The organism is Lysinibacillus antri (genome assembly GCF_003977595.1).
Classification (GTDB): Bacteria; Bacillota; Bacilli; order Bacillales_A; family Planococcaceae; genus Ureibacillus; species Ureibacillus antri.
In genome coordinates, this window is record NZ_RYYR01000007.1 from 115,344 (window position 1) to 173,014 (window position 57,671).

Consider the following 57,671-nt stretch of genomic DNA (forward strand, 5'->3'; position numbering starts at 1 on the left):
CGAAAGAAGGATTTACAAACGAAGCTGACGTACAGAACTATTTGCAAGCATTGGTTGAGAAAAAATTATTAACGAATGAAGAAATAAAAGTTGTTGAACCGGAAAAGGTATTGCAATTTTTCGCTACATCCATTGGTCAACGGTTTGTTCATGCAAGACAAATTCATAGGGAAATACCATTTACGATGAGCCTCACAGACGATGTTGGGGATTCACAAATTGTACAAGGGATCATTGACTGTTTAATCGAGGATGCTGATGGGAAATGGGTGTTGCTCGATTATAAAACCGATAAAATTTTACCTTCCTTTAGTCAAGAACAAGCATTAAAGGATGAAATGGAAAAGCGCTATGCAGTTCAACTTCGAATTTATAGTCAAGCCATTGAATCTGTACTAAACTTACAAGTGGATGAAAAAATATTATATTTATACAATGCGCAAAAGGAACTTCGTCTAAATTAGTAACATTTAAACAGCAGCCTGTTAATTAATCAATTAATAGGCTGTTATTTCTAAAAGTTGGAGTAAAATATTGTAGAATATCAGTGACACAATTTTTTACAATAAGACGAAGAATTTAAAGGAGAACAGATTGTGAATTTTCAACCGACGACATTACAGGAGAGAATTAGTTCGCTCGATATTTTGCGCGGAGTAAGTTTACTAGGGATTTTACTAGTAAATATGTTTGCGTTTTATTTACCAATGCCGCACATCTTAGACTTAACCAATTGGTTCACGGATGCAAAAGACATCATTTGGCATCAAACTTTGGATATTTATGTACAAAGTAGTTTTTATCCTTTGTTTTCAATGCTTTTTGGCTATGGGTTAACGATGCAATTTTTGAAAGCACAACAAACAGGTACAAACTTTTATAAATTTGGTCCAAAACGGCTTGCTATTTTATTATGTATTGGCTTACTTCATGCATTTTTTATTTGGTGGGGCGATATATTAACAACGTATGCCTTTTGTGGTTTCTTCCTATTACTATTTATCCGATTTAGTGGGGGCTGGTTACTTACCTTTGGACTAGTCATTAATGGTTTTATGCATTTATTTCTAATCGCCCTTTTTGTATTAATGGGGGTTGCTAATTCTGAAATCGAGAACTTAGCGGTAGATATTACGACGATCAAGAATGCTATTACTGCCTATGGAACAGGTAATTGGATGGATGCGTTTCTTCAAAGGTTAGTAGATTTATCGGTTCAAATGAGTCCAGAAATGTGGATTGCTGCGATTATGACCATTTTACCCTATATGTTAATCGGTGCTGCTGCGGCAAAATGGCGTTTACTTGAGCGCGCAAAGGAATTAAAAGTGTTTTGGATGATTATTGCGATTAGTTTTGTAGCAGTAGGTCTATTCATTAAAAGTGCACCCTACATCTTTACACGTACGTATTTATTAGATTATTTAAAGGTGTATATAGGGGGTCCTATTCTTTCGATAGGCTATATTGCCATAATCGTTTGTCTTTGTTACCTTCCATTTGCACTAAAACTATTAAAACCACTCGCAAAAGCTGGACGAATGTCGCTCACTCTATATATTATGCAGTCCATTATTTGTACCGTAATGTTCTATAACTTCGGATTTGGATTATATGGAAAAGTTGATGTACAAATGGGGACAATCATTGCGATTGGGATCTTTTTCATACAAATTGTTTTTGCAGAATTATGGTTTACAAAATTTAAACAAGGTCCGCTAGAGTTGCTCGTAAAGAAATTAACTTATAAGAAAATATCATCTGAAAACTGAGCAATTTCAGAAAATTTGATGTATGATAGTATTTAAGAAATGTTAGTTTACTAGGGGAACTTTTCCCTAACGAAAAACAGATTGAATAAAACGTGGAAAAGTAGAAGGAGAGCCTTTATTTATGAAGATTTTATCGTTTAAATTGAATGGGGAAGTAAAGTTTGGTCCAAAAGTAAAAAAAGAAGAAGCGGTTTGGGATGTATTAAAAATCCAAGAAGAGCTTAATGTTCTTCCTTCTTTTCCAGAAAATATTATTGACGGTGTGGCTTTAGGCTTCGATTTTGTAGAAAAGATTCGTAAGTTAGTAGAAGCTGCGAAAGAGTCAGATCAAGTAGAAAAATATAAACATGTGTTTACAACGATTGAATGGCTTTCACCAATTCCAAGAACGCCTAAAAATATAATTTGTGTCGGGAAAAATTACGATGCCCATGTCAAAGAAATGGGTGGAGAAGTTGCACCAAAAGATTTAGTCGTGTTTACAAAAGCACCTACTACGATTGCGGCAGATGAACAAGTATTGCCAATCCATGCTTCCAAAACAGCATCGTTAGATTATGAAGGTGAGTTAGCAATTGTCATCGGGAAACGTGGAAAAGAAATTCCTAAAAACCAAGCAATTGATTATATTTTTGGCTATACGATTGCAAATGATATTACGGCGCGCGATTTACAAGATCGTCATGTACAATACTTCATTGGAAAAAGCTTAGAAGGAACATGTCCAATGGGGCCGTACATTGTGTCAAAAGATGAAATTCCTGATCCTCAAAACTTAAGTTTAGTTACAAAAGTGAACGGTGAAGTTCGTCAAAATGGTTCAACAAAAGATATGTTATTTACGGTTGAAAATTTAATTTCAATTTTATCTCAATATATCACATTAGAACCAGGGGACGTAATTTTAACGGGTACACCTTCTGGGGTAGGAAAAGGAATGACTCCACCTGTATTCCTACAATCAGGCGATGAAGTAAAAGTGTCCATTGAAGGTATTGGAACGTTATCAAATCGATTTGAATAATCTACGAGATTCATAGAAGAATTTGTGATTCTTCTGTGAATCTTTTTATTTTGATTGATATGATCTAGTATGAATCCAAGACTCTTATATTTGAATCGCCTCTTTCCATTATGGTAGTATAATGCTGAGAAAGAAAATTAAGGTGGGGACAACATGGACTTTTTAACAAGCTCAACACATTTGCACATTACCGCTTGGGTAGTGGCATTAGTGTTATTTTTAGTGGGCGCCTTCGTATCAAAATCTAAAGGTATTCACATGGCATTACGATTATTCTATATTTTAACAATCATTACAGGTGGTGCATTGTTTATTGAAGCAATGGATTACGGTATGGGCATGCAATATGGAATTAAGTTTCTTTTAGGTATTTTAGTAATTGGTATGATGGAAATGATTTTAGTACGTCAAAAGAAAAACAAACCGACAACGATGTTTTGGATTTTGTTCGCAGTTTTCCTATTTGCCGTTCTTTACATGGGATTCAAATTGCCAATGGGTCAAAATTTCTTAGCTTAATGACGAAATCGCAATGTACATCACGTGCTTTGCGATTTTTCTTTTTGCATCGATGTGCTATTGTAGATGATAGATGATAGATGATGGTCTTACGAAAGGACGAGAAATGTGATCCCAGCTATTTTGATTGGATTCATTGTGATATTAATGGTGTTATTCGTTTTATTGGTAGTTTTACAACAACCGAAGCACACGACCGAAAGCGATACTATTTTGACAAAAGATGAAGTACAGGATATACACCGAAAAAATAGGAAAGAGAAATCGTAATAAACATTCTATATATAACCATTATCAACTATTAAAAGGATTGTCACGGTTTTGTCTTATTTTCATGTGTAATTTAGTGTTTTCTCTTTAAAAGATAGCGGTGTTTCTTTTTTTTTTGGTAAAATGTCGGTGGTAGGTTAAAGGAGAGGGATAATTTGAATTTCAAAAAATGGATTAGTACGATTGCAGCTTCGGCTTTAATAGCTGCTACGTTTACAACATCATCTGTCGTACAAGCGGAAGAGACAAGCCCAATTGCAGATGAAACTATATATGATGTGTTAGTTGACCGTTATTTTAATGGAACAAATGCGAATGATTTCAAAGTGGATGTTAATAATTTAGCAGAATTTGCTGGTGGAGATTTTAAAGGAATGGTCGATCAATTTGACCTTATTTCTGGTATGGGCTTTTCCATCGTGTCATTAGGATCGATTTTTGCAACTGAAACGTATAACGGGACGATGGTGACAAGCTATTCCAAAATTGAGCCACAGTTTGGGACAGAAGAAGAATTTACACAGTTGGTTGAATTCGTTAATCAGAAAAAAGTGGACGTTATGATTGATTTTCCAATTTCAAATGTTAGTGAAAATCACGAATGGGTTAGTGATCCAGCGAAAGTGAACTGGGTTGCAGAAACAGCCAATGGAAAAGTACGTTGGGATTTAAAAAATGAAGAAGTTCAAACGGCTTTAATCGAAGCGGTCGAGAACTTTATTACGACATATAATATTGGCGGCGTACGTTTAACGAATTTAGATAATGCCGATACGTCATTTCTAAATAAGATGATTGATGCGATCAAAGAAGCAAAAGAAGGAATCTATGTTATTTCAAATGAACAAAGTGATGCGAATTTCGATGCGACGTATTATGAAGAAACAAATGAAGCATTCCGAAACGTCTATAAAAATGTGGATCAGGATTCATCAAACTTATTAACAAATGTAGAAACTTTTGCGCAAAAAGAAGGGGCTCCTACCCAACTGATGATTGACCATCTAAACAAAGATCGCTTTGTTTTCGATGTGGAGTTATTCCCGCCAACGCGACTAAAGCTTTCTTTAGCTACAGCATTACTTTTACCTGGTGTCCCGGTTGTACAATATGGAACAGAAATTGCGATGAATGGGGAAGCAGGTCCAGAGTCTCACCAAATTTATAACTTTAAAACAGATAAAGAATTAGTTGATTTTATTACAAATATTCAAACGCTTCGTTCTCAGTCTGAAACATTACGTCGCGGCGATTTTAAATTAGTGAAAAATGAAAATGGGTTGTTAGTGTTTGAACGATCTTCTGATGAAGAAAGATGGATTGTCATTATTAACAATACAGGTGTGACAACTCGTGTGGACTTTACAGAAGAAGAATTAGGTAAGGATAAAGAAGTTCGTGGGATGCTTGAAACTGATGTAATCCGCGCAGATGACAATGGGGTTTATCCAGTTGTCATTGATCGTGAGGTTGTGGAAGTGTATCAAGTAATTGATGAAATCGGCTTTAATATTAAATATTTAATTTTATTAGCAATTGTGTATATTGTATTTATTGGCTTTATTATTGCCGTTGTTAAAAAAAGTAGACGAAATAAAAATAAAGCAGCTCAATAAACCATAATCGGTAAAATCATGAATTTGATTTTACCGATTTTTTTGTTTCTATGACTAGTTCAATTTTTGGATTCATAAACATAGAGTTATTACGATAGAAGTGTATTTGAGAGGTGAAATTTTCGGGAAGTGAACTAGGAATTGCGAAACATGTTAGTGAGTGGACTTAGCACACAGACTTGTCTTAGTGCTTTCTGTAAGGTCCACTCACATAAAATCAGTACCTACTAACGTTTCTAGAATTCTACTGACATAGATTGCTTGAAAGGGGAATTCGAAAAATCGTGGATGTATTGTTAGAAATTAAAGAGTTGCATACGGGTTTTCGAATGAATGATACTTTCTACAATGCGGTGGATGGTGTTTCGTTAAGCCTTCGGAAAAATGAAATTCTTGCCATTGTGGGGGAATCGGGCTGTGGAAAAAGTACACTTGCCACATCCATCATGGGGCTTTTTGATCAACGAACAACGCGAATACAAGGGGAGATTTTATATCAACAGAAAAATTTAGCAGCATTAACAGAAGAACAATTAAATGAAGTGCGCGGCCTTGAAATCAGCATGATCTTTCAGGACCCTCTTTCAGCTCTTAACCCATTGATGCGTGTGGGGGATCAAATCGAAGAAGGGTTAATTTATCATACTGATTTATCAAAAGAAGAACGTAAACAGAGAGTCTTAACATTATTACAACAAGTAGGCATTCAAGATCCTAAGCACGTGGCAAGGCAGTTTCCTCATCAATTATCAGGTGGGATGAGGCAAAGGATTATGATTGCCATTGCCATTTGTTGCAAACCGAAAATCATCATAGCCGATGAACCGACAACTGCTTTAGATGTTACAATCCAAGCGCAAATTTTGGATTTACTTGTAGAGCTACAAAAAGAAACAGGAGCAGGCATTATTTTAATCACCCATGATTTGGGGGTAGTTGCGGAAGTGGCGGATCGTGTAGTGGTCATGTATGCAGGGGAGATTGTGGAGGAAGCCCCTATAAAGGAATTATTTCTTCATCCCCAACATCCTTATACACGCTCTTTGTTTCATTCGATTCCACAAATGAATAAGAAATCAGATCGTTTAAATGTTATTGAGGGAATCGTTCCATCATTAATTCATTTACCGCGGTCAGGCTGTCGGTTTGCGGATCGTATTCCTTGGATTCCGCAAGAGGCGCATGAAGAGAATCCACAACTTCATGAAATCTCACCTGGTCATTTTGTCCGATGTACGTGTTGGAAATCGTTCTACTTTAACACAAGGAAAGGGGAACGGTATGTATGAGCTTTATGCAAATTCATAATTTAAAAGTTCACTATCCTGTACGAGGTGGAATATTAAACTCTGTAGTCGATTACATTTACGCAGTCGATGGGATCTCGATGGAGTTTGAAAAAGGGAAGGCGTATGGACTTGTTGGTGAATCGGGCTGTGGTAAGTCCACTACTGGAAAAGTCATCATTGGATTAGAGAAAATCACAGCAGGTCGCATTTGTTACGAAGGTGTGGATGTAACAAACAGTAATAACCATAGAAAGTCAGCGTTTAACCGCGACATTCAAATGATTTTTCAAGATGCCCACTCGAGTCTGAACCCAAGAAAACGCGTTCAAGATATTATCGCAGAACCAATTCGAAACTTTTTAAAACTAACACCAAAAGAAGAAAAGCGCAAAATTCATGAATTGCTTGAAATTGTCGGGATGCCAGAAGATGCGAAATATAAATATCCTCATGAGTTTTCAGGTGGTCAAAAGCAACGGATCGGAATAGCAAGGGCAATTGCAACGAACCCGAAATTAATTATTGCTGATGAACCTGTCTCTGCCCTCGATTTATCTGTGCAAGCCCAAGTATTAAATTTTATGAAAGAGATTCAAAGAGAATATGGCTTAAGTTATTTATTCATTTCCCATGATTTAGGTGTTGTGCAACATATGTGTGAGCATATTTCGATTATGTATAAAGGGCGATTTGTTGAAACAGGCTCGAAATACGATATTTACAAAAATCCGCAGCATATTTATACGAAACGCCTCCTTTCCGCAATTCCAAACACATCGCCAATAGGCAGAGATGAAAGAAAAAAAGAGCGAATACTGGTGGAAAAGCATTATCAAGAAAACGTGAGAAAATATTTTGATAGACAGGCGCGCGTATTTGATTTAGTACCTGTATCAAAAACACATTTTGTCGCAGCGACTTCATCTATGAAGGGGGGCTTTTAATATGTGGAAAACCATTGTCCGGCGATTGTTTATTATGATTCCTCAATTATTTGTACTAAGTATTATCATTTTTATTTTAGCGAAGTTTATGCCTGGTGATCCGTTTACCGGTTTAATTACACCTGAAACAGATCCAGCTCGCATTGAAGAGTTATCGGAGAAGGCCGGGCTAAATGATCCACTCTATGTTCAATATATACGATGGATTGGGAACGCCATTCAAGGGGATTTTGGGATTAGTTACACATTTAAACGGGATGTTGGGGAATTGGTGGGGGAACGAGCTTTAAACACTTTTTGGCTCTCCTTATTTAGCGTCATTTTACTCTATTTCATTGCTATTCCTCTTGGTATTTTAGCAGGGCGCTACCAACATTCTCGATTAGAGAAGTCCATTGTTTTGTATAGTTTTATTACGTATGCGATTCCTACATTTGTGTTGTCCCTCGTATTTTTATATTTGTTTGGGTTTAAGCTTGAATGGTTTCCGACAAGTGGAAGCGTCGATATTCGCTATGACGAAGGGACATTTGGTTATTACTGGAGTAAATTTTATCATATTATTTTACCAGCTATCACCTATGCCTTATTAGGGACAACCGGTATTATTCAATATTTACGTTCAGAAATTATCGATGCCAAGGCAATGGATTATGTCCGCACAGCTCGCAGTAAAGGAATTCCGATGCGAATAGTGTATTCCAAGCACATTTTTCGAAACTCATTACTTCCGATTGCTGCATTTTTAGGATTCACCATTACAGGGTTATTAGGAGGTTCCATCTTTATTGAAACGATCTTTGGATATCCTGGGATGGGGCAGTTGTTTGTATCTTCTATCAATTCTCGTGATTATAGTGTCATTACAGCCCTTGTCATGTTATTTGGTTTCTTAACCTTATTAGGTAGTCTATTGTCCGACATTATTATGAGTATTGTAGATCCACGCATTCGGATTGAATAGACAAGTAGCGAGGAGGTTAGAAAATGGCGAAAAAGAAATATAAGCGAAAACACTATCGAACATCTTCCCCAACCGGATTACAAATTTTAATTCGTGAATTTTTAAAGGATAAGCTTGCATTGTTTTCTTTATTTTCATTAGCGTTTGTCATAATAGGCGTATTTGTTTGGGGTTATTACTTTATTGACCAAGAAACATTGATGCGTATAAGTTTAAGTGATTCCTATGCCAAGCCAGGGGGGGAATTTCTTTTAGGGGCCGATCAAGGTGGTAAAGATATATTTGGACAAATGATTATTGGGGCAAAAAACTCGATATTCATTGCCATCTCGATCACCCTTATTACAGGTGTGTTTGGCGTCATTGTGGGGTTAATCTGTGGTTATTACGGTGGCTGGATTGATCAATTGCTTATGCGTGTTATCGATTTTTTTATTACGATTCCATCTTTAATGTTAATTATTGTGTTTGTGACAATTGTTCCAAAATATACGGTTGGCGCCTTTATTGTAATTATGAGTTTGTTTTTATGGACAGGCACTGCACGACTTGTACGATCTAAGACGTTATCTGAAAGTAAACGAGATTATGTACTTGCTTCGAAAACATTAGGTACGAGTGATTTTGTCATTATTGTTAGAGAAATATTGCCAAATCTCAGCTCCATTATTATTGTTGAGTTTACACTTAATTTTGCGGGGAATGTAGGGATTGAAACGGGCTTATCCTATTTAGGATTTGGGTTACCAATGACGACACCATCTCTTGGTACATTGGTCAGTCATGCAAATAATCCACTAGTTCTCCAACAATATTGGTGGGTATGGTTACCTGCATCGTTATTGATTTTATTTATGATGCTTGCCATAAATTATGTAGGACAAGCGTTAAGAAGATCCGCAGATGCAAGACAAAGATTAGGATAACATGTTATACAAAGAGCCATTCCATTTATCTTAGCGATTAAATTGACTAACTTCGTACAAACTCATAATGAAGGAGTGTTGATAGAAATGAAATCGAAATGGATTCAACTTGTACTCTTGTTTTCGATACTTGTCTTAGGTGCATGTTCGGGCAATGGAACGAATGCAGTGGCAACTGAAAAAGTAGTAACAACAGCAAAGGCTTCAGATTCAACATTCGGGCTCTCTGTGTCCAATGAAGGAAAACCGATAAAAGGCGGCGTGCTTCAAGTGGCCATGGTAAAAGATGAGCCATTTCAAGGGATTTTTTCATCGGAGCTTTATGAAGATGCATTTGACGGAGATTTAATGGCTTGGGCTTCTAATGCACTTTTCGAAGTTGATGGAAACTTTATGATTACAGATAAAGGCATTGCGTCGATGAAAGTGGACCAAACCGAAAATAAAGTAACCATTCAAATTCGGGAAGGGGTCAAGTGGTCAGACGGGGAACCACTAAAAGTTGAGGATATCATGTTACCATATCACATGATCGGACACCCAGATTATCCGGGAGTTCGTTATGATACGGAATTTCAAAATATTATCGGGGCAGAGGAATACAATGCAGGCAAAGCAGATCGCATTTCTGGAGTAGTGAAAATAGATGACCGTACAGTAGAAATTTACTTTAAACAATTATCACCAGCGATTTTTTATGGCGGGGATGGCTTATGGACGAATGCTGCGCCGAGTCATCAAATTGCAGATATTCCCGTTGAAAAATTAGTAGAATCAGACGCTATTCGTAAAAATCCAGTTACACTCGGGGCTTTTAAAGTTGATAAAATTGTCCCTGGGGAGTCCGTGCAGTTCGTGAAAAATGAGCATTATTGGAAGGGGAAACCAAAACTAGATGGAGTTCTTGTAAAAGTAGTGCCATCCAGTTCGATTTCCGTCGCGATTGCATCAGGAAAGTTCGATTTAGTTCGTAGTTTTAATGCAACCAAACTACCGGAAATCGAAAACTTAAAAAATATCACCATTTTAGGGCGACCAGAATTGTTTTATGCTTACCTTGGTTTTAAAGTAGGAAAATATGATTATGAAAAGAAACGCGTGATGACGGATTTAGAAGGTTCAAAAATGGGAGATGCCAATTTACGTAAAGCCATGGCGTATGCACTCGATATTGAGCAAGTTTCGGAAGTGTTTTACAACAATTTACGTGAACGGGCAAACTCCTTAATTCCACCTGTTTTTGAATCGTTTTATGATCGTTCTTTAAAGGGGTATGTTTATGATCCTAAAAAAGCGATTAGTATATTAGACGAGGCTGGTTATATAGATGTGGATGGGGATGGTTTACGAGAAGATTCGGCTGGTAAAAAGTTAGAAATTAAATTTGCGGCCATGTCTGGCGATTCAACTCATGCGGAGATCATTGCGTATTATCTACAAAACTGGAAGGATATTGGACTGAATGTCACGTTAACAACTGGACGATTAATTGAATTCAATTCGTTCTATGATAAAGTACAAGCAGATGATCCGGAAATTGATGTGTTCATGGGTGCGTGGGGAACGGGGACGAATCCTTCACCGGCAGGGTTGTATGGTGCAGCCGATCAATTCAATTTTAGTCGGTACACTTCAGATGAACTAGAGGAAATAATAAAAAATATCGATTCACCTAAAAGTTTTGATACACAATACCGCGCAAGTCAATTCCGAGCGTTTCAAGAGTATTTAGAAGAAGTGGCAACGGTCATCCCAATGCAATTCCGTTATGAAATTTTCCCGGTGAATAAGCGGGTAAAAAATTATAGTGTGGACTTTACAAATCCAACGGAACTTCATGAAATTGAGTTAACTGCAAAAAAGCCAATCGCATCGAAGTAAGTTACTAGGATGATTCTGAGCCTAGCTTGGAGTCATCCATTAATTTTTTCTTAATAAAAAAGCTGTCCCACCTAAATGGAACAACTCTTTTAAGTTAATACTCTTTATCTGTAAAGAAAATGGCAATGGTTCCTGGTCCAACATGGGCGCCGATTACTGCACCAATGGACGTGATTTCAAATGCCTTGGGATGAAGCTTATCTTGCATGAGCGATTTGACTTCGTTGGCAAATTCAATATCATCGGCGTGACTAATTCCCACGACTTTGTTTGAAAAATCGCCGCCTCGTTCTGCCATAATGTCAATGATTCGATTAATGGCTTTTTTACGCCCTCGAATTTTTTCAAGAGGAATCAGCTTTCCATCTTCTACATGTAAAATCGGTTTAATACTTAATAATCCACCAATAAACGCGCTTGATTTTGAAAGTCTACCACCCGCAGCTAAATAGTCTAGATTTTCTACAGTAAAGAGATGCGTCATGTGCTGAGCTAGTTTATCAATATGAGCAATCAAGTCAGAAAAGGCCATACCGTCGTCACGAAGTTTTACAGCTTCTTTTACAAGTAAGCCATATCCTAAAGAGGCGCATTTCGAATCGATTATTTTTAATTTAAACTCCGGATATTGTTCTCGTACTTGAGAAGCAATCATTACGGCTGTGTTGTATGTACCTGATAAATTTGATGAAAATGCAATGTATAGGCCTTCTTCATTATTTTTTGCTAATTGCTCAAACTGTTTTAAAAATGCCTCCGGAGAAACTTGGCTCGTTTTAGGTACCGCTCCTTGTCGCATCGCATCGTAAACGGTTTTCGGCTCAATTTCGATAATATCTTGGTATTCGTTATTATTAATTTCAACTCTTAGAGGGAATAAATCTACTTTATAGTCCTCAAAAAAGTGTTTTGGTAAATCACTTGCACTATCTGCAAATATTTTCATCATTAGTACCTCCTATAGACTGTTAAAATAATGGGTCTCATTACAGTCATTCTATGGTGAGGAGAGAGTAGAAATACAGATTCATGACGGTCAGGTTATAACTTTAGTCGGTCAATTAAAAAGTTGGCAATCCCATTATCATTATTACTAGCAGTTGTAATTTCATTGGCAATACTTTTCAATTGATTAATACCATTCGACATGGCCACGCCAATTCCTGCATAATCAATCATTTCTAAATCGTTATCTTCATCACCGAAAGCGATAATTCGTTCGCGCGGAATGTTCATTTCTTTTGCAATTAATGAAATGCCAATTGCTTTGTTTAACCCTTTCCGTACGACTTCAATAATATGGAAAGGCGCACCCCAACGTCTATGTTCAATTAACTCTGCGTGAACGTCCTCTAAATGATCGCGAATTTGTTGGACCTTGTGCTCCTCTGCATGAATGAGTAAACTTGTTGGATCTTCGTTTAGATTTCCTCTTAAATTTCCAATCGTCACACGTGGATCGCCCATTTTAAACATATCCATCATAGCCATGTTTTCTGAATGGATGAACACATCATCTAGCACTTCTGCGATTAAATTTTCATATTGGTATTTATCCACTGAATCTACTACATCGTGGACTACCTTTAAATCCATAGGCGTATGAACCATTTGCCATGATTTATTTTTTGGATGATGTACTAGGGCACCGTTAAAGTTAACAATTGGCGTTGTTAGCATCAGTTCGTTATAATACAACTGACTTGCACGAAATGGGCGGCCAGTTGCGATCATTACTTGATGGCCAGCTTCTCTTGCTTTCATCAGTGTTAGTTTGGTTTTGTCTAAAATCTTTTGATCATCCGTTAATAATGTACCATCTAAATCCAACACAATTAAATGTTGTTTCATAAAGGAAATCTCCCTTCTATCTTACTGATTTTATCCAAATGGTTAATTTTAGTCAAAAATTTGCGATTGCTTATGAAATGTTTTTAGAAATGGTATGATAATTTTAACCATTATTCTTTGCTTTATTAAAGATAGCTATACTTGAGGAGATGAGCGAAATTGTTTGTTCAAAATGATATGTGGAGTGAAATACCATTATTACATGTGTATGATGACAAGATGGATGAACATACGCCTGTTGTGATCTTTTTACACGGTTTCCAAAGTGCAAAAGAGCATAACTTACACTATGCCTATCAGTTTGTAAAAAAAGGCATTCGTGTCATTATGCCTGACGCAAAATTTCATGGCGACCGTACTGAAAACTTACCTGAAGAAAAAATGAACTTACATTTTTGGGGAATTGTAATTAATTCAATCGAAGAAGTAGGAAAGATTTATGATGAGTTGAAAATGCGTGGATTAACTGCTTCTGGAAAAATTGGCGTAGCGGGTTCTTCAATGGGTGGCATTGTGACTTCGGGTTGTTTAAAACAGTATGATTGGATTACGAGTGCAGCGATTTGTATGGGTGCACCAGGATTCGTAGATCTTGCCAATTATCAATTGCAACAATTTGAAGCATTAGGAATTGATGTTCCGATGACGGAAGAACAAAAACTGCAAACCCAAACATTATTAGCAGATTATGATATTACAAAGACACCAGAAAAGTTCCAACAGCGACCTGTTCTGTTTTGGCATGGGGAAAAAGATCAAACCGTTCCTTTTAAAAATACATATCATTTTTACATGCAATTGCGTTCATACTATAGACAAAACCCAGATTATTTAAAATTTATTTCGTCCAAAAATGACGGTCACAAAGTACCGCGTGCCGGTGTGCTTGCCGTGACAGACTGGCTTTCTCAATATTTGGCATAAAATTTTTAAGTCTGATATGATAGAGTTAACACTATGTAGAAAGGGGAAATCGAGATGGCAATAAGTGAAGATATGAAAGAAAGCATGCTTGGTGCTTTAGAAAACGTAATCGACCCTGAGTTAGGTATTGATATCGTAAACTTAGGTTTAGTATATGATGTAGATTTAAATGACGAAGGTTTAGCTACGGTTACAATGACATTAACTTCATTAGGGTGTCCAATGGGACCTGTTATTGTGGATCAAGTGAAAACAGCATTAAGTGAACTGCCGGAAGTGAAAGATACGGAAGTAAATATCGTATGGCAACCTGCATGGTCAAAAGATATGATGTCCCGTTACGCAAAAATGGCATTAGGAATCCGATAATTCGTAAAATACCTCTATTTGATGTTTTTATTCAAATGGAGGTATTTTTAATGACGAAAATTTTGTAGTGTGAATTTTTGCATTTACGCTAAAAACAACATATAATCAAATTAGTCAAAAAAGGTCAAAGTTGAAGAGGTGTAAACTATGCAATTTCAACAACAAGATAATCGCAAACCATTAGAACAATTTGGACGTAATTTAATTGAAGAAGTAAAAAATGGCAAGATGGACCCTGTCATTGGGCGAGACGAAGAAATTCGCAATGTCATCCGGATTCTTTCGCGAAAAACAAAAAATAATCCGATTCTTATTGGGGAACCCGGTGTCGGTAAAACAGCGATCGTAGAAGGTTTAGCCCAACGTATTGTGCGAAAAGACGTACCAGAAGGATTAAAAGACTGTATTTTATACGAACTAGATATGAGTGCCTTAATTGCTGGTGCAAGTTATCGCGGACAATTTGAAGAACGATTAAAAGGCGTATTAAAAGAAGTAAAGGAATCGGAAGGGCGTATCATTTTATTTATTGATGAGATTCATACAATCGTCGGTGCTGGTAAAACAGATGGAGCAATGGATGCAGGTAATATGCTAAAACCGATGCTCGCGCGTGGAGAACTGCATTGTATTGGTGCTACAACGCTTGATGAATATCGTATGTATATTGAAAAAGACCCTGCCTTAGAACGTCGCTTCCAACAAGTGATGGTGCGAGAGCCTTCTGTAGAAGATACGGTTTCCATTTTACGCGGGCTAAAGGAACGTTTTGAATTGCACCATGGCGTTCGCATTCATGACCGCGCAAATTTAGCAGCGGCTGAACTGTCCAATCGCTATTTAACGGAGCGATTTCTACCGGATAAAGCGATCGATCTAATCGATGAAGCGTGTGCGATGATTCGAACGGAAATTGATTCTATGCCACAAGGGCTGGATGCGGTCACTCGTCGTGTCATGCAACTTGAAATTGAGGAACAAGCGTTAACAAAAGAAAAAGATGAAGCCAGCAAGAAGCGTCTTGAAACATTACGTCAAGAGTTAGCCAATTTAAAACAATCCACTGAAAAAATGCGTAAACAGTGGGAGCAGGAAAAACAAGGCTTACAAATGATTCAACAAAAACGAGAACAACTAGATCGCTATCGACGTGATTTAGAAGACGCAGAAAGTAAATATGATTTAAATAAAGCGGCTGAACTACGTCATGGAAAAATTCCAACATTAGAAAAAGAATTAGCGTTACTTGAACAAGAATTGAAACAAGGGTCTGAAACACGAATTTTACGTGAAGAAGTAACGGCTGATGAAATCGCATTAATTATCTCGAGATGGACAGGCATCCCTGTGACAAAGCTTGTAGAAGGAGAACGCGAAAAGTTACTCCGTTTAAAAGATACGCTCCATGAACGAGTTGTTGGTCAAGATACGGCCGTAAAACTCGTAACAGAAGCGGTCTGGCGTGCTCGCTCAGGTATTAATGATCCAAATCGTCCAATTGGTTCATTTATTTTCCTTGGTCCTACAGGGGTCGGGAAGACAGAGCTAGCCAAAGCACTCGCTGCTCAACTTTTTGATTCCGAAGATCACTTTATTCGCATCGATATGAGTGAGTATATGGAAAAACATAGTGTTTCACGATTAGTAGGAGCGCCTCCTGGTTATGTGGGCTACGAAGAAGGTGGTCAATTAACAGAAGCGGTACGCCGGAACCCATATTCCGTTGTGTTACTTGATGAAATTGAAAAAGCACATCCAGATGTCGCGAATATTTTACTGCAAATTTTAGATGATGGTCGCATTACAGATAGTCAAGGGCGTTTAGTGAACTTTGCCAATACGGTCGTCATCATGACATCGAATATTGGCTCTCATTACTTATTAGAAGGTGCAACAAGTGAAGATCAATCCGTTGAAGAGTTAGTCATGTTCGAACTACGCCGTCACTTTAAACCGGAATTATTAAACCGAGTAGATGACATTATTATGTTCCATGCATTAACGTCAGAGCACTTTAACGCCATTGCACGCAAGTATATCCAACAGTTACAACAACGTGTGCAAGAGCAGGAAATTGAGCTGAATGTGGATGAAGAGGTTGTATCGTGGGTTGTAAAACATGGTATTGACCCTCAATTTGGTGCAAGACCGTTAAAACGATTTATTCAACGCTATGTCGAAACAGCTGTTGCAAAAGAATTGTTGAAAGGTGAAGTTGTGCCAGGAGAAAGTTTACAAGTAATATTAGAAAATGACGAGTTACTAGTTGTGAAAAAGTAAAGAAGAAATCCAGCTGCTTAAATGAAGAGTGGCTGGGTTTTTTATTCCGCCAAAAAGTAGGATAATTCCGCCATTTATGGTCGGAATTCCGCCAAATTGAAGGGGAAATCCGCCAAATTAAGCAAAAATCCCGTCAAACAATAAAAAGCACTCCCAATTAAGGAAGTGCTTCAATCTTAGTGGTGATCTGCTTCTGGAATTGGATCGTTTGGAATAATAGAACTAATAAGAACGATTAAAATTAAGAAAATCACAGAAAGAATCGTGCTCGTAGTTAAGCTAAATGGTACATTCAATACTGAACTTACTACATAGTTTAACATTGTAACTAATAGGAATGACCAAATAAATGACATAATATATTGCATGAATTTCACCTCTACTGAACTTTTTCTAAATAGTATTCTCTATATTCATCTCAAATATCATACCATAGTTAAATGTGAAAGAACAATAAACTTTTAGAACAAATCCATTCGTGTCGCCCAATTTTGTTCACAAAATTTGCAATTAAATTGATAGATACGTAACTCAGCAAGAATCTACTTTTGTCTAGCTGCAAATTTTAGGTTGAGTAATAGGCCCTTATCGTCTATAATTAAGACCAAGTACTAAATGTTAGTCATAAAGATAGGGGGATTTTCAATATGAATGCTGGAATTATTGGAGTAGGAAAATATGTTCCCGAACAAGTGGTGACAAATTTTGATTTAGAACAAAAGATTGATACAAATGATGAATGGATTCGTACGCGAACTGGTATAGAAGAAAGAAGAATTGCTCCGGACAATCAAAACACGTCGGATTTAGCATTTGAAGCTGCAAAACAAGCGCTTGAAGATGCTCAAATATCCGCAGATCAAGTGGGTTTAATTTTAGTAGCAACAGTTACACCAGATCAACCCTTCCCAAGTGTTGCTTGTCAAATACAAGAAAAATTAGGTGCAGTAAATGCTTCAGCTATGGATGTTGCGGCAGCATGTGCTGGGTTTATTTATGCACTAGCAACAGCAAAACAATTTGTTGAATCGAATACTTATAAATACGTTTTAGTAGTAGGTGCTGAAAAATTATCCAAAATTGTAAATTGGGAAGATCGAAATACAGCCGTTTTATTTGGTGATGGAGCTTGTGCAGTACTAGTTGGTGGCGTTTCAGAAGGTCGAGGAATTCTATCGATTGAATTAGGCGCTGATGGTACAGGTGGTAAACATTTATTAATGAATGAATTCGATCACATCGCAATGAACGGAAGAGAAGTATTTAAATTTGCCGTAAGACAAATGGGTGAATCGGCAGTATCTGTTTTGGATAAAGCGGGATTAACGAAAGAAGATGTAGACTTCTTAATTCCACACCAAGCAAATATTCGTATTATGGAAGCTTCAAGAGAACGACTTGAATTGCCGGAAGAAAAATTATCTAAACGTATTCATAAATACGGAAATACTTCTTCAGCATCGATCGGAATTGCCTTAAAAGATGAATTAGATGATGGTAAAATTAAAGATGATGATATACTAGTATTAGTAGGATTTGGTGGCGGCCTTACATGGGGTGCGGCTACAATTAAGTGGGGCAAGTAAAAGGTTTTTAAGGTACAATTATAGGAAGTTCAAAATAGTTTAAAAAACCTAAGGGGGATAATGAAATACTATGAATAGACGAGTTGTAATTACAGGTGTCGGCGCAGTTACACCTTTAGGGAATACAATTGAAGAAACATGGGAAAACTTAATCGCTGGTAAATCGGGTGTTGGTCCTTTAACTAGAGTAGATGCAGAAAAGTTTCCTGCTAAAGTAGCTGCAGAAGTAAAAGATTTTGACATTGAGCAATATGTAGATCGAAAAGAAGCAAGAAAAATGGACCGTTTTACGCATTATGCCCTTGCTTCTTCCATTATGGCAGTAAAAGATGCGGATTTAACAATTACAGAAGAAATCGCACCAAAAGTAGGTGTATGGATTGGTTCTGGTATTGGTGGGATGGAAACGTACGAAAAACAAATGGAAGTTTTCCAAGAGCGTGGCGTACGTCGTGTTAGTCCATTCTTCGTCCCAATGATGATTCCAAATATGGCATCGGGTCAAGTATCCATTCACTTAGGCGCAAAAGGAATTAACTCTTGTTCTGTAACGGCTTGTGCATCAGGAACAAACTCTATTGGAGATGCATTTAAAGTGATCCAACGTGGAGATGCAGATGTAATGATTACAGGTGGCGCAGAAGCTCCAATTGTAAACATGGCCGTTGCAGGATTCTGTTCAAGTACGGCACTATCATTAAATCCAGATACACAAACGGCATCACGTCCATTTGATGCAAATCGTGATGGATTTGTTATTGCAGAGGGTGCAGGCGTACTTGTACTGGAAGAGTATGAATTTGCTAAAGCTCGTGGTGCAAAAATTTATGCAGAAGTTGTAGGATATGGTGCTACAGGAGATGCGCATCATATTACGGCTCCAGCTCCAAATGGTGAAGGTGCAGCTCGAGCAATTCGACAAGCTTTAGAAGACGCAAACGTTGACCCAACGAAAGTAGGATATATTAATGCGCACGGAACAAGTACACCATACAATGATTTATTTGAAACAATGGCAGTAAAATCTGTATTTGGTGAACATGCTTATAAATTAGCCATGAGTTCTACTAAATCGATGACTGGTCACTTATTAGGAGCAGCTGGTGGAGTAGAGACAATCTTTACAGCATTAGCTTTAAAAGAAGGGATCTTACCTCCAACGATTAACTTAGAAACTCCAGATCCAGAATGTGATTTAGATTATGTGCCGAATGTTGCTCGTAAAGAGTTTGTAGAATATGCAATGAGCAATTCTCTAGGATTTGGTGGACATAATGCGAGTTTATTATTACGAAAAGTCGACTAGGAAATCTGTTTACGACAAACTAGGACAACCATGTCGATAGAATAAATGCCTTTAGCGAGTAGCTAAAGGCATTTTTATTTTAATAATTGAATAATAGATATAAAAGGAAACTTCCATCACATGATACAATCTTAAAATGATGTGTTGGACAAAAGGGGTGTTTGGACATGTTCCGTTTTATGCTTTTTCTATTTAGTTATGGCATATGTGTTATATCAGTAGGAAATTTACTGCTATATTTAAACTATCGAACACTTGGTTATTCTTGGCCGGCAGTTTGGGCATTCATCGTTGGGACCCATGAACTCTACTTAGCAATTGGATCAATCATTGTGTTATTTATCTTGATTTTCGACCTAATCCCATCGCGTTTTCCATTCTCTTAACTGTTGCTGATGCAATGGCGTTTGCTTTTTCGGCACCCTCATCTAAGATTTTATCTAACTCCTCTGAATCAATTAATTCATTAAAGCGCTCTTGGACAGGCGTTAAATGCTCGATTAAACTTGTGGCAACACCTTCTTTAAAGGCACCATAGCCCAAACCTTCATACTTTTTAACAAGTGTATCAATCGCAATGCCTGTAACAGCTGATTCAATTGTTAAAAGGTTAGAAACGCCTGGTTTATTTGCTTCATCAAATGCGACAACACCATCTGAATCGGTTACGGCTGATTTAATCTTTTTCTCGATTTGCTTTGGTGTATCTAAGAAACGAATCGTCGCTTTCGTATTCGGGTCTGATTTGCTCATTTTTTTCGTAGGCTCTTGTAATGATTTAATACGTGCGCCTGCTTTTGGAAGTTGAATTTCAGGAATAACAAATACGTCGCCATATCGTTTATTGAAACGTTCTGCAAGATCACGCGTTAATTCAATATGTTGTTTCTGGTCATCGCCTACTGGGACAATATTTGTATTGTAAATCAGGATATCTGCAGCCATTAATGGTGGATACGTTAATAGGCCAGCAGATACTGATTCTTTCCCATCGGATTTGTCTTTAAATTGCGTCATCCGTTCTAACTCACCAATACTAGCAACACATTGTAACATCCAACCTGCCTGCGCATGTGCTGGAACTTCGGATTGGATAAATAAAGTTGCTTTATTTGGGTCAATGCCTGTTGCTAAATAAGTCGCAGCTAATGTGCGGATGTTTGATTGTAATTCTTTTGGGTCTTGTGGAACGGTAATAGCATGTTGGTCAACTATACAATAAATTGCATTCCCTTCATCTTGTAAAGCAGGGAATTGCATAAACGCTCCGATATAATTTCCTAATGTAATAACACCAGTTGGTTGAACACCTGAGAAAATTGTTGTCATGTTGTTAGTCCTCCTAATTTTTTGTAATAAAAAAACATCATCCGTCCATACGAGTTTTTTCTCGTAATGGGACGAATGATGTTGTATCCGCGGTACCACCCAGTTTGTCGAATAATCGACCTCTTCCTCTTCGTAACGTGAAGTAAACGTGCTTTACTACTACTAATTCATAAAGCCAACTCGAAAGTCCATTCCATTTGCATCGTCTTCTGTTTTCACCACCCACAGACTCTCTATACACGAAATATCAAATGTACTACTCTTTGTCATTGTTTTTCCATTTTGTTAACAGATTATATATAAAAATTTTATTAATTGCAAATAATTTTCTTGTGCTGGAATGAAAAAGCAAAAGTATGGTTAATCTTGTAACGTTGGTTCAACATTAATAAGCTTATTAATTCAACAGCTGGAGTTGAATGTGAAAAACAAATAAAACATGTGCGAAATTGACAGAAAGTTGTGATTATTTCTCGATTGCTGTCGTCTAATTGAGAATAAAAAATGTCGATTTTTAGGTTTTACCTTGGTTAAAATCGGGTATAGTGATAGTGCTTTATAAAAGGAAAGAAAGTCTTTGTCTGAAAGGGCAATTTTTTAAATAATTTAAGATGAAACTAGAGACTTTTTTCGAATTATGCTCTATCCAAATGAGAATGGATGTTGTATAATGAAGTCGTTCATTTAAATTAAATTAATTCTAATCTAATAAATGATTGAAAATAGATTTAGTCTATTTAGAAGGGAAGTGTCGTAATGATTGTAACATTATTTACATCACCGAGTTGTACTTCATGTCGAAAAGCAAAAGCATGGTTAGAAGAACATGATATTCCATATAGAGAACGTAACATTTTTTCAGAACCTTTAACAATTAGTGAAATAAAAGAAATACTACGAATGACAGAAGATGGAACAGATGAAATTATCTCGACGCGTTCGAAAATTTTCCAAAAGCTAAATGTAGATGTTGAAAGTCTACCATTACAACAATTATATGAATTAATTCAAGAATATCCAGGCCTTTTACGTCGCCCGATTATTTTAGACGAAAAGCGTTTACAAGTTGGCTATAATGAAGATGAAATTCGTCGATTCTTACCTAGAAAAGTTCGTGCATTCCAATTATTAGAAGCACAAAAAATGGTTAATTAATTCATTTATTTGGAAATTTGAAATAGATAATCGATGAAATCCATTATTATGGGTTTTGTCGATTTTTTATTTTTTGAAAGTAAGTAAGCCTTTACTAGATCGAAAAGCAAAGGGATTTTTTCGTCAAAAAGCCCCTTTACTCTAATAGCGCATAATACCTGACCATTTCATCATATAATTATTAATCTTTCTAAAAATTTACACTTGATTTCAAATAGGTTGTTTACTACAATTTCAATAATTCAAATAATTTTATTTGGCTGATGTTTTTTCCTTTTCATTTTTACTAGGTAGTCATACAATAGAGTTATAGAATAAAGCATAAGTTATAGATAAATACGATGCGTTTGTTCTACAGTAAGTCACTCAGGAAAAAACTCTTTTGAATTGTAAGATTAAAACTTAGCAATCAAAACATACTAAGAACGCTTTCTTTGTTTTTCAACGAATGACTGTGAAGGGAGTTGAAGTCTAATGGACATCGAACGCGTAAACGAAAACACAATCAAGCTCTATATCACATATCGTGATATTGAGGATCGCGGGTATAGTCGTGAAGAAATTTGGTACAACCGAGCAAAAGGAGAAGAGCTCTTCTGGGATATGATTGGAGAAATTAACACAGAAGATTATTTTGATTTAGATGGTCCTATTTGGATTCATGTAAACGCTTCTGAACATGGGCTTGAAGTCATTGTTACTCGCGCGAATATTAGTGGTGACGGAGAATCAAACTCCTTATTATCCAGCTTTGAAGAACACCGGGATGCTGCACATGATATAGACGAATCTATCTTTGATTCATTAGATGAAGAAGACATTCATAATCAAGGAATTACAAATATTTCAATTTATAAGTTTAAAGATATTGATGAAATTATCCCTGTTGCAAATCGTATTGTTTCATATGGTTTACAATCTTCTTTGTATAAGTATGAAAATTACTATTATGTAGCAGTCGATTTTACCAATGTAACGGAGAAGGATGAGCGTCTAAACATACGTTCAATCATTAACGAATACCTTGGTAGCTCTAAATTCACAATCTACCGCCTTCAAGAATATGGTGAGACAATTATGGCTGAAGATTGTTTTGAAACGGTAATTCAATACTTTTCTTAATGTAGAAGAGGTGACCTATAATTCATTAGGGCATCTCTTTTTTTAATTTCTAAACAACTTGAAAAAATGAATTTCCAATGATTTGAAATATTGGGTTGAATTTTTGATCACTCCTTTTTACAATAAACAAAAGGAGGAGCAACATGCTTGTAGCTTATACAAATGGAAATAAACGATTTGTATTAAACACAACACTTCCTCATACAACATTAAAACAACTTCGAAAAACACAACAATTTTATTGTCCACAATGTAAACAACGACTCCAATTAAAAGTGGGTCAGGTTAAAATTCCCCATTTTGCACACATTGCAAATAGTGACTGTGAAGAACGGTTTTCAGAAGGTGAATCGAATGCCCATCTTGAAGGTAAAGAGCACCTATTTACATTTTTTCAGACACTTAATGTACAAGTACAGTTAGAACCTTATTTACCTACAATCCAACAACGCCCTGATTTATTGGTATTTTACAACAATAAGCTGATAGCGATTGAGTTCCAATGTAGCTTCCTTTCCTTTGAAAGGTTAACTGAACGCAATCGGGGATATAGTAGTGCCACCATCACACCAATATGGATTCCAGTGACACCTAGCAAAATCCAAACAAATGGTATTTTCAAACTATCCATTTCGAAACAACTTCAACAATTTATATTATCAACCAACCAACAACAATATATTATGACGTATAGTCCTAATTTGAGACAATTTATTTACCTTTCTAACCTGATGTACTTAAATGGCAATACCTTTATCGCGAAGGTACAAGCAATCCCAATTTCAAAACAAAACTTCCCCTTTTATATACCAAAAAAGTTATCGAACGAGGAATTTACAAACTATTTAATGTTATACAATTCTTTCAAACATAACTACTTGAAATCACGAGTATTAATAAGTAGGCAAGGTGTAAATGACTTATTTTTAAGGAGTGTTTATGAACTACGATTAGACCTACAAAATTTCCCTATCGTTTTAGGAGTGCCGATCAAGGGAAGTGAGGTAGTAAGTGGTTTCACAATCGAATGGCAAACCGCTTTATTTTATTTTCTCTTAGTGAATCAATTAAACGTTCGATCATTGAATGATGGGATGATTCATTATTTTCTAAAATGGGCACATCTTAATGAAACAAATGATGCCTTTCGTGTTGTGAAGGATTATTGTGACTTATTGAAGAAACTCTCCATCCAACATGTAAGGCAAACAGTAGGAAAGCAAGAGTTGGACAATCATCTCTATAGCCAATTTCTTGCAATTAAAAGGTAATATTGAGAAAATAAAATTGTTATTCGAAATTCGAAAAGAATGAATCGGAGGCTATTTCATGGCGAAAAAAGTGTTAACTCGTGAAGAAGTTCCTGTTGAATTAACATGGGACCTAGAAGGTATTTTTCAATCAGATGAAGCTTGGGAACAAGAATTTAAAGAAATTGAAAAGTTAATTCAAGAAAGTGAGAACTATAAAGGAAAAGTTGTAGAAAGTGCTAAGAACCTATATGACACGCTTCAGTTTAGTGATCAATTATCAGAGCGTTTCGGTAAGCTGTATGTTTATAGTCATTTAAAGCATGACCAAGATACAACGAATAGCAAGTATCAAGGAATGGATGCGAGAGTCCGCGCGTTAGCCGCAAAACTTTCTGCAGCTTGGTCCTTCATTACTCCAGAGATTTTATCCATTGAAGAAGAAAAAATTCAAGGCTTTTTAACTGAGTACGAACCGTTACAATTATATACGCAAATGTTAAAAGAGTTAAACTTACAGCGTCCACATGTTTTAACAGCGGATAAAGAAGAATTACTAGCGCAGTTTTCGGAGGTTACTTCCTCACCAGGTGGGACGTTTAGTGCATTAAATAATGCAGACTTAGAGTTTCCTGTCGTTAAAAATGCGGATGGGGAAGAAGTTCAGTTAACACATGGCAATTATATTACATTTTTAGAAAGTGCGAACCGACAAGTGCGTGAAGATGCGTTTAAAGCGATGTATGCGACTTATGGCAAGTTTAAAAATACATTTGCCTCCACATTGTCTGGAAACGTAAAATCCCATAATGTAAGTGCGCGTATTCGTAAGTTTGATTCCGCAAGACATCGTGCAATGAGTAATAACTACATTCCAGAAAAAGTGTATGATCAATTAATTTCGACGATCCATGAATTTTTACCTGTCCTTCATCGCTATATCGCATTACGTAAAAAAGTGTTAGGTGTAGAAGAGCTTCATATGTATGATCTATTCACACCGTTAGTAAAAGAAGTAAAAATCGATATGCCATATGAAAAAGCGAAAGATATTATGGTGAATAGTTTTGAACCGCTTGGAGATGAATATCAATCGACAGTTCAAAAAGGTTTAGAGAGTCGTTGGGTGGATGTTTTAGAAAACAAAGGGAAACGAAGCGGCGCCTATTCTTCGGGTACTTATGGGACAAATCCATTTGTCTTAATGAACTGGCAAGACAACATTAATAATCTATTTACACTTGCTCACGAATTTGGTCATAGTATGCACAGCTACTATACGCGTCAAAATCAACCATATCCATATGCCGATTATTCGATATTTGTTGCGGAAGTCGCGTCCACTTGCAACGAGGAACTGTTATTTGATTACCTATTAAAAACAACAGAAGATTCGCAGCAAAAAATCTATTTATTAAATCATTGGTTAGATGGCTTTAGAAGCACTGTGTTCCGTCAAACAATGTTTGCTGAATTTGAACATATCATTCATGAGATGGACGCACGTGGAGAAGCTCTAACTTCCGAAAGTTTAACGAATGTTTATTATGATTTGAATAAACAATATTTTGGAGAAGAAATGGTTGTGGATGAAGAAATTGGATTAGAATGGGCAAGGATTCCACACTTTTATTATAATTACTATGTTTATCAATATGCTACTGGCCAAAGTGCGGCTACAGCATTAAGTAAGCAAATTTTAGAGGAAGGCAAGCCGGCTGTAGAACGTTACATTAATCACTTCTTAAAAGCAGGTTGCTCGGATTTCCCAATTGAAGTATTAAAAGCGGCTGGAGTGGATATGGAGTCACCAACGCCAATTCGTGATGCATGTACTGTATTTGAACAGAAACTAGCAGAGCTTGAATCGTTATTACATGTATAATTAAAAATTATGAACTATGTGGAAAGTTTTTTTCACATAGTTCTTTTACTTTCGATTTAAAGCAGTTGTTAGTGAATGTATTGAATGGAATATTATATTTTCATAATAATTATTATTCAAAATTGTTAGTTTTCGTTTCACAATCTAACTGCTGTTATATATCAATAGTGGACTTTGGAAATCTGTATTGCTATATGTACCAGTATTTCAGTGAAACCGTTTACTATTTGACGAATTTGTGAAACAATCGTAGTTTGGTTGCAAGAATTATTATTCCATGATAAATTTAATACGTGAAATAAATCACATAACAAACATACACCCCTTTGTTTGAACGTGAACATTTCTCCCATCCCCTTTGTGTAAAGAGGCGTCACTATTCTTGAGTTGAATAGGGCGCCTCTTTTTTTTGTTTTGGGCACTGCGATTTAAGTTTTGTTTAGCTATTAGACCTTTAAAGAAAAATGCTAAGGATGTACGTTTTAGAAATTAAGTTACTATAAGATATTTTTATGAGGTGTTGCTTAGTGAACGGACTAGTGCACACAAGCCGCAGAGCCAACTTGTAGTTGTCTCTACGACTTGTCTTCGTGCTTTTGTGAAAGGTCCGCTCACATTAGTTAATACCTTTAAAAGTTTCTAGACATAGTGCGCGGCTTACAGTGGTAGGCCGCGTCTTTAAAGTTTGGTTATACTACTAGGTCTTTAGAAATTCCCATATTTGGAGTCGTTCTCTGTGTTAGTTAATACTTTAGAATTAACTCATGACTTTTCTAGAGGACGGAAAAGGACTTTTTTCTAATGGGAGAGTAATAATTAAATTTCATTTCATTTTTAGAAGTGAATTCCATTTTTAAACACTTATGAGTGCGTCCTGTTAGCATTGTAGTCTGCACCTTCACTAGAATAGTTTGTTCTTTCCATCTAAATATTGTAGACCTGTCTAATATTTTAGAATGAATATTCAACTTATTGAAGGATTAAGACTTGTTGTATCGAATTTATATGGTAAAGATTTAATTCAATTTCCGAAGTATTTTCGTGATAAGGAGACGGCTCAATGAAAAATATTTTAGTTTTAGGTGGTACACGTTTTTTTGGTCGTAAATTAGTGGAGTTATTAATTGAGGACGGACATAATGTAGTCATTTTGACGCGGGGCCAATCTGAGAATCCATTCGGTAATAAAGTAGAACATATCATCGCGGATCGACTGAATAAAGAAGAGTTCGCAAAAAAGGTGGAAGGTCGTACATTCGATATTGTTTACGATAACATTTGTTATTCTCCCAATGAAGCTCATGCGTTTTGTGAAATCTTTAATGGGAAAATCGGCAAGCTCGTCTTTACATCTTCTCTTTCAACATATATAGCAGATGGGAAAGAAAAGAGTGAGACAGACTTTGATCCGTATCATTATGAAATAAGAATGGGGGATCAAGAGGATTTTACTTATGCAGAAGGGAAGCGTCAGGCTGAAGCAGTCTTCTTTAAATATGCCACATTTCCTGTTGTAGCAGTGCGTTTCCCTATTGTAATGGGAGAGAATGATTATACGCGTCGCTTACATTTTCATATTGAACGGATTGCGAATGAGGAGCCAATTGGATTTGTAAATTTGGATGCTGAAATGTCTTTTATCCATGCAACAGAGACAGCTCAATTTTTAGTATGGGCAGGCATGTCAGATATTAATGGTCCTTACAATGCAACGGCAAATGGGAAAATTTCATTATCGGATTTAATCAAACTGATCGAATCAGCTATCGGGAAATCTGCAAAAATTGTCTTTGAAGGAAACGATGACATCTTCTCACCATACGCTATTTCGTCTTCTTGGTATATGACCAATGCAAAAGCAACAAAGAGGGGGTTTCAGTTTACGAACTTACATGACTGGATCCAACCATTAGTAAAGGCAATTGCACGGAATAAAGAATAAATTTCCTCAAAGAGGTTGTACAATCAAATAAAAAACTGTAGCTCCAATTGATGGGGCTACAGTTTTCATAGGTCATTAATAATAGAGTAATAGATTGTAAGGTATAATTGCTTGTTATTTTTTACGCCATAGTGTGATGTCATCATTTGAAAGGCGTTCTAGCTTTTGTTGTAACATTCGTTTTTTTAATTCGCGTTCAGCTTCTTGCTCAGTTATTGAATAAATTTCTGCCACATCTAGTGTAGTTAACGTATGGAATCGCTTGAATAACTCATCGAAAGTTGGAAGTGGCTGACAAGTAATGTTACCGTCCATCATTTCATGTAGTATTTGAACATAAACCTCGTATGTGTATACACCACTTACTTTTAGACCTTCATCTTCAATGCATTCATTAAAGAACACAATACTTGGAACTTCATTGACTTCCATTTCCCGAGTAATGTGTAAATCACATTGGAATGCACGAGCTGCTTCTTTCGATCCGAAGTCATTCATAAATTCGTCCACATCTAGATTAATCTCTTTTGCAATATCAATTAATGCAGCATAGGATGTTACATCTTTTGTTTGTAACAGGGCGTGCTCTTGCAATTTTAATAAATAGCGAGATTGTGCACGTTTGCCTTGTAATTCAGCTGCTTTGATCGCAATTGAAGGAAGGGCAGGGTGTGTAATATCTAGTTCTGTACCCGTCATACAACCTTTTGTTCGTCTAGTTAAGCTATTTAAAGAAGCTAACTCGGTACTTAAAACAAAACGCCAAGTAAAGTAATGGTCGTATTCGATTTGAAGTTTTCGTAGCATTGTTTGCATCTTTACTGCTTTTTTACAAAGAGGATCGATAAAAATGTATAATTCGATTGGCTTTGTAATACTAGAAGTTGAAATGGGTTTCGATAACACTTGGGCATTATTCACTCTAAATCCTCCTCATCTTCATTTGGCGAATTTATCATATGATGAGCAGTTAACACAAGTCGTTGGTAGTAAACGTCTCGAAATTTCCCTTCTAGACCGACTTCATCCATCGCTTCACTCATACATTCAAGCCAAGCTTGTGCGCGATCAGGTGTGATTTTAAATGGCATATGACGAGCTTTCATCATTGGATGCCCATGTTCTTCTGTATATAGATTTGGCCCACCTAAATATTGGGTTTGAAATTGTATTTGTTTCCGTAATACCTCAGATAAGTCTTCAGGAAAAATAGGAATTAATAATGGATGCTTCGCAACACGTTTATAAAAAGCGCGAAGGAGCTCAGAAAGTTTTTCAGCACCAAGTTCCTCGTAAGGAATCGTATATTTTTGTTTCATAGCTGTAACTCCTTTACTTCTTTATTATTCACATAGGTAATGAAATATCTGTGTATTACTTACCGTATATTGGCCAAAAGCAAAAGTCACTTTGTGCATATGTTTATTTTATCAACGTATGGCTTATTTCACAAACAAATCGACTATCCAAGGAAAACTTACGCGTTATAGTAACCAAGTACCTTATTTACATAGTTCATTGTTTCTTTAAAAGGAGGAATCCCACCATATTTTGAAACATTTCCTGGACCAGCATTATATGCAGCAAGGGCAAGTTCAACATTGTTATTGAATTTATTTAACATTTGGCTTAAATATTTTGTCCCACCCATAATATTTTGTTCAGCATTTAATGAGTCTTTCACACCAAGATATCGTGCAGTACCCGGCATTAATTGCATTAACCCAGTTGCCCCGGCCGAACTAACAGCACCTGTATTAAAGTTCGATTCTTGTTTTATGACAGAAGCAATTAATTTTTCTGGAACACCATATTTAGTTGACGCTTTTGCGATAATGTCGGAGAATCTTTGTGCCCCGGCTAACACATTTTCAAAGCCAGATGTATTTAAGTAATCTTTCGTTAATGGCAAATTTAATTCATTATTCATATTAGTTGTTTGCATTAAAGCATCATAATATGAGGAAGGTATGTAATTGGTATTAGAGTTTAAGTACATAGATGATGAGTTATTTTCAGAATCAGCGTTGTGTAATTGTGAGTAAGTACTCCCTAGTAGATTTGAAGCGCTATTCGTTAATGAAGAGGAAGTCATCATCTCTTCAAGAAGCTGAGTAAAAACTGTAGGGTTGCCTGTTACGGATTGCGTACTTGTTTGGGAATTTCCAATTGACTGAATTGCTTGAATTTCAAGCATGGTTTTCATTGCTGAAATATCCAATAGAATCAACCTTTCAATGCGCTCATAAAGCGAGCGATTTTTTTATCTGCAACTTGCTTCGTGATGTTATGTTCAGTTAAAAATTGTTCGAAAATTTCTTTGCCGAATGTTTCATTACTTGCTTCATATTCTACCTCATAATCTTCGCACTGCAAATAGAAAGAATGGTCAAAAACAATTGTTCCTCCTTTGTATGGAATTTCCACTCGGTCCGTTGTTAACGATCCAAAAACGTGTAACTCTTCTAAAGGGATTTGTAATTGAATTAATTTGTCCTTTACAGTTTGTGCAAAAAAGCCTTCACCTGCTAACATCTTTTTCGCTTGTTCTTCTGTAATAACATCCGTTGTTTCTAAATGAATATTAGCCGATGTTTTTTCTTTTAATGTGCACACGATTTGCTCGTGTGTTTCTCGGATACGTAAACCACTAGACAAACTTTTTAAAGAGAATGTTGGCGTATCAAAGTAATGATTTGTTTGACGGATGATCATTTCTTTACTTATTTTAAATTCTTTCAGTAAGCTTTCGTATTGTTCTTTCGTTAATACATTTTTAAATTCAATTTCAAGTTCTTGAGACATCGTAAGTTCCTCTCTTTATTTACCCAAAAATACATTTTTCCTCATTCTTTTTCTCTAAACGAGCAGTGCTATGTTAAAATATGAAGGAATAGTGTTGAAGGGATGTTTTTTTAATGCGCAACATTTATAAAGTAGATAATTATCAATATGTACATAATAATCTTCATTTTAGTTTAAACGAAAATCAAAAAGAAATTCAAATCCAACCTGCTGGACAGGTATTGGTTGATTCGGATCATTTTGCTTTTATTTATGTGGTAGAAGAAGGAGATGGATATAGCTATATCCAGCTGCCTAAGGATGGATGGCAACATCTCGTGAAGTGTATTCAAACAGAACAAAATCCATATTTACTAATTAATGATATGAACATTGAACTGATTAACTTTACGGAAGAATTGCATCAACTTATTTTTAATATTGAAGGTAATGAAAATTATGGTAGAGACTTTGTGGATGCTGTAGAAGCTGCATTTGCAGAGATTCTTCAAGAAAATGAATTTTAGTATTACCGATTACTAATGTGGTGTACATGATGAAAAATGCGCTAGGCGAAAAGTGGATTTTTCGTAATGAAAGTATCGAAGTTTGAACAGTGTCTAGCTACAGGTGCTCGTTCTGCGGACAATTAAGAGTCGGCTTTACAGACAAGCTTTTCTTAAATTGTTCTTGAAATGACTGGCCAGCACCTTTCGCTTATTGGGGGGCATATTAATGGGACAATGGGAAATATTTTTAAGTCCATATAAACAAGCAGTGGACGAATTAAAGATAAAATTAAAGGGGATGCGCTCGCAATTTGGCATTACAGGTACAACTTCTCCAATTGAATTTGTAACAGGAAGAGTCAAACCTTTAGCCAGTATATATGATAAAACTTTGGAAAAGGGGATAAGATTTGAACCTTCGCACAAATTAGCGACAGAGTTACAAGATATAGCCGGTTTACGAATTATGTGCCAGTTTGTTGATGATATTACAACCGTCGTGAATTTAATTCGCCAAAGAGACGATTTGAACGTAATCGAAGAAAAAGATTATATAACGCAAAGTAAACCAAGTGGATATCGTTCGTACCACATGATTGTTGAATATCCTGTCGAAACTATTACTGGGAAAGTAGAAGTGTTGGCTGAGATCCAAATTCGTACCCTGGCGATGAATTTTTGGGCTTCCATTGAACATTCATTAAATTATAAATATAAAGGGGTCTTCCCGGAAGAAATTAAAAATCGACTTCAAAGTGCAGCAGAGGCGGCATTTAAATTGGATGAAGAAATGTCGTCGATTCGAAGTGAAATTCAAGAAGCGCAAGTTTATTTTAGTGAAAATAAAGAAGCATACCCAACAATTCCAACCACTAATGAGGAAAAGGAGCGTGAATAATGTTGAGATTTTCGATTCAGTCACGCAGAGATGCTCAATCCAATGAATTGATGGAACTAGCAAAAAAGTATTTACAAGATTTTGGTCTTATATTTGACGACGAAGAACCTGAAATTGTCATTTCTATTGGTGGAGATGGTACACTTTTACATGCTTTTCATCGACACTTACACAGGTTAGATCAAGTGGCCTTCGTTGGGATTCATACAGGGCATTTAGGCTTTTATGCAGATTGGAAACCTTCCGAACTTGAGAAGCTCGTATTATCCATTACGAAGAAGGAGTACAATGTCGTGGAGTATCCGCTTTTAGAGGTACAGGTTCATACTCATAATGCAGAGACAAAAACGTACTTAGCGTTAAATGAAGCCACAATTAAATCACCAGACGTAACATTAGTAATGGATGTGGAGTTAAATGGCAATCACTTTGAACGTTTCCGTGGTGATGGTCTATGTGTCAGTACGCCATCTGGAAGTACCGCTTATAACAAAGCGTTAGGCGGAGCGATTATTCATCCAACGTTACAAGCTTTTCAAATTACCGAGATGGCCTCCATTAATAACCGAGTATTTCGAACAGTTGGCTCTTCACTTGTATTACCCGCGCATCACAATTGTGCATTAATCCCTGTAAAAGACCAACAATTTACGATGACCATTGACCATGTTCACCTTGTCCAAGACAATTTAAAATCTGTGACGTTTAATGTTGCAAATGAAAGAATTCGCTTTGCACGATTCCGACCTTTCCCGTTTTGGGAGCGAGTACACGATTCATTTGTCTCGAATGAGTAAAAGGAGCGTATAATGGATAATCGATTTAAGCTGCAATTTAAAGCGACAAAAGATGGAGAGCTACTTCGAAATGCCATTAATCAACATGGTATTTCAAAAAGAGGGTTAACCTCCATTAAGTTTAATGGTGGATTGATTTCAGTGAACGGGATTGAACAAAATGTCCGCTATGCTTTAAAAAAGGGGGATGAGATTACCATTACCTTTCCTCCTGAAGTTGTCAGTGACGGCTTAATCGTAGAACATGGAAATTTGGATATTGTCTATGAAGATTCTACATTGCTCATATTAGAAAAACCCGCATTTATGAACACGATCCCATCGAGAGAACATCCAACAGGGAGCGTGGCGAATTTCATAAGCGGTTATTTTCAAGAGAAGAATATTTCTTCCACAGTTCATATTGTTACAAGACTCGATCGGGATACATCGGGTTTAATGTGCATTGCAAAGCATAGCCATGTTCATCATTTGATGGGTTTACAACAAAAAAAACAGGAAATCAATAAACAGTATGAAGCCATAGTACATGGCCATGTTGAAGAGGATGAACAGGCAATTATTGCACCAATTGGGCGAAAAGAAACGAGTATTATCGAGCGCGAGGTTCGTGAAGATGGTCAATTCTCTCATACCGATGTGAAAGTACTGAAAAGAGGTTTTACTAAAAACGGCGAGCCGATTTCACATGTTCGTTTAAGGTTACATACGGGAAGAACCCATCAAATTCGCGTACATATGGCTTTTATAGGACATCCGTTAGTTGGAGATGAGCTTTACGGTGGGAGCCGGGAGTTGTTTGATCGACAAGCACTCCATTGCGTTTTCCTTGAACTGGCACATCCGTTAACAAAGGAAAAGCTTACCTTTTCAAGTAAAATACTTGAACCAATGCAAAAGTTAATAAATAATTAAAAGGAAAGATGTTCGAACGATACTCGAGCATCTTTTTATATTTCTAAAGTTCAGCATAGAGTAAAACTAATAGGAAGACGCAGCCTACCACTGTAAGCTGCGTACAAAATCCATTAACTTAAGCAGTGCAAATAAATATGTGAGCTGGCCTTTCACAAAGCACATAGACAAGTCGTAAAGACATGTACAACATGGCTTTGTGGCTTGTGTGCTAAGACAGCTCACTACGGTTACTGAATTAAAGATATATTTGAGTAATTAAATTCCAATATACTTAGAAAAATAATTGTAAAAGTATTGTGAAATTAAAAAAAGGTGTTTACGTGTATTGTAAATAACCATATGATGAAATACGAGAGGAGGGGACATGCATGGTAGAGCAACGTAATAATTTAAATGAAGATTCATTTTATGAAGAACAATTACTTCAATTCCTAATGGATGAAGATATTGATTCTTTTCGTGAACAGTTTTTAGCGCATCATCCATACGAGCAGGCACAATTTTATGAAAAGGTTGGACCTGATATACGTAACACCATCTATCATTTTTTGTCTCCTCAAGAAATGGCTTTAATCTTTGAAGCAATTGAATTAGAAGATGAAGAATATGAGCAATATTTAAAAGAAATGGATACATCTTATGGAGCAGAAATGCTTTCCTATATGTATACCGATGATGTCGTGGATGTGTTAAATGAACTCGATGACGAACACCGTGAAAGCTATCTCGAAATGATGGATAGCGAAACCGTGGAGGAAATTAATGAGCTTTTGGCATATAAGGAATATACTGCCGGGGCCATCATGACGACCGAGTATGTTTCGATCTTGGAAAATTCGACGGTTCGTTCAGCCATGACGGTTTTACGTAATGAAGCACCAAAAGCAGAAACGATTTATTATGTTTTTGTTGTAAACGATCATCATCATTTAGCCGGGGTTATTTCTTTACGTGACTTGATCATTTCAGAGGAAGATACGTTAATTCGTGACATTATGAACGAACGTGTTGTTTATGTAAAGGTTACAGATGACCAAGAAGAAGTAGCTCAAATTATGAAGGACTATAATTTTTTAGCGATACCTGTTGTCGATGAAAATAAGGAAATGCAAGGGATTATTACCGTCGATGATATTATTGACGTTATTGATGAAGAAGCCTCAGATGACTATTCGAAATTAGCCGGGGTTTCAGATATAGATGATATTGATGGTGGACCATTTAAAGCGGCAACGAAACGTTTACCTTGGTTAATCATGCTTCTATTTTTAGGGATGATTACCGCATCGTTAATGGCTCAATTTGAAGCTACGTTAGACAAAGTTGCGTTATTGGCGTTATTTATTCCGTTAATTTCGGGTACGTCGGGAAATAGTGGAACCCAAGCGTTAGCGGTAGCAGTTCGTGGTATCGCAACTGGAGAAATTCAAGAAAAAAGTAAAATTAAAATGTTTCTTCGTGAAATTATGACAGGATTAATTACAGGCGTCGTTTGTGGAATCGTCGTCATAGCCATTATTTTCTTTTGGAAACATTCATTATTGATAGGGTTATTAGTTGGTGCAGCGATTTGTTGTTCTATTCTGGTTGCAACCATTGCAGGGTCATTTATTCCGTTGCTTATTCATAAACTAGGGGTCGACCCAGCAGTAGCCTCAGGACCATTTATTACGACGTTAAATGACGTAACGAGTATTTTAATCTACTTAGGTTTAGCGACTACGTTATTAGGACAACTAACTTAAGTAGGCAATATTCACGTATTTTTCCCCTTTTGCATATTTTATGATAAAAAGAGGATGTGTAAAATGGAAGAACCATTACTGTTTATTCCAACTCCACCATTTTATTATATTGAAGTGGAAGAGGCAGAACAACAACCGTACGAGGAAAGTACTTCGGTGTATGAAATTACAAGATCTGAGCGGATTAAAAATCTAGTGATTGCTAGGCAACTGAGCTTTTTCTCCCAACCTATAAATAGTAATCGCTTATTACGATTTTATTTAAACAATGGGGACTCGATTATTGGAAAGATTAAAGAAGTAAATGGGGCTACTGTGAAAGTATTAACTACTAGTGATATTATTGAAATTGATGGAAACGCAATAGAAATTATTACAACATCAAGATAAAAGGGGGAAATTGGCAAATCGTTTTCGACGATTTGTCAATTTTTTATGTTCAAACGAATAAAAAAGGGGCTAATCAAATTGATTAACCCCCCTTAGGATGTGAATATTCTATTTGCGAATATTTAAGTCGACATCAGCGATACATTGGATGCCAACGAATGCTTCTAAATCGACTGTTAAGCAGCTATCTGTTTTTTCAAAGTCTACAACATCTTCTAACTCATCTAAGTCTAACTCACCACAGTTATTGTTGTTATTATTTCTTCCACCGCCGCCGTTACCATTACCATTAAACACATCAACAACGTCACCATTTTCATCAACAGGTGCTAAACAACGTAGTGTTGCACAGCAATCACCGAATACGTCTTCTACTCGGAAGAATGGTGTATAATGGAACATGTCATTGTCCTTTTTACCATCTTTACCGTCCTTGCCATCTTTGCCTTTACCGTCTTTTTTATTATTATTGTTATCCTTGAAAAATGCTTTAAATGGAGTGCCGTCTTTGTTTAATAACATGAATACACGAGTATCTGCAGTGTTACGTGAATGATTTTTTAAACCTCCAAGCGGCTCTAAGAAGCAACTTGTTCCACATTCATCACATTCATGTCTTACTACATGGTTTTGTAGTTTTAAAATTGTTTTTACTACCTCACATACACATCCCTCGTTATGAGAAGTACCTTCGAAATTATTTCTACCACAACCCATTACCTTTCACCTCACTTTTTTTAACTTCAATCTACAATATGTCAATGGACATTTTAAAAACGGGCGAATGTCTATAGGCGCTAGAAATTGGGCATTTTTTTTCATGAATACTTTAGTTTTAAAATGCCCATAATGGTTAGAAAAAGGGGGTTATTTTTTGAAAAAAATGGTAGTAGCCATTTTCTTGATCCCAGTTTTTTTAATTGGTTGTAATCAAGAACAAACCATCGAAGTGAAAGACTCGAACGAAGAACAAAGTGAAACTGTGAAAGAAGTGATTAGAAATTCGGATGAAATTTATACTGGAAACGCCATTTTTATAGAGGATCAATTGTTAGTAGCAGTGCAAGCGAAACCTTGGTTGGACTATAAAAAACGCAAAATTGAAAAGAAATTACAAAAAGAAGTAGAAGAACAATTCCCTGATTTAGAAGTGCTTGTTTCTGCTGATTATAAATTGTACTGGGAAACGCAAAAACTTCTTGACGAGGGCGATGAGCAAAAGGTTAGTGAAGAAGTAGAAAAGTTGAAGAAGCTTGCTAAGGAGGAAACGTAATGGATCAGCAACAATATCAACAAATCGAGGATCAAATCACACCTCCTACCCCTTATGTGAAAAATGTTTTAAAAGCTTTTTTAATTGGGGGGCTGGTTTGTACAATTGGACATGCATTTACGTATTTTTACATTATCTTTTTTAATTTTACAGAAACAACTGTTGGCAATCCAACAGCCGCTACGATGGTATTCATTGCAGCACTATTAACGGGGCTAGGAATTTATCGCAAAATCGCACAAGTTGCTGGAGCAGGAACAGCCGTACCAGTAACGGGCTTTAGTAATGCGGTTGTATCAGCTGCTATTGAAGGAAAAACAGAAGGCTTTGTATTAGGTGTAGGAAGTAATATGTTTAAAATGGCTGGTTCGGTTATTTTATTTGGGGTGGCATCTGCGTTTTTTGTCGCATTAATCAAATTAATTTTAGTAACGATGGGCGTGGTTGAATGGTAATTTTATTTAAAACAAAGCCTTCCATTCTAGCATGTGGTTCAGTAGCGGGACCAGAAGAGAGAAAAAGTGTTTTTTATTCTTATTTTGATGCGGTTGTAGAGGATGAACGATGGAATCAAAAAACAAATGAACAAGGTCAAGCAAAGATGATTCAAGAAGCATGTGAGATCATCATGAATAAAGCCAATCTTAAAAATTTGGATATTGATTTCTTTTTAAGTGGTGATTTAGTTAATCAAATGACACCAACGAATTTTGCTGCCCGGGAATTAGCCTCGTCTTTTATTGGTATGTTTTCAGCCTGTGCAACGTCGATTTCTTCATTAATCGTTGCGAGTTTGCTAACAGAATTAAGTGCTTCTGAGTATGCGATTGCAGGGGCTTCGAGTCACCATAATGCAACTGAACGTCAATTCCGCTACCCAATTAATTACGGTGGACAAAAGCCGGCCACTGCTCAATGGACGGTTACAGCTGCCGGATATGCATTAATTGGGAAACATAATCCTAGTCTTCCTTCTATTGTAGCTGGCACAGTTGGCAAAGTGATCGATTATGGAGAAGTCAACCCGTTTCATATGGGTGGTGCAATGGCGCCTGCAGCATTTGATACCATTACCGCGCATTTAAAAGGGCGCAACCAAAAAATTTCTGATTACGATTTAATCATGACCGGTGATTTAGGGAAAATTGGGTTAAAAATTTTGAAGGCGATGTTTGCTCAAACTGGTGCACAACAAAATGAATTAGATGTTTTTCGAGATGCAGGTGCAGAATTTTACGGAGAAGATGAAGCCTATTTAGCAGGTGCAAGTGGTGCAGGTTGTTCAGCTGCGGTTTATTACAGTTATATTGAACAACAGATGAAGAGTGGGCGTTATAAACGAGTATTACTCTGTGCAACCGGTGCTTTACTATCTCCTCTATCGTTTCAGCAAGGGGAGACCATTCCTTGTACGGCACATGCAATCGAGATTACGATGGAATGAGGCTTAGAAGATGATATTTCTAGATTTTTTCTTTGCTTTTTTAATTGGCGGCATCATCTGTGTCATTGGTCAATTATTAATGGATGTAGGGAAATTCACACCTGGTCACACACTCTCCATACTAGTAGTAAGCGGATCCATCATTTCCGGTCTAGGATGGTACCAACCATTAATTGATTTGGCCGGTGCAGGTGCGACGATTCCTATTACCTCATTTGGCAATGCCCTCACACAAGGGGCGATTGCTGAAGCGGAAAAGCATGGATGGGTTGGTGTGCTAACGGGAATGTTTGAAGTAACAAGTTCAGGAATCAGTGCGGCTATAGTATTTGGGTTTCTCGCAGCTTTAATATTCAAACCTAAAGGAAAAGCAAACTAGACGAATACCCTTCTTTCGATTGTATGCGCGCATAGTATACAAAGTAGAAAGGAGGGGATTTTTTTGTGGAATAATAATTCGTGCGGTTGTGGTCAGGAAAGTCCGTCTCATCCATACATGATGCCTCAAATGGAAAGCCCATCTACTGGACTTGTCAACCCAACACACAATGTTGTAAACCCAATGCCAATGCATGGTTTCGATGGTCATTTTGTGAATCCTTCTTATCAGATGTGCGGTCACACTCAGGTAGCTCCTGCATATTATATGGATAATCAATACAGTTGTGGTGATCATGGATACAAAGGTTCTTCTTTTGTATTAATCGTTGTATTATTCATTTTATTAATTATTGTAGGAAAGTGTTATCTATAAGGAGGGAGAAAAATGCAAAACCCTTTTTTCAAGCAAATTGAGAATAAAACTGGTGTAAATATGGAAGAGATTTTCGCGCTTGCGAATGCAATCCAATACGCTGATTTTAAAAATGAGAAACAAGTACGAAAAATTGTGCAACGAGTGAGTAAGTTAGCGAATAAACCTGTGTCGAAAGAGCTTGAGGAGTCAATTGTGAAATCAATTGTGCAGGATGGAAAGTCATTGGATTTAAGTAAAATTCAAAAGATGTTAGGTTAATGGTTGTACATTTACCTTAACGTAAAAAGCAGTCGTTTATGTCAGGATGTTTACCTCTATTGTTTTCTAATAATTGGGTAAATGTGCATTGGCTTGCGGCTGTTTTTTTGCTAGAAAAATAAGATACTTAGTGATTTCTTAATATAGTAATTCTTAGTGAGCGGACTTGAGCACACAAGCCGCAAAGCCACGTTGTCCGTGTCTTTACGACTTGTCTTAGTGCTTTTGTGAAAGGTCCGCTCACATTAAATAATGCCTTCTAAACTTTCTAGAGATGGTACGCGGCTTACAGTGGTAGGCCGCGTTTTCAAAGTTTGGTTAGACTTACTGGATCTTTAGACGGAAATCAACTGATCCTATACAAAGTGTTATAAATTTAATTTTATATAGAAAAAAGACTGTAGGCAAACTCGAAATTTATCGAGTTTGTCTACAGTCTGAAAGGCTTACAGTGGTAAGCGTCCTCTTTAAAGGAATATATTATATTAACTATTTGTTATTGTAAGGTTTTTCTCCATTGCTCGATGGGGAATATTTGCATCTAAAAATTCTGGTGATGTTACAACGAAGTCTAATTTTTCATAAAAAGGCACGGCATAGCTTTGGGCATGAAGTTTAAGTTTTTTCCAATTTTGCTCTATTGCATATTCTTCAACTTTTTTCATCATTAATACGCCGAGTTTATTTCCACGATAAGGTTTTAAAACACAAACGCGTTCGACTTTCCCAATTTTCGCTTCAATTTCTCGTAAGCGTGCAGCCGCAATTGCTTGATCTTCATCATATACAATAAAATGTACAGCAGTTTTATCGAATTCATCCAGCTCTAAATGAACCGGTACTCCTTGCTCCTCGACAAATACTTTCCGTCTTATAGAAAAGGCTAATTCCAGTTCGTCATTACTTTGAACCATTTTTACTGTATACACGTTATTGCTCATCCCCAGTGAGACGGTATGTTTCGTATGTTGTCCATGAGCCATTTTCCAATTGATATAATAAATGGATGCGATCAATTGTTTCTTTTTCGTTAACCCCAATCATCCGTAATTGTCCGAAGATATCATCATGTTCTGTATCTGTAATATCTTGTGCAATTGTAATATGTGGAATAAATACATGTTTTGGTTTACCAATATTTAAACGATCTTGGAGCTCCGTATGGATATTTTTTAATTGGTCTGTAGGTTCAATTCGGAAAAATATTACGTTCGTCGTTGGGAAGAACGAACTAACTCGAGACGCATGAATCTTTAATGGTTCATGGTTTTTTGCAATTGATGCAATGGTTTCAGAAATCGTGTGGATTTGGGATTCATCCGCTTCAAATGCCTCTTTTAATGTAATGTGCGGAGTGATTTTTGCATAATGAGAGTCATATCGCTTTCGATATGTGTTAGCTAAATCTTGTAACTTTTTAGATGGAAAAGCAACAATTCCATATTTCAATGTTCATTACCTCCCTAAATTAAACTGTACTAAATAATTATAGCATATGAGGGGAAAATAGACATTTATCCCATCATTTCCTGCAGAAACACTTCAAGGGGCGAGAAATGAGAAAACAAAACAAATAGGAGGTCGACTCAGAATATGCAAATAATGTGAAGGGGTGAGGATACCCCTTCGTTTTGCAGTATTCCATAGCATAATTTAGTAGCTAGTATTAGCCAAAGTTTTCAATTAGTGCTCTTCGTAGGTCTGGCTTCCAATACTTCCATGTATGGTTCCCATTAAATTCTTCATAAAATGGATTGTAACCTTTTGCTATTAATAGATCATGAAGCTTTCGATTGGGTGTTAAAAAATCTTTAATTTTTTTATCAGTCGTTAGTACCTTATCTTCACCTTTTCCAACAATATGATAAATTGAAACCGCATTCATATTATGGGTTTCTTGAACGGCTTTTAATACATATTCATCCACATACGGAGATTGTAAAATGGCTTTAGAAAATATACTCGGATATTTTAATGTAGCTAGTAGAGAAGCCGTTGCAGCCATCGAATCACCAATAAGACCACGTGTTGAGCCAAGTTGATAGGTTGAATATTCTTGATCTAAATATGGTACTAGTTCATGGGCTAAAAATCGTAAGTACCCATCATGTTGATCACCAGTTGGAATATACTTCCTTCTGCGATCTTCTACACTTTTATAAGGGACACCAACGATAATGATATTTTCGATTTCATAATCATCAATTAATTTATCTGCAAGCCGTGAAATACCGCCGAGTTGGAAATAATCTTTTCCATCTGAAGCAATTAAGATGTTATATTTATTTAGAGGCGTGTAATTGGCCGGTATATAGATAAGTAGTTCCATCTCTTCTTGTAGTGCATTACTATAAAAAGTAAAATCCTTTACTGTACCCTGATCCACAAAGGGACCCTCCTATTCTTATGAAAAAATGTCTAGCGGAAGAAACAGGCTTTCGCAAGCATCTTCCGTTTTTCTTGCATGGTGTAACGAAATTGTATCATAATCGTTAGTAGACGTGTACTATAGAGTATGGATAGAACAAGCAGAGAGAAATGTTAATTTTAGATATGAAATGAGGCTGGAATAATGGTAAAAAAACGAGTATCTTCGGAAGATGTGGCAAAAGCAACAAAAGCAGCATTAGAAAGACGTGGCGTAACGATTGAGGATATTGCTGATATCGTTTATGAGATGCAATTACCATATAATGAAGGATTAACGATCGAACATTGTATAAATTCCGTTGAACGAGTTCTTCGTAAGCGTGAAGTTCAGCATTCTGTTTTAGTTGGTATTGAGTTAGATGAGCTGGCTGAAAAAAATTTACTATCTCAACCATTGCAGTCCATTATTGAAGCCGATGAGGGGTTATTTGGTGTTGATGAAACCCTTGCACTTGGGGCTGTGATGACCTATGGAAGTATCGCATTAACAACATATGGTCATTTAGATAAAAATAAAGTAGGGATTATTAAAAAGCTTGATACAAAAATTGGTAATGGGGTTCATACGTTCCTCGATGATATGGTTGGAAGTATTGCTGCCTGTGCTGCCTCAAGAATTGCCCATAGAATGCGTGATTTAGAAGAAGAAGGCGAAACGTTTGCAGATGTTCCACCAATTGTATTAGGACCAAAACCAAAGCCTAAGAAAGAATCTTAGTTTCCATAGAAGAGAGAAAGAACGCTATTTACCTTTTGAGGGGATGGTGTTCTTTTTTATTATGACATGGTAGTGCTTTTAGTATGGCTGCTTGTTACAAAGCTTAAATTTTCTAAACAGTTGGACAAGCCGATTTTGCTATAAATTTTGTCCCGCATTAACGGGCAGTAAGTTATCTGTACCGAAAGCTTTAGCGACAGGTACAAGACTCCCACTTCAAGATTTTAGTGAAGCGAAAAAGATAAGTGGGAGATCAACTGCCCGTAAAAGCCCGATTGGTTCAACTAACAATCAGTGGGGGATGAAGAAAACCCCCCACTGATTGAAGTTTCACTTTATGGTACTATAGACAATAGATTCTAAACAAATGAGGTAAAAAGATGAATGTAGCAGATATTAAAACCATTATTACAAGTGGGACAGTCCTTCTTGCAGTTGTCCTTTATTTAATTTTCAGTAATACGGGTACAAAAGAGACAAAGCAAGAAGATGAATACAAAATTACTCCACAATATGCGATGGACGCAACTGGCAATCAACTAATTGAAGCACAATATGTTTCCACTAATGACGGGGATACATTCAGACTACAGGTTGATGGGAAAGAGAAACGGATTCGATTATTAATGGTGGATACACCTGAAATGAACTATGAAGAAAATAATCCAATGCCCTATGCCGAAGAAGCAAAAGATTATACAGTAAAAGTATTAGAAAATGCTTCAAAAATAGAAATTCTTCATGATTTGGGGCCACAAACAGATCGCTATGGACGTCTCCTAACGTATGTGTTTGTTGATGATGTGCTATTACAAGAGCTGTTACTATCAGAAGGGTATGCTGCGGTTCGATTTATTCATGAACCAAATAACACTTTAGAAGAAGAATTGCGTGAAATCGAATCCATTGCTAAAGAGAAAAAGTTAAATATTTGGAAAGAAGCGAATTACCTACAAAAAGATGGATTCCATCCTGAAGTGATTGAAAATTAATCCCCTTGTTGCAAATGTTATGATATCAAAATTTTAACAATTTTATAAACAGAAAAAACGGGACTTTTATGAAATGAATAAGGATTTTTTACTACAACTCGTGTAAGTTGTAGTATTTTTTTATGATTTTCAGCATATATTATTTTGAATTTAACAAAGACAGGGGTTTTGAATGGGGAACAAACTTGATTGCACAAATTTGAATGTACTGATCACTGGTGGCTATGGATTTATTGGTAGTTCCATTGCAAGGAAGTTTTTCGAAGAAGGCGCAAATATATTTATTATTGATAATTTGTCAACAGGTAAACCATCTAACATTTCCTTTACTCATCAATTTTATCATCTCGGTATTGAAGATCCTCATTGCGAAACTGTGTTTGAGTCTAATGTGATTGATGTGGTCATTCACTGTGCCGCCCAAACGAGTGTACAATTTTCATTAGCCAATCCTTTAACGGATAGCCATACAAATATAATGGGTTTGATTCGTATGTTGAATTTATCCAAAAAATATAACGTGAAACATTTTATTTTCACTTCATCTGCCGCAGTTTATGGCAATCAAGGGAGAATCGATATTCAAGAAGACTTACCATTAAACCCACTTTCTATTTATGGCTTAAATAAAAAAATTGGTGAGGAATATTGTTTGAAATGGCAAGAGTATTACAATCTTCCTGTGCTCATTTATCGTTTTGCGAATGTGTATGGCCCACATCAATCTTTATTATCTGGTGCAGTTATACCGGTATTGGTCAATAAAATTACAACGAATGCGGAAATGGTGATTTATGGTGATGGGCAACAAACTCGGGATTTTCTATTTGTTGAGGACGTAGCAACTGCAGTGGTTAAAGGAGTAAAAGCAAAGCTATGTGGAGTATATAACTTATCAACAAACGAAGAAGTGACATTAAACCATTTGCTTGATGTTATACGAGAAGAAGGCTATTCATTGAACGTGAAATATGAAGAGGATCGACCTGGGGATATACGACATTCCAGATTAAATAATGAGAAAATTAAAAAGACGTTAGGTTGGAATGCGGCTATATCTATTAATGAAGGATTGAAACGTTGCTTACAACAAATAAATTCAAATCAAAATATTTTACATTAATTTGAAAGGACTGTTTTCATTCTTTGTTGAAAACAGCCTTTTTTTAATAATTCTAAATTACTAAACCGTTACTTTATTCAATTTGCATATCCATTTCTTGTGGCATTTGTTCTGGTTCTTCTTCTTCATTTAAGAATAAAAAAGATTCGTCTTCTAACTGATGCACTTTTTCACCGTTAATACCAATTGACAAAGGTCCTGAAAAAATCTTCTCCCACCAAGTATCAGTCGAAATCATAATAGAACTGCCCCCTTTAGGTCCCTTCATATCTTCTTACTAAGGTAACAGCATACATATCTGTTATTTTTAAAAGTATGTAAGAGGATTTGAAAGACAATTTGTAGTAAAGTTGTACATAATTAATATGAGCAATTAAAAATTTATTATGTATTTGAAAAGAGGGGATTAAATGGCAAACTTTACTTCAAGTGATGTTGAATTAATGATACAAGAGCAAAGAAACTTTTATTTTACAGGACTGACGAAAAGTATAGAGTTTCGAAAAAAACAGTTGGAGAAGTTACGAGAAAAAATTAAAAGTTACGAAGAAGAGATTCTTCATGCACTGAATAAGGATTTAGGTAAAAGTGAATTTGAAGCATATACAAATGAAGTGGGGATTGTATTAGAAAGTATCCAAATTATGTTGAAACATATCGAGGAATGGTCGAAACCGATTCAAGTGAAAACACCACTTCATTTTCAACCAGCTAAAAGTTTTATTATGAGAGAACCCTATGGCGTCACATTAATTATCGGACCATTTAATTATCCATTCCAATTAATAATGGAACCTCTAATCGGTGCAATTATTGGTGGGAATACAGCGATCGTAAAACCATCAGAATCCACAGTTCATACGACAAATGTAATTAAAAAAATTATTGAAGAAATTTTTGATACATCTTATGTAAGAGTTGTTGAAGGTGAAAAAGAGGAAGTGACGGCTCTTATTCATGCATCATTTGATTATATTTTCTTTACCGGTAGTGTGTCTGTTGGAAAAGTCATTATGCGCGCGGCAGCTGAAAGACTTACGCCGATTACACTCGAGCTTGGAGGGAAAAGTCCAGCGATAGTGGATCAAACTGCCAATATCGAAGTTGCGGCAAAACGGATTGCCTGGGGAAAATTTAATAATAATGGACAAACATGTGTAGCACCAGATTACGTATTAGTGCATTCTAGTGTATACGACAAGTTTGTGAAAGTATTGCAAAAAACGATTAAACAGTTTTATGGGAATGACGCGCAAAAAAGTAGTGATTACGGTCGTCTCGTGAATGAACGTCACTTTAACCGTCTTCAACATCTATTAGACGTCGAAAAAGAATTTATTACTTTCGGTGGTCATACCGACAAAAATGATTTATATATTGAGCCAACGATATTAGAAAATATTACTTGGGCGAATCCGATTATGGAAGATGAAATTTTTGGACCAATTTTACCAGTAATGCCTTACGATGATTTACGAATGGCTTTCCATCAAGTTCGTCAATTACCAAAGCCTTTAGCCGCCTATTTCTTTTCGGAGCATGAAAAAGCAATCAATTACTTTTTACAAGAGCTGCCTTTTGGTGGGGGCTGCATAAATGATACGATTTCCCACGTAGGTAATCCATATTTACCTTTTGGTGGTGTAGGTCCTTCTGGGGTGAATGCTTACCATGGACAAGCGAGCTTTGAAAACTTTACCCATCCTAAATCAATTCTAAAAAGATCTAGCAAATTATCAACAAATATTGTGTTCCCACCTTACAAGCAGAAAGTAAAGCTTGTTCGCACAATTCTAAAATAATCAATCATCGATCAATGCGATAGGGCTTAACGAAAATTAAGTGCAGTTTGTTTTTTAGGCACATAATTACGGTTAAGTCCTATATTAAGTTCCGCTAATGCGATTATATTAACTTGTTCCAATGTGGCTAATACTAAAAGTAATTATTTACTAATTCATCAGTGCTATAATAATGGGTACATATTTCTTTGATCTTCATTCAGCAAATAAATATTTGCCGAATGAAGATCAAGCCCCAGCGGAGTCATGCGATTTTGTAAGGAATTAATTGTGCAAGCACAATTCAAAATCCGGACGCAATTACGCCAAGGCGTACTTGATTTTAAAAAAAGATCATTTTATGGGTGTCGATAATTGGCGAATTTTGATATTATTATTGTTATTTAGTAAAAAAATTCGGAGTTTAAACAGTGTTCAATTAGCGCAATTGAGCTTGTGAGAGGGCGCTAGTGTTTTTCTAATTAGGGGGCTTTAAGGTGGATACAGTATTTAGTGAAAAAGATACAGTTGATTTATTAAAACAAATTGTGACGATCCCAAGTCCTTCTGGGTACACAAAAAACATAATGAACTTTATTGGAGCGTATTTAACGAACTTAGGAATCGACTATAAAAAGACGAATAAAGGTGCAATCATCGTTACAATCAATGGTGAAAATAACGAATCTCATCGCCTCCTTACTGCACATACAGATACGTTAGGTGCCATGGTAAAAGAGGTCAAAGCAAATGGTCGGTTAAGTCTTGCGAAGGTCGGTGGGTTTAATTGGAATGCGGTAGAAGGTGAGTATTGTACCATTCATACGGCAAATGGGAAAAAAATCTCAGGAACCATCTTACTGCACGAAACCTCTGTTCATGTGTATGCACGCGCGGATGAGGTCAAACGTGATGAGAAACATATTGAAGTACGTATTGATGAAAAAGTAATGAATGCTGAAGATGTAAGAAATGTAGGGATTGAGGTAGGTGATTTTGTTACGTTCGCCCCTCGTTTTGAAGTGACAGAATCAGGATTTATTAAATCTCGCCATTTAGATGACAAAGCAAGTACAACACTCCTATTATTATTGATTAAAAAGATTAAAGAACATTCGATTCAACTTCCCCATACGACTCATTTTTATATTTCAAATAATGAGGAAATTGGTTATGGTGGTAATTCCAATATACCGAAAGAAGTTGTGGAATACGTAGCTGTTGACATGGGGGCTATTGGAGATGGTCAATCTTCTGATGAATATACCGTGTCCATTTGTGCGAAAGATTCAAGTGGCCCGTATCATTATGAATTAACAAGACAACTAGTAGCGTTAGCAAAAAGTAATGAGATTGATTATAAGTTAGATATATATCCTTACTACGGATCAGATGCATCAGCTGCTATTCGTGCAGGTTATGATGTAAAACATGCTTTATTCGGACCAGGTATTGAGTCTTCTCATGCTTATGAACGGACACATATTGATTCACTGAAGGCAACTGCTCAATTGTTATATGTTTATGTCACATCATCAATGGATAAGGAGGATTAAGGGAGTATGTATACTGAAGAATTGATTAGTGCCATTCCATTTAAGGAAATTATCGGGCAATTGCCAAATACGATTGTAGATATTTCAATTGATTCAAGAAGCGTTCAACCAAAAAGCTTATTTATATGTATAAAAGGCTATACGGTAGATGGTCACGATTATGCCCAAAAAGCAGTAGAGATGGGGGCAACTGTCATTGTAACGGAACGTCAATTGCAGTTAGAAGGCGAAATCGCTCAAATCATCGTGCAAGATACAAATCGTGCTTTAGGGATACTTGCTGCTAAATTTTTCGATTATCCTTCCACTGATATGACAATGATTGGTGTTACAGGTACAAACGGCAAAACAAGTGTTTCTGGCATTATTCATCATATGTTGATTGGGATGGGCGAAAAGTCGGCTGTATCCGGTACGATTGGCTTTAATTTAAACGGAATCTTATACGAATCTGCCAATACGACAAGTGATGCCCTAAGTACGCAACAAATGATTTTCCGTGCTAAAATGGAAGGTTGCCATGCGATGGTGATGGAAGTATCTTCACACGGTTTAGCATTAGGTCGATTAGCTGGTGTTGATTATGACATTGCAGTGTTTACAAATTTAACCCATGACCATCTAGATTTCCACGGGACAATGGAAGAGTACGGCAATGCAAAAGGGTTGTTATTCTCTCAACTAGGTCAAGATTTTACGAAAAATAAATATGCGGTATTAAATTCGGATGATCCATGGTCTGAAAAATATGCAAAAATGACTTCTTATCCTATATTGACATACGGTTTAGTTAATGATGCCGTATTCAAAGCTGAAAACTGTTGTTATGATGATAACTTAACAACCTTTGATATGGTAACACCTGTAGGCACGTTCCCGGTATCCATGCAATTGATTGGGGAATTTAACGTGTATAATGTACTAGCTGCTACAGCTGTATTTTATGCACAAGGCTATGAAATGGATGTCATAATCGAGCAAATAGAAGATTTAGCCCCAGTACGCGGTCGAATGGAAAAGGTGAAAACAGACTTACCATTGAAAATTTTCATTGATTATGCACATACACCAGATGCCATTGAAAAAGCAATCAATGCAGCACTGCCCTATAAAAAACCGGAAAATAAATTAATTTTCTTAGTTGGTACAGGAGGAAATCGTGATAAGTCAAAACGACCTGCCATGGCGGAAAAAGCGTCAATAGCAGATTATGTCGTGTTAACAACAGACGACCCTCGATTCGAAGAGTATGATAGCATTACAGGCGATTTAGCAAAAGGCATGCTTCATGAAAATTATGCATGTATCGGAGATCGTGCAGAAGCAGTTCGCCATGCCGTATCGGTAGCAGACCCTGGTGATATTATTATTTTTGCAGGTAAAGGTCATGAAGATTATCAAATTATCGGAAATACAAAATATCCTCATAGTGATGCAGAAATCGCCATCGAAGCAGGACGTTTAAAATTTGTTTAATTTTCATTCAGCAGAAGACTCCCATTTCTATAAGTGGGGGATGAATGAATAAAAGTAACGATTTCAGTGGGGGTTCAAACCCCGACTGAATGAAGATAAAGCCCCAGGCGGATGTCACAGATTTCGTAAAGGAGTTGGCTCGTTTAAACACGAGTCCGAAATCTGGATGCAATTACGCCGAGGCGTAATTGATTAGATAGATAAAACTTTTTCGCTTTGCCCTCTCTAATTTTTAGTAGAGAGGGTTATTCTATTGAAAATAAGAAAAAATGTTGTGTAACATGAGTAAATTCTTTTATGATAGGAAAGGTACAAATAAAGGAGACTTAAAAAATGACGTCAAAATTAGAACAAGATATAACTGCTCGTCGTACGTTTGCCATCATCTCTCACCCGGATGCTGGGAAAACGACGATTACGGAAAAATTATTACTATTTGGTGGTGCCATTCGCGACGCTGGTACGGTTAAAGGTAAAAAGACAGGTAAATTTGCCACATCGGACTGGATGGAAATCGAAAAGCAACGTGGGATTTCGGTTACATCCTCTGTCATGCAATTTGACTATGATGGGTTTCGTGTCAATATTTTAGATACACCAGGTCACCAAGATTTCTCTGAAGATACGTATCGTACGTTAATGGCGGTGGATAGCGCGGTCATGGTAGTGGATGCGGCAAAGGGGATTGAGGCCCAAACTTTAAAATTATTCAAAGTATGTCGTATGCGCGGTATTCCTATTTTCACGTTTATTAATAAATTAGACCGTCAAGGGAAAGAACCACTTGAATTAATCGAAGAACTAGAAGAAGTACTTGGCATTAATGCGTATCCAATGAACTGGCCAATTGGTATGGGGAAAGAGTTCCTAGGTATTTACGATCGTTATAATAAACGTGTTGAACAATTCCGCACAGAAGAAGCTGAACGCTTTTTACCAATCGATGAGGATGGAGAATTAGCTGTAGAGCATCCAATGAAACAGACTTCTTACTATACGCAAGCAATGGATGATATTTTACTGTTAAATGAAGCGGGTAACCAATTCTCAGAGGACAAAATTCGCCGTGGTGAATTAACACCAGTATTTTTCGGTTCGGCATTAACGAATTTTGGTGTGCAAACATTTTTAGAAACGTATTTACAATTTGCTCCAGCTCCTCAACCACGTATTACGGAAGATGAGCAATTTATTGATCCGGTAGAGCACAACGATTTCTCTGGATTTATCTTTAAAATTCAAGCAAATATGAACCCAGCTCACCGCGATCGTATTGCCTTCGTTCGAATTGTATCGGGTAAATTTGAGCGTGGTATGAATATTACACTTTCACGCACACAAAAATCATTTAAAGTATCACAATCAACGCAATTTTTAGCGGATGACCGTGAAACAGTAGATGAAGCAGTGGCAGGAGATATTATTGGTCTTTATGACACGGGTACATATCAAATTGGTGATACAGTTGTCGGTGGAAAGAAAACATTCCAATTTGAAAAATTACCGCAATTTACTCCTGAGATTTTCGTGCGCGTATCAGCGAAAAATGTTATGAAATCAAAGCAATTCCATAAAGGGATTCTTCAGCTTGTGCAAGAAGGAGCCATTCAATATTACAAGACGTTGCATACGGAAGAAATTATTTTAGGTGCGGTAGGGCAACTGCAATTTGAAGTGTTCGAACACCGAATGAGAAACGAATATAATGTGGACGTTATTATGCAGCCAATTGGTTCGAAAATTGCACGTTGGATTGAGAATGTAGAGGATGTAAAGGAATCGATGTCTTCTTCTCGCTCAATGTTAGTGAAGGACCGTTTTGATAATTTCGTATTTTTATTTGAAAATGAATTTGCGATGCGTTGGTTCTCTGAGAAAAATGAGCATATCAAATTATTTAGTTTATTATAATTTATCGAAAAAGCGCCAGTTGTTTGGCGTTTTTTTGTTTTTTGAAAATGATTACTTTAATTGTAGGCAAAATAACTATTGTAGCAGCTAAACTTATTTGCTTTCTCATTTCTAGTACAATTGTTAAAATGGAAACAAGTGGATATGTAGAAGGGGTGGGGAATATTATGGGGATTCATTTTTTTACTGGTTTTCCGGGGTTTATTACAAGTCAATTAATTCGAACGGTATTCAAAAAGGGTATGACTAATAATGTGGTGGTTGTCGTGTTATCAACTGAAATAGGGAAAGCCGAAAAGGAAAGCCAATTGATTTTGCAGGAGTATCCGAATTGTCACATAGAAATTATTAAGGGCGATATAACTTTACCTAACTTAGCGATATCTGAGGAAACAATAAAAAGAGTAGCGAATGATATTACGATCTTTTGGCATCTTGCTGCAATTTATGACCTAGCTGTGCCTCGCGATTTAGCTTGGAAAGTAAATGTTCATGGCACCTCTATGGTAAATAACTTTGTGAAGGCACTTCCAAATTTACAACGATATATGTATGTTAGTACGGCGTATGTGGCTGGTATGCGAGAAGGGGTGTTACTAGAAACGGAACTTTTGCGCCCAACTCAATTTAAAAATCATTACGAAGAAACGAAATATGAAGCTGAGCTATTGGTAGAAGATTTAAAACTACAAGTCCCCCTTACCATTATCCGTCCTGGTATTGTTAGAGGCCATTCGGAAACAGGTGAGACGATCAAGTTTGATGGGCCATACTTCTTTTTAAATATGATTGATCGCTTAAAAAGTTTGCCATTCATCCCTTACATCGGTAAGTCAAGTGCCACAATCAATGTTGTGCCTATCGATTTCATTTTAAACGCTGCTACCTTTATCTGTGAGGAAGAAAGTGCTGAAGGATTGACGCTCCATCTGACAGATCCAAATCCCCATCCAGTTCAAGAAGTATATCGTATGATGGTGAAGGAGATGACGGGAAAAAGCCCAAAAGGAAGATTACCGTTAGCATTAACACGTAAAACTATGGAAGTTAAAGGATTTAGAAAGTTTTTAGGTGTTGAAATAGAAACGTTGGATTATTTAACATGGAACGCAACCTTTGATTGTACACAGGCGAAAGAAGTATTAAAAAAGGGGAATATTACTTGTGCAGATTTTATTGCAACCATTCCGACTATGGTAAAATTTTATAATGAGCATAAACATAATAAAAATTACCATATTGAAATAAAATAAACACTTTGCAAGAAGTGGAAACATATGTTATAATAATGTCACAGAAAATTAAATATCCATTTGACTATTGTCAAAGGGGAGTAGCTTATAAGTATTTTAAAAATACTTACTTCACATTCGTCATTACATGGTGTTTACCATCGGGTGTGAAAGCATAATTGATTTAAACTAATTATTGCTTAGCAAGACCTTTGCCTATTATTAGGCAGAGGTCTTTTCTTTTTGCCTAAATGTGGAGAAATCTGTGCATATTAAAATCTATTCAAAATGGGTATACAAAAGACAAGGAGGAACTTTCGTGGAAGCAATTTTATTGGAATACGCATGGGTACTATTAGTGCTCGTTGTATTAGAAGGTTTATTAGCAGCGGATAATGCAGTAGTTATGGCTGTAATGGTAAAACACTTACCTCAAGAACAACAGAAAAAGGCATTATTTTATGGATTAGTAGGGGCATTTATTTTCCGTTTTGTTGCATTATTCTTAATTACAATATTGGTGAATTACTGGCAAATTCAAGCAATCGGTGCACTTTATCTCCTGTTCATCTCAATCAAACATATTTACGAACAGAAATTTAAGAAATCCGATGAGGGTGAGGATGAACTAGAAGAAGGTACGCAAAAAGGTAAAGGTTTTTGGGCTACCGTTGCAAAAGTAGAGCTTGCAGACATTGCCTTTGCTGTTGACTCAATGTTAGCTGCTGTAGCAATCGCGGTGACTTTACCTGAATTAGGAGATTTCCATATTGGTGGTATTAATGCAGGGCAATTCGGCGTTATGTTCTTTGGTGGAATTGTCGGGATGATTATTATGCGATTTGCAGCACAATGGTTTGTTAAAGTGTTAAATGATTACCCAGATTTAGAGACAGCGGCATTTTTAATTGTAGGTTGGGTAGGGGTGAAGTTAGTCGTATTAACATTATCTCATGATAAAGTTGGTATTCTTCCTCACGAATTCCCACATTCTACAACTTGGAAGCTCATCTTCTGGGTTGTGCTACTTTTAATTGCTGTTCTTGGATGGTTTACGAGTGTTGCAAAGAAGAAAAAAGAGGTTATTGAATAAATGAACGTCGAGGGGGACAGTTTAAAACTGTTCCTCTTTTCTTTTAGATAATTTTTTTTTATACTAGATAAATGTCCTAACTATTGTAAAAAGAGGCGAATAATGTGGCTTTCAAAAAAAAACAGAACCGAGTAATCACGCCATTCCAACTTCTTGTATCGTATTATTTTATAGCAATTTCAATTTCGTTCTTACTATTACGAATCCCAGCAGTATATCTAGATGGGAAAGAAGTATCAATCGTTGATAGTCTCTTTACTGCGGTCAGTGCTGTTAGTGTTACAGGGTTAACCGTTTTTAATATATCTGCAACATTTACACCATTTGGTATTGTTGTTCTACTCGTTATTTTACAACTAGGTGCGATTGGTATTATGTCTCTTGGTACTTTTCTTTGGTTAATCACTGGGAAAAGAATTGGAATGCGTGAACGACAATTGATTATGATCGACCATAATCAATATCATGTTTCTGGAGTGGTCCAACTTCTTAAGGAAATCGTAAAGCTTCTATTTATTATAGAAGCTATTGGGGCATTTATTCTTTCAATTCACTTTCACCAATATTTTGATACTTGGGGAGAATCCGTAAAACACGGAATATTTGCATCAATATCAGCAACAACAAATGGTGGATTTGATTTAACAGGTGAAAGTTTAAAACCATATCATAACGATTATTTCGTGCAATTTATTACTATGATTCTTATCGTCCTAGGGGCAATCGGTTTTCCAGTGTTAATTGAAATAAAAAACTTTTTATTATCGAAAAACAGAACTGTGCGGTTTAGTTTATTTACAAAAATTACAGTCGTTACATACGGCATTTTGTTTGTCGTTGGAACAATTGTTATAGGATTTATCGAATCATTTCAATCCTTTCGTGGGATGCCGTGGCATGAAAAGCTTTTTACTGCAATGTTTCACTCCATATCGTCAAGGTCTGGCGGGTTAACGACATTTGATGTTTCGCAATTTAGTGAAGCGACAGATATTTTCTTAAGCTTCCTGATGTTTATTGGTTCATCACCTAGTTCTGTTGGTGGAGGAATCCGTACAACTACTTTTGCACTAGCAATTTTATTTTTATTTAATTTTGCAAATGGACGAACAGAAATCCAATTGTTTGGACGTGAAATTTATGTAATCGATATATTTCGATCGTATGTAGTTATCATTCTTGCTTTTTTCATGGTCATGATTGCTACCATGATTTTGTTAGTAACAGAACCTTCTGCAACTACAACACAAATCATTTTCGAAATCACTTCTGCTTTCGGAACGTGTGGAATGTCGCTAGGTATTACAGAAAATCTGTCGACAGAAGGTAAGTTTGTTATTATGGTATTAATGTTTATTGGACGTGTTGGACTCATTTCGTTTTTATACACGTTAGGTGGCAAGGCCGATAAACTTCCATATCGATATCCGAAAGAACGTGTCATTATAGGATAAATTATGTTGATGTCTCATAATCTTACATGAGGCATCTTTTTATATATAAAAAGTACTATAAATATATGTTTAAAAATTTTCTGGAAAAATATATTAAATTTTTTTCGACAAATTAATACTAAGTTTTTTGTACTTATTTATTCTAAAGTTAGGTTTGTAGGTAAATATACCTTTCGTCTCGAGTGATTGAATAAAAAATAAAAGGAAAAAATACGTAGAACTAAATACTTGTGATTATCATAAAAATACTTTTTTAAATAAAAAAATATGACGTATTAAATCGTAAAAATAAGAAATTGATAGTATTTACCCATTTTATTACCAAAAAAATTGTGAAATAATTTGTAATAAATCTAAAATGTGAATATTTAGCAAATATAGAAAATGGCAGTCATAATCGTATCTTGTAAATAATAAACTAAATGTAAAAGATTTGCGTGAAAAATAGAATGTAAGAGTATTTTTCCAAATGGAAGGATTGGTGTTTGCAAAATGGTGAAAACTGTTAGTCCTATATTTAGGAAATTGTTTCAAACCGTTCAAGATCCAGTACTTATTTTAAATACTTCTTGTCAAATTGAGTCAATCAATGACTGTGCAGCGCAATTATTAAACATAAATATTAAACAAAACAATCAATTATCATTGGACGAGCAATCAGAAGTTCGATGGTCTGCTTTTGTTAATAGAATTCGTATGGATATGGGTGGTTTTTGTCTTTTAAGAGTTCGTGTTAATGAAGTTCAGTATAAAGAAATTAAACTAGCAGGCTATTATCATGAGAAAAAAATCTGATATTTGCGAGAATTGACATAGTAAAAGAAGCAAGAAAAGATGAATCAATCAGTTCAACAGCCTTTTCTATGATTGATGACGTAACGCATGGTCTTATTTTTACGAATATAGACGGCGAAATTGTCGAAATGAATGAATTAGCCGCACAATATATTAATTGCGAGAAAAACGCATTAATTTATGAAGGGTATGAAAGAATTTTTGACAATTTAATAGATTATGAATTTCGTAAGTTGAAATTTATGGAAAAACTATTAAACAGTGGACGAGCTTCTTTAAATGTTGAATCTCATTTGGATAATGGGGAAGCATTGTTTCTTAAATTAGAGAGTAAATTTAATTATAAGTTAGGTCTAATCGTCACAACGATTACAGATGAGACGGAACTTATTACACTGAAACGACAGCTTGAGCAGCAAAACTCATTAAATGCCATTGGTGAAATGGCCGCAAGTATTGCCCATGAAATTCGAAACCCAATGACTTCTTTAAAAGGTTTTATTGAATTGTTAAAGATGAATTCAGCGGATGATAGCAAGAAATATCTAAATGTAATGGATTCTGAATTACATCGTATGGAATCTATTTTAAGTGATTTATTATATCTATCGAAACCTAAACAACGGTCGTTTGAAACACTTTCTATTAATCAAGTGGTTGAAGAAGTAGTAGAATTAATGCAACCGCATGCAATTCAACATAATATTAATCTAATAATGAAATGCTATGATCCTTACACAGCCAAAATTTTTGGAAATGAAAATCGATTAAAGCAAATGTTGATTAATTTAGTGAAGAATGCAATCGAAGTGATGCAAAATGGCGGAACGATTATGGTATCTATTGAATATACAGATGATGGCGTGTTACTTGCAGTTCAAGATGAAGGGCAAGGTATAGCTGAGGCGGAATTAAAGCAACTCTTTACACCTTTTTATACGACGAAGGAAGCTGGAACTGGATTAGGGTTAGTATTGGTGAAAAAAGTTGTTGAAGAGCATAATGGTTCTGTTACTGTTGAAAGTTTTGTTGGTAAGGGGACAACCTTTAAAATTACAATACCGTTTTGTGAACAATCCTTCTGCTCAGAATATAAAGATGACCGAAGCAACTATTGGTTTGAAAATGATTCG

General features: G+C 36.2%; 56 protein-coding genes, 1 pseudogene and 1 other annotated feature (2 of these 58 cut by a window edge). Of the genes and pseudogenes, 44 read left to right on the top strand and 13 right to left on the bottom strand.

The features are described 5' to 3' along the window. The 10 genes and pseudogenes from addA to EK386_RS07045 all read left to right on the top strand — a co-directional run. Positions 1 to 464, top strand: a pseudogene (gene addA / locus EK386_RS07000) (helicase-exonuclease AddAB subunit AddA); its annotated part reaches 2,008 nt to the left of the window's first position; the annotation flags it as partial. A 132-nt stretch (positions 465 to 596) separates the two neighbouring features. Next, the gene (locus EK386_RS07005; RefSeq protein WP_126658324.1) at positions 597 to 1,772 is read left to right on the top strand and encodes a DUF418 domain-containing protein; all 1,176 of its coding nucleotides are present in this window, start codon (positions 597 to 599) and stop codon (positions 1,770 to 1,772) included. A 121-nt stretch (positions 1,773 to 1,893) separates the two neighbouring features. After that, the gene (locus tag EK386_RS07010; RefSeq protein WP_126658326.1) at positions 1,894 to 2,796 is read left to right on the top strand and encodes a fumarylacetoacetate hydrolase family protein; all 903 of its coding nucleotides are present in this window, start codon (positions 1,894 to 1,896) and stop codon (positions 2,794 to 2,796) included. 153 nt (positions 2,797 to 2,949) lie between these two features. Beyond that, the gene (locus EK386_RS07015) at positions 2,950 to 3,315 is read left to right on the top strand and encodes a YisL family protein (RefSeq protein WP_126658327.1); all 366 of its coding nucleotides are present in this window, start codon (positions 2,950 to 2,952) and stop codon (positions 3,313 to 3,315) included. Between the two features lie 425 nt (positions 3,316 to 3,740). Beyond that, the gene (locus EK386_RS07020) at positions 3,741 to 5,201 is read left to right on the top strand and encodes an alpha-amylase family glycosyl hydrolase (protein WP_126658329.1); all 1,461 of its coding nucleotides are present in this window, start codon (positions 3,741 to 3,743) and stop codon (positions 5,199 to 5,201) included. Positions 5,202 to 5,530: 329 nt separating this feature from the next. Beyond that, a complete protein-coding gene (locus EK386_RS07025; protein ID WP_126658431.1) occupies positions 5,531 to 6,490 on the top strand; it encodes an ABC transporter ATP-binding protein in 960 nt (319 codons plus the stop codon). Further along, a complete protein-coding gene (locus EK386_RS07030; protein WP_126658331.1) occupies positions 6,487 to 7,434 on the top strand; it encodes an ATP-binding cassette domain-containing protein in 948 nt (315 codons plus the stop codon). Before EK386_RS07025 ends, EK386_RS07030 begins: the two co-directional genes overlap by 4 nt. A gap of 1 nt (position 7,435) precedes the next feature. Continuing rightward, positions 7,436 to 8,398 carry an oligopeptide ABC transporter permease gene (gene opp4B / locus EK386_RS07035; RefSeq protein WP_126658333.1) on the top strand — a complete coding sequence of 321 codons (963 nt, stop codon included), beginning with the start codon at positions 7,436 to 7,438 and terminating at the stop codon, positions 8,396 to 8,398. Between the two features lie 23 nt (positions 8,399 to 8,421). Then, entirely contained in the window at positions 8,422 to 9,324 is a 903-nt protein-coding gene (locus EK386_RS07040) for an ABC transporter permease (protein WP_126658335.1), read from the top strand. A gap of 87 nt (positions 9,325 to 9,411) precedes the next feature. Next, a complete protein-coding gene (locus EK386_RS07045) occupies positions 9,412 to 11,205 on the top strand; it encodes an oligopeptide ABC transporter substrate-binding protein (protein WP_126658337.1) in 1,794 nt (597 codons plus the stop codon). A 94-nt stretch (positions 11,206 to 11,299) separates the two neighbouring features. Here the strand turns inward: EK386_RS07045 and EK386_RS07050 are convergent, their stop codons facing one another. Together EK386_RS07050 and EK386_RS07055 are read right to left on the bottom strand one after the other, a co-directional pair. Next, positions 11,300 to 12,151: a DegV family protein gene (locus EK386_RS07050; protein WP_126658433.1), complete on the bottom strand. Its 852-nt coding sequence runs from the start codon at positions 12,149 to 12,151 to the stop codon at positions 11,300 to 11,302. Between the two features lie 95 nt (positions 12,152 to 12,246). Next, complete coding sequence (locus EK386_RS07055) at positions 12,247 to 13,056, bottom strand: Cof-type HAD-IIB family hydrolase (protein WP_126658339.1); 810 nt, start codon at positions 13,054 to 13,056, stop codon at positions 12,247 to 12,249. 159 nt (positions 13,057 to 13,215) lie between these two features. On the opposite strand from EK386_RS07055, the gene EK386_RS07060 reads away from it, so the two are divergent. From EK386_RS07060 to EK386_RS07070, 3 genes are all read left to right on the top strand, one after another. Then, positions 13,216 to 13,980, top strand: a complete 765-nt coding sequence (locus tag EK386_RS07060; RefSeq protein ID WP_126658340.1) for a prolyl oligopeptidase family serine peptidase — start codon at positions 13,216 to 13,218, stop codon at positions 13,978 to 13,980. A gap of 54 nt (positions 13,981 to 14,034) precedes the next feature. Further along, the gene (locus EK386_RS07065) at positions 14,035 to 14,349 is read left to right on the top strand and encodes a metal-sulfur cluster assembly factor (RefSeq protein WP_126658342.1); all 315 of its coding nucleotides are present in this window, start codon (positions 14,035 to 14,037) and stop codon (positions 14,347 to 14,349) included. A gap of 147 nt (positions 14,350 to 14,496) precedes the next feature. Continuing rightward, entirely contained in the window at positions 14,497 to 16,629 is a 2,133-nt protein-coding gene (locus EK386_RS07070) for an ATP-dependent Clp protease ATP-binding subunit (protein ID WP_126658344.1), read from the top strand. 176 nt (positions 16,630 to 16,805) lie between these two features. On the opposite strand, the gene EK386_RS07075 is transcribed toward EK386_RS07070, so the two are convergent. Further along, positions 16,806 to 16,997 carry a YjzD family protein gene (locus EK386_RS07075; RefSeq protein WP_126658346.1) on the bottom strand — a complete coding sequence of 64 codons (192 nt, stop codon included), beginning with the start codon at positions 16,995 to 16,997 and terminating at the stop codon, positions 16,806 to 16,808. A 279-nt stretch (positions 16,998 to 17,276) separates the two neighbouring features. Between EK386_RS07075 and EK386_RS07080 the strand changes: the two genes are divergently transcribed. Both EK386_RS07080 and fabF read left to right on the top strand, forming a co-directional pair. Next, entirely contained in the window at positions 17,277 to 18,215 is a 939-nt protein-coding gene (locus EK386_RS07080) for a beta-ketoacyl-ACP synthase III (protein ID WP_126658348.1), read from the top strand. Positions 18,216 to 18,285: 70 nt separating this feature from the next. Continuing rightward, positions 18,286 to 19,521, top strand: coding sequence for a beta-ketoacyl-ACP synthase II (gene fabF / locus EK386_RS07085; RefSeq protein WP_126658350.1), 1,236 nt, complete (start codon positions 18,286 to 18,288; stop codon positions 19,519 to 19,521). A gap of 339 nt (positions 19,522 to 19,860) precedes the next feature. Here fabF and trpS read toward each other — a convergent pair whose 3' ends face one another. Then, positions 19,861 to 20,850 carry a tryptophan--tRNA ligase gene (gene trpS / locus EK386_RS07095; protein ID WP_126658354.1) on the bottom strand — a complete coding sequence of 330 codons (990 nt, stop codon included), beginning with the start codon at positions 20,848 to 20,850 and terminating at the stop codon, positions 19,861 to 19,863. Positions 20,851 to 20,914: 64 nt separating this feature from the next. Further along, positions 20,915 to 21,129: a binding site (T-box leader), on the bottom strand. 480 nt (positions 21,130 to 21,609) lie between these two features. Between trpS and spxA the strand changes: the two genes are divergently transcribed. From spxA to EK386_RS07120, 5 genes are all read left to right on the top strand, one after another. Then, complete coding sequence (spxA, locus tag EK386_RS07100; protein WP_179966010.1) at positions 21,610 to 22,005, top strand: transcriptional regulator SpxA; 396 nt, start codon at positions 21,610 to 21,612, stop codon at positions 22,003 to 22,005. Positions 22,006 to 22,479: 474 nt separating this feature from the next. Continuing rightward, positions 22,480 to 23,127: an adaptor protein MecA gene (gene mecA / locus EK386_RS07105; protein ID WP_126658358.1), complete on the top strand. Its 648-nt coding sequence runs from the start codon at positions 22,480 to 22,482 to the stop codon at positions 23,125 to 23,127. A gap of 143 nt (positions 23,128 to 23,270) precedes the next feature. Continuing rightward, positions 23,271 to 24,398 (top strand): competence protein CoiA, encoded by a 1,128-nt coding sequence (locus EK386_RS07110; protein WP_126658359.1) that lies wholly within the window; start codon positions 23,271 to 23,273, stop codon positions 24,396 to 24,398. A 58-nt stretch (positions 24,399 to 24,456) separates the two neighbouring features. Then, a complete protein-coding gene (gene pepF / locus EK386_RS07115) occupies positions 24,457 to 26,262 on the top strand; it encodes an oligoendopeptidase F (RefSeq protein WP_126658361.1) in 1,806 nt (601 codons plus the stop codon). Positions 26,263 to 27,322: 1,060 nt separating this feature from the next. Further along, the gene (locus tag EK386_RS07120) at positions 27,323 to 28,204 is read left to right on the top strand and encodes an NAD-dependent epimerase/dehydratase family protein (RefSeq protein ID WP_126658362.1); all 882 of its coding nucleotides are present in this window, start codon (positions 27,323 to 27,325) and stop codon (positions 28,202 to 28,204) included. 114 nt (positions 28,205 to 28,318) lie between these two features. Here the strand turns inward: EK386_RS07120 and EK386_RS07125 are convergent, their stop codons facing one another. The 4 genes from EK386_RS07125 to EK386_RS07140 form a co-directional block, all read right to left on the bottom strand. Further along, positions 28,319 to 29,125: a DsbA family protein gene (locus EK386_RS07125; RefSeq protein WP_126658364.1), complete on the bottom strand. Its 807-nt coding sequence runs from the start codon at positions 29,123 to 29,125 to the stop codon at positions 28,319 to 28,321. Beyond that, entirely contained in the window at positions 29,122 to 29,523 is a 402-nt protein-coding gene (locus tag EK386_RS07130) for a globin domain-containing protein (RefSeq protein WP_126658366.1), read from the bottom strand. Before EK386_RS07130 ends, EK386_RS07125 begins: the two co-directional genes overlap by 4 nt. A gap of 158 nt (positions 29,524 to 29,681) precedes the next feature. Beyond that, positions 29,682 to 30,425, bottom strand: a complete 744-nt coding sequence (locus EK386_RS07135; RefSeq protein WP_246027609.1) for a lytic transglycosylase domain-containing protein — start codon at positions 30,423 to 30,425, stop codon at positions 29,682 to 29,684. A 5-nt stretch (positions 30,426 to 30,430) separates the two neighbouring features. After that, positions 30,431 to 31,009: a CYTH domain-containing protein gene (locus tag EK386_RS07140; RefSeq protein WP_126658368.1), complete on the bottom strand. Its 579-nt coding sequence runs from the start codon at positions 31,007 to 31,009 to the stop codon at positions 30,431 to 30,433. A gap of 113 nt (positions 31,010 to 31,122) precedes the next feature. Between EK386_RS07140 and EK386_RS07145 the strand changes: the two genes are divergently transcribed. From EK386_RS07145 to EK386_RS07170, 6 genes are all read left to right on the top strand, one after another. Beyond that, entirely contained in the window at positions 31,123 to 31,515 is a 393-nt protein-coding gene (locus EK386_RS07145; protein WP_126658370.1) for a UPF0738 family protein, read from the top strand. A 208-nt stretch (positions 31,516 to 31,723) separates the two neighbouring features. Then, positions 31,724 to 32,395, top strand: coding sequence for a GTP diphosphokinase (gene yjbM / locus EK386_RS07150; RefSeq protein WP_126658371.1), 672 nt, complete (start codon positions 31,724 to 31,726; stop codon positions 32,393 to 32,395). A gap of 2 nt (positions 32,396 to 32,397) precedes the next feature. Then, positions 32,398 to 33,192: an NAD kinase gene (locus EK386_RS07155; protein ID WP_126658436.1), complete on the top strand. Its 795-nt coding sequence runs from the start codon at positions 32,398 to 32,400 to the stop codon at positions 33,190 to 33,192. A gap of 12 nt (positions 33,193 to 33,204) precedes the next feature. Beyond that, the gene (locus EK386_RS07160; RefSeq protein WP_126658373.1) at positions 33,205 to 34,107 is read left to right on the top strand and encodes an RluA family pseudouridine synthase; all 903 of its coding nucleotides are present in this window, start codon (positions 33,205 to 33,207) and stop codon (positions 34,105 to 34,107) included. Positions 34,108 to 34,478: 371 nt separating this feature from the next. After that, positions 34,479 to 35,855, top strand: a complete 1,377-nt coding sequence (gene mgtE / locus EK386_RS07165) for a magnesium transporter (protein WP_126658375.1) — start codon at positions 34,479 to 34,481, stop codon at positions 35,853 to 35,855. A gap of 63 nt (positions 35,856 to 35,918) precedes the next feature. Continuing rightward, the gene (locus EK386_RS07170) at positions 35,919 to 36,245 is read left to right on the top strand and encodes a 4-diphosphocytidyl-2C-methyl-D-erythritol kinase (protein ID WP_126658377.1); all 327 of its coding nucleotides are present in this window, start codon (positions 35,919 to 35,921) and stop codon (positions 36,243 to 36,245) included. Between the two features lie 108 nt (positions 36,246 to 36,353). Here the strand turns inward: EK386_RS07170 and EK386_RS07175 are convergent, their stop codons facing one another. Beyond that, positions 36,354 to 36,962 (bottom strand): CotY/CotZ family spore coat protein, encoded by a 609-nt coding sequence (locus tag EK386_RS07175; protein ID WP_126658379.1) that lies wholly within the window; start codon positions 36,960 to 36,962, stop codon positions 36,354 to 36,356. 166 nt (positions 36,963 to 37,128) lie between these two features. Here EK386_RS07175 and EK386_RS07180 point away from each other — a divergent pair, with 166 nt between their 5' ends. The 6 genes from EK386_RS07180 (at position 37,129) to EK386_RS07205 (ending at position 39,977) form a co-directional block, all read left to right on the top strand. Then, positions 37,129 to 37,518 (top strand): YhcN/YlaJ family sporulation lipoprotein, encoded by a 390-nt coding sequence (locus EK386_RS07180; RefSeq protein WP_246027611.1) that lies wholly within the window; start codon positions 37,129 to 37,131, stop codon positions 37,516 to 37,518. Then, positions 37,518 to 37,973 carry a stage V sporulation protein AC gene (gene spoVAC, locus EK386_RS07185; RefSeq protein WP_126658383.1) on the top strand — a complete coding sequence of 152 codons (456 nt, stop codon included), beginning with the start codon at positions 37,518 to 37,520 and terminating at the stop codon, positions 37,971 to 37,973. The genes EK386_RS07180 and spoVAC overlap by 1 nt, the downstream gene beginning before the upstream one ends. Continuing rightward, on the top strand, positions 37,967 to 38,962 hold the full coding sequence (locus EK386_RS07190; RefSeq protein ID WP_126658384.1) for a stage V sporulation protein AD: 996 nt from the start codon (positions 37,967 to 37,969) through the stop codon (positions 38,960 to 38,962). Before spoVAC ends, EK386_RS07190 begins: the two co-directional genes overlap by 7 nt. Positions 38,963 to 38,972: 10 nt before the next feature. Further along, positions 38,973 to 39,341, top strand: a complete 369-nt coding sequence (gene spoVAE, locus EK386_RS07195) for a stage V sporulation protein AE (protein WP_179966007.1) — start codon at positions 38,973 to 38,975, stop codon at positions 39,339 to 39,341. A gap of 267 nt (positions 39,342 to 39,608) precedes the next feature. Next, entirely contained in the window at positions 39,609 to 39,716 is a 108-nt protein-coding gene (locus EK386_RS07200; RefSeq protein ID WP_126658440.1) for a YjcZ family sporulation protein, read from the top strand. A 12-nt stretch (positions 39,717 to 39,728) separates the two neighbouring features. Further along, on the top strand, positions 39,729 to 39,977 hold the full coding sequence (locus EK386_RS07205; protein WP_126658386.1) for a stage VI sporulation protein F: 249 nt from the start codon (positions 39,729 to 39,731) through the stop codon (positions 39,975 to 39,977). Positions 39,978 to 40,462: 485 nt separating this feature from the next. On the opposite strand, the gene EK386_RS07210 is transcribed toward EK386_RS07205, so the two are convergent. From EK386_RS07210 to EK386_RS07220, 3 genes are all read right to left on the bottom strand, one after another. Continuing rightward, complete coding sequence (locus EK386_RS07210) at positions 40,463 to 40,906, bottom strand: GNAT family N-acetyltransferase (protein WP_126658388.1); 444 nt, start codon at positions 40,904 to 40,906, stop codon at positions 40,463 to 40,465. Between the two features lies 1 nt (position 40,907). Next, a complete protein-coding gene (locus EK386_RS07215; RefSeq protein WP_126658390.1) occupies positions 40,908 to 41,426 on the bottom strand; it encodes a YjcG family protein in 519 nt (172 codons plus the stop codon). A gap of 217 nt (positions 41,427 to 41,643) precedes the next feature. After that, positions 41,644 to 42,363: an alpha/beta hydrolase gene (locus EK386_RS07220; RefSeq protein ID WP_126658392.1), complete on the bottom strand. Its 720-nt coding sequence runs from the start codon at positions 42,361 to 42,363 to the stop codon at positions 41,644 to 41,646. A 186-nt stretch (positions 42,364 to 42,549) separates the two neighbouring features. Here EK386_RS07220 and EK386_RS07225 point away from each other — a divergent pair, with 186 nt between their 5' ends. The 3 genes from EK386_RS07225 (at position 42,550) to EK386_RS07240 (ending at position 45,240) form a co-directional block, all read left to right on the top strand. Beyond that, entirely contained in the window at positions 42,550 to 43,125 is a 576-nt protein-coding gene (locus tag EK386_RS07225; RefSeq protein ID WP_126658394.1) for a phosphatidylglycerophosphatase A family protein, read from the top strand. Between the two features lie 380 nt (positions 43,126 to 43,505). Beyond that, positions 43,506 to 44,117: a thermonuclease family protein gene (locus EK386_RS07235; protein WP_126658398.1), complete on the top strand. Its 612-nt coding sequence runs from the start codon at positions 43,506 to 43,508 to the stop codon at positions 44,115 to 44,117. Positions 44,118 to 44,289: 172 nt separating this feature from the next. Continuing rightward, positions 44,290 to 45,240, top strand: a complete 951-nt coding sequence (locus EK386_RS07240; RefSeq protein WP_246027610.1) for an NAD-dependent epimerase/dehydratase family protein — start codon at positions 44,290 to 44,292, stop codon at positions 45,238 to 45,240. A gap of 73 nt (positions 45,241 to 45,313) precedes the next feature. On the opposite strand, the gene EK386_RS20300 is transcribed toward EK386_RS07240, so the two are convergent. Further along, positions 45,314 to 45,478, bottom strand: a complete 165-nt coding sequence (locus EK386_RS20300) for a hypothetical protein (protein ID WP_179966008.1) — start codon at positions 45,476 to 45,478, stop codon at positions 45,314 to 45,316. 172 nt (positions 45,479 to 45,650) lie between these two features. On the opposite strand from EK386_RS20300, the gene EK386_RS07245 reads away from it, so the two are divergent. The 9 genes from EK386_RS07245 to EK386_RS07285 all read left to right on the top strand — a co-directional run. After that, the gene (locus tag EK386_RS07245) at positions 45,651 to 47,042 is read left to right on the top strand and encodes an aldehyde dehydrogenase (RefSeq protein ID WP_126658400.1); all 1,392 of its coding nucleotides are present in this window, start codon (positions 45,651 to 45,653) and stop codon (positions 47,040 to 47,042) included. Between the two features lie 476 nt (positions 47,043 to 47,518). Next, on the top strand, positions 47,519 to 48,577 hold the full coding sequence (locus tag EK386_RS07250; RefSeq protein ID WP_126658402.1) for a M42 family metallopeptidase: 1,059 nt from the start codon (positions 47,519 to 47,521) through the stop codon (positions 48,575 to 48,577). A gap of 6 nt (positions 48,578 to 48,583) precedes the next feature. After that, a complete protein-coding gene (locus EK386_RS07255; RefSeq protein WP_126658404.1) occupies positions 48,584 to 50,053 on the top strand; it encodes a UDP-N-acetylmuramoyl-L-alanyl-D-glutamate--2,6-diaminopimelate ligase in 1,470 nt (489 codons plus the stop codon). Between the two features lie 333 nt (positions 50,054 to 50,386). Then, on the top strand, positions 50,387 to 51,964 hold the full coding sequence (locus EK386_RS07260; RefSeq protein WP_126658406.1) for a peptide chain release factor 3: 1,578 nt from the start codon (positions 50,387 to 50,389) through the stop codon (positions 51,962 to 51,964). Positions 51,965 to 52,131: 167 nt separating this feature from the next. Then, a complete protein-coding gene (locus tag EK386_RS07265) occupies positions 52,132 to 53,217 on the top strand; it encodes an SDR family oxidoreductase (RefSeq protein ID WP_126658408.1) in 1,086 nt (361 codons plus the stop codon). 298 nt (positions 53,218 to 53,515) lie between these two features. After that, the gene (locus EK386_RS07270; protein ID WP_126658410.1) at positions 53,516 to 54,289 is read left to right on the top strand and encodes a TerC family protein; all 774 of its coding nucleotides are present in this window, start codon (positions 53,516 to 53,518) and stop codon (positions 54,287 to 54,289) included. Between the two features lie 104 nt (positions 54,290 to 54,393). After that, a complete protein-coding gene (locus EK386_RS07275; protein WP_126658412.1) occupies positions 54,394 to 55,743 on the top strand; it encodes a TrkH family potassium uptake protein in 1,350 nt (449 codons plus the stop codon). A 492-nt stretch (positions 55,744 to 56,235) separates the two neighbouring features. After that, the gene (locus EK386_RS07280) at positions 56,236 to 56,538 is read left to right on the top strand and encodes a PAS domain-containing protein (protein WP_126658413.1); all 303 of its coding nucleotides are present in this window, start codon (positions 56,236 to 56,238) and stop codon (positions 56,536 to 56,538) included. A gap of 68 nt (positions 56,539 to 56,606) precedes the next feature. Beyond that, positions 56,607 to 57,671 carry the 5' portion of an ATP-binding protein gene (locus tag EK386_RS07285; RefSeq protein ID WP_126658415.1) on the top strand. 24 nt of this gene lie beyond the right edge of the window, so the window shows 1,065 of its 1,089 coding nt (coding positions 1-1,065); it begins with the start codon at positions 56,607 to 56,609; the stop codon falls past the right edge of the window.

What these genes read in the sequence shown, in the direction of transcription:
- EK386_RS07010 (WP_126658326.1), top strand. Translation starts at nt 1,894, where the DNA reads ATGAAGATTTTATCGTTTAAATTGAATGGGGAAGTAAAGTTTGGTCCA.
- EK386_RS07015 (WP_126658327.1), top strand. Translation starts at nt 2,950, where the DNA reads ATGGACTTTTTAACAAGCTCAACACATTTGCACATTACCGCTTGGGTA.
- EK386_RS07025 (WP_126658431.1), top strand. Translation starts at nt 5,531, where the DNA reads ATGAATGATACTTTCTACAATGCGGTGGATGGTGTTTCGTTAAGCCTT.
- EK386_RS07030 (WP_126658331.1), top strand. Translation starts at nt 6,487, where the DNA reads ATGAGCTTTATGCAAATTCATAATTTAAAAGTTCACTATCCTGTACGA.
- opp4B (WP_126658333.1), top strand. Translation starts at nt 7,436, where the DNA reads ATGTGGAAAACCATTGTCCGGCGATTGTTTATTATGATTCCTCAATTA.
- EK386_RS07040 (WP_126658335.1), top strand. Translation starts at nt 8,422, where the DNA reads ATGGCGAAAAAGAAATATAAGCGAAAACACTATCGAACATCTTCCCCA.
- EK386_RS07045 (WP_126658337.1), top strand. Translation starts at nt 9,412, where the DNA reads ATGAAATCGAAATGGATTCAACTTGTACTCTTGTTTTCGATACTTGTC.
- EK386_RS07050 (WP_126658433.1), bottom strand. Translation starts at nt 12,151, where the DNA reads ATGAAAATATTTGCAGATAGTGCAAGTGATTTACCAAAACACTTTTTT.
- EK386_RS07055 (WP_126658339.1), bottom strand. Translation starts at nt 13,056, where the DNA reads ATGAAACAACATTTAATTGTGTTGGATTTAGATGGTACATTATTAACG.
- EK386_RS07065 (WP_126658342.1), top strand. Translation starts at nt 14,035, where the DNA reads ATGGCAATAAGTGAAGATATGAAAGAAAGCATGCTTGGTGCTTTAGAA.
- EK386_RS07070 (WP_126658344.1), top strand. Translation starts at nt 14,497, where the DNA reads ATGCAATTTCAACAACAAGATAATCGCAAACCATTAGAACAATTTGGA.
- EK386_RS07075 (WP_126658346.1), bottom strand. Translation starts at nt 16,997, where the DNA reads ATGCAATATATTATGTCATTTATTTGGTCATTCCTATTAGTTACAATG.
- EK386_RS07080 (WP_126658348.1), top strand. Translation starts at nt 17,277, where the DNA reads ATGAATGCTGGAATTATTGGAGTAGGAAAATATGTTCCCGAACAAGTG.
- fabF (WP_126658350.1), top strand. Translation starts at nt 18,286, where the DNA reads ATGAATAGACGAGTTGTAATTACAGGTGTCGGCGCAGTTACACCTTTA.
- trpS (WP_126658354.1), bottom strand. Translation starts at nt 20,850, where the DNA reads ATGACAACAATTTTCTCAGGTGTTCAACCAACTGGTGTTATTACATTA.
- mecA (WP_126658358.1), top strand. Translation starts at nt 22,480, where the DNA reads ATGGACATCGAACGCGTAAACGAAAACACAATCAAGCTCTATATCACA.
- EK386_RS07110 (WP_126658359.1), top strand. Translation starts at nt 23,271, where the DNA reads ATGCTTGTAGCTTATACAAATGGAAATAAACGATTTGTATTAAACACA.
- pepF (WP_126658361.1), top strand. Translation starts at nt 24,457, where the DNA reads ATGGCGAAAAAAGTGTTAACTCGTGAAGAAGTTCCTGTTGAATTAACA.
- EK386_RS07120 (WP_126658362.1), top strand. Translation starts at nt 27,323, where the DNA reads ATGAAAAATATTTTAGTTTTAGGTGGTACACGTTTTTTTGGTCGTAAA.
- EK386_RS07130 (WP_126658366.1), bottom strand. Translation starts at nt 29,523, where the DNA reads ATGAAACAAAAATATACGATTCCTTACGAGGAACTTGGTGCTGAAAAA.
- EK386_RS07140 (WP_126658368.1), bottom strand. Translation starts at nt 31,009, where the DNA reads ATGTCTCAAGAACTTGAAATTGAATTTAAAAATGTATTAACGAAAGAA.
- EK386_RS07145 (WP_126658370.1), top strand. Translation starts at nt 31,123, where the DNA reads ATGCGCAACATTTATAAAGTAGATAATTATCAATATGTACATAATAAT.
- yjbM (WP_126658371.1), top strand. Translation starts at nt 31,724, where the DNA reads ATGGGACAATGGGAAATATTTTTAAGTCCATATAAACAAGCAGTGGAC.
- EK386_RS07160 (WP_126658373.1), top strand. Translation starts at nt 33,205, where the DNA reads ATGGATAATCGATTTAAGCTGCAATTTAAAGCGACAAAAGATGGAGAG.
- mgtE (WP_126658375.1), top strand. Translation starts at nt 34,479, where the DNA reads ATGGTAGAGCAACGTAATAATTTAAATGAAGATTCATTTTATGAAGAA.
- EK386_RS07170 (WP_126658377.1), top strand. Translation starts at nt 35,919, where the DNA reads ATGGAAGAACCATTACTGTTTATTCCAACTCCACCATTTTATTATATT.
- EK386_RS07175 (WP_126658379.1), bottom strand. Translation starts at nt 36,962, where the DNA reads ATGGGTTGTGGTAGAAATAATTTCGAAGGTACTTCTCATAACGAGGGA.
- EK386_RS07180 (WP_246027611.1), top strand. Translation starts at nt 37,129, where the DNA reads ATGGTAGTAGCCATTTTCTTGATCCCAGTTTTTTTAATTGGTTGTAAT.
- spoVAC (WP_126658383.1), top strand. Translation starts at nt 37,518, where the DNA reads ATGGATCAGCAACAATATCAACAAATCGAGGATCAAATCACACCTCCT.
- EK386_RS07190 (WP_126658384.1), top strand. Translation starts at nt 37,967, where the DNA reads ATGGTAATTTTATTTAAAACAAAGCCTTCCATTCTAGCATGTGGTTCA.
- spoVAE (WP_179966007.1), top strand. Translation starts at nt 38,973, where the DNA reads ATGATATTTCTAGATTTTTTCTTTGCTTTTTTAATTGGCGGCATCATC.
- EK386_RS07200 (WP_126658440.1), top strand. Translation starts at nt 39,609, where the DNA reads ATGGATAATCAATACAGTTGTGGTGATCATGGATACAAAGGTTCTTCT.
- EK386_RS07205 (WP_126658386.1), top strand. Translation starts at nt 39,729, where the DNA reads ATGCAAAACCCTTTTTTCAAGCAAATTGAGAATAAAACTGGTGTAAAT.
- EK386_RS07225 (WP_126658394.1), top strand. Translation starts at nt 42,550, where the DNA reads ATGGTAAAAAAACGAGTATCTTCGGAAGATGTGGCAAAAGCAACAAAA.
- EK386_RS07235 (WP_126658398.1), top strand. Translation starts at nt 43,506, where the DNA reads ATGAATGTAGCAGATATTAAAACCATTATTACAAGTGGGACAGTCCTT.
- EK386_RS07240 (WP_246027610.1), top strand. Translation starts at nt 44,290, where the DNA reads ATGGGGAACAAACTTGATTGCACAAATTTGAATGTACTGATCACTGGT.
- EK386_RS20300 (WP_179966008.1), bottom strand. Translation starts at nt 45,478, where the DNA reads ATGATTTCGACTGATACTTGGTGGGAGAAGATTTTTTCAGGACCTTTG.
- EK386_RS07245 (WP_126658400.1), top strand. Translation starts at nt 45,651, where the DNA reads ATGGCAAACTTTACTTCAAGTGATGTTGAATTAATGATACAAGAGCAA.
- EK386_RS07255 (WP_126658404.1), top strand. Translation starts at nt 48,584, where the DNA reads ATGTATACTGAAGAATTGATTAGTGCCATTCCATTTAAGGAAATTATC.
- EK386_RS07260 (WP_126658406.1), top strand. Translation starts at nt 50,387, where the DNA reads ATGACGTCAAAATTAGAACAAGATATAACTGCTCGTCGTACGTTTGCC.
- EK386_RS07265 (WP_126658408.1), top strand. Translation starts at nt 52,132, where the DNA reads ATGGGGATTCATTTTTTTACTGGTTTTCCGGGGTTTATTACAAGTCAA.
- EK386_RS07280 (WP_126658413.1), top strand. Translation starts at nt 56,236, where the DNA reads ATGGTGAAAACTGTTAGTCCTATATTTAGGAAATTGTTTCAAACCGTT.